Annotated in this window: 52 protein-coding genes and 3 pseudogenes (1 of these 55 running past the window's edge); 20 read left to right on the top strand and 35 right to left on the bottom strand. The window is 71.5% G+C overall.

Annotation, left to right across the window (positions count from 1 at the left end; translation table 11 throughout):
* The 18 genes from aroA to ACZ60J_RS33505 all read right to left on the bottom strand — a co-directional run.
* A protein-coding gene (aroA, locus tag ACZ60J_RS33590) for a 3-phosphoshikimate 1-carboxyvinyltransferase (RefSeq protein WP_469687763.1) crosses the window boundary here: on the bottom strand, positions 1–1067 show its 5' portion. Its footprint begins 250 nt before the window's first position; the window shows 1067 of its 1317 coding nt (coding positions 1–1067); its start codon is at positions 1065–1067; its stop codon lies off the left edge, out of view.
* Positions 1064–3196 (bottom strand): transketolase, encoded by a 2133-nt coding sequence (gene tkt / locus ACZ60J_RS33585; RefSeq protein WP_469687761.1) that lies wholly within the window; start codon positions 3194–3196, stop codon positions 1064–1066. Before tkt ends, aroA begins: the two co-directional genes overlap by 4 nt.
* 298 nt (positions 3197–3494) lie before the next feature.
* A complete protein-coding gene (aroB, locus tag ACZ60J_RS33580) occupies positions 3495–4616 on the bottom strand; it encodes a 3-dehydroquinate synthase (protein ID WP_469687760.1) in 1122 nt (373 codons plus the stop codon).
* Entirely contained in the window at positions 4613–5800 is a 1188-nt protein-coding gene (gene aroC, locus ACZ60J_RS33575; RefSeq protein ID WP_469687759.1) for a chorismate synthase, read from the bottom strand. Before aroC ends, aroB begins: the two co-directional genes overlap by 4 nt.
* Positions 5801–5924: 124 nt before the next feature.
* Positions 5925–7049, bottom strand: a complete 1125-nt coding sequence (locus tag ACZ60J_RS33570) for a prephenate dehydrogenase (RefSeq protein ID WP_469688072.1) — start codon at positions 7047–7049, stop codon at positions 5925–5927.
* Entirely contained in the window at positions 7049–7426 is a 378-nt protein-coding gene (aroH, locus tag ACZ60J_RS33565; RefSeq protein ID WP_422519766.1) for a chorismate mutase, read from the bottom strand. The genes ACZ60J_RS33570 and aroH overlap by 1 nt, the downstream gene beginning before the upstream one ends.
* A gap of 49 nt (positions 7427–7475) precedes the next feature.
* Positions 7476–8867 (bottom strand): class II 3-deoxy-7-phosphoheptulonate synthase, encoded by a 1392-nt coding sequence (locus tag ACZ60J_RS33560; protein ID WP_469687756.1) that lies wholly within the window; start codon positions 8865–8867, stop codon positions 7476–7478.
* Between the two features lie 158 nt (positions 8868–9025).
* On the bottom strand, positions 9026–10306 hold the full coding sequence (locus tag ACZ60J_RS33555) for a multidrug effflux MFS transporter (protein ID WP_469687754.1): 1281 nt from the start codon (positions 10304–10306) through the stop codon (positions 9026–9028).
* A gap of 41 nt (positions 10307–10347) precedes the next feature.
* Positions 10348–10995, bottom strand: coding sequence for an NAD(P)-dependent oxidoreductase (locus tag ACZ60J_RS33550; protein WP_469687752.1), 648 nt, complete (start codon positions 10993–10995; stop codon positions 10348–10350).
* 65 nt (positions 10996–11060) lie between these two features.
* On the bottom strand, positions 11061–11873 hold the full coding sequence (locus tag ACZ60J_RS33545) for a class II aldolase/adducin family protein (protein WP_214948962.1): 813 nt from the start codon (positions 11871–11873) through the stop codon (positions 11061–11063).
* A 110-nt stretch (positions 11874–11983) separates the two neighbouring features.
* Positions 11984–13528: an FAD/NAD(P)-binding protein gene (locus tag ACZ60J_RS33540; protein ID WP_469687750.1), complete on the bottom strand. Its 1545-nt coding sequence runs from the start codon at positions 13526–13528 to the stop codon at positions 11984–11986.
* Between the two features lie 188 nt (positions 13529–13716).
* On the bottom strand, positions 13717–14760 hold the full coding sequence (locus ACZ60J_RS33535) for a hypothetical protein (protein WP_469687748.1): 1044 nt from the start codon (positions 14758–14760) through the stop codon (positions 13717–13719).
* A 1-nt stretch (position 14761) separates the two neighbouring features.
* Positions 14762–15259 (bottom strand): flavin reductase family protein, encoded by a 498-nt coding sequence (locus tag ACZ60J_RS33530; protein WP_469687746.1) that lies wholly within the window; start codon positions 15257–15259, stop codon positions 14762–14764.
* Between the two features lie 79 nt (positions 15260–15338).
* On the bottom strand, positions 15339–16874 hold the full coding sequence (locus ACZ60J_RS33525; RefSeq protein ID WP_469687745.1) for a 4-hydroxyphenylacetate 3-hydroxylase family protein: 1536 nt from the start codon (positions 16872–16874) through the stop codon (positions 15339–15341).
* A gap of 342 nt (positions 16875–17216) precedes the next feature.
* A complete protein-coding gene (locus tag ACZ60J_RS33520) occupies positions 17217–17450 on the bottom strand; it encodes a LysR family transcriptional regulator (RefSeq protein ID WP_469687743.1) in 234 nt (77 codons plus the stop codon).
* Between the two features lie 241 nt (positions 17451–17691).
* Entirely contained in the window at positions 17692–18075 is a 384-nt protein-coding gene (locus ACZ60J_RS33515; protein WP_469687741.1) for a hypothetical protein, read from the bottom strand.
* Positions 18072–19685 carry a class I adenylate-forming enzyme family protein gene (locus ACZ60J_RS33510; protein ID WP_469687740.1) on the bottom strand — a complete coding sequence of 538 codons (1614 nt, stop codon included), beginning with the start codon at positions 19683–19685 and terminating at the stop codon, positions 18072–18074. Before ACZ60J_RS33510 ends, ACZ60J_RS33515 begins: the two co-directional genes overlap by 4 nt.
* Before the next feature lie 220 nt (positions 19686–19905).
* Positions 19906–20601, bottom strand: a complete 696-nt coding sequence (locus ACZ60J_RS33505) for a ScbR family autoregulator-binding transcription factor (RefSeq protein WP_469687738.1) — start codon at positions 20599–20601, stop codon at positions 19906–19908.
* Between the two features lie 13 nt (positions 20602–20614).
* Here ACZ60J_RS33505 and ACZ60J_RS33500 point away from each other — a divergent pair, with 13 nt between their 5' ends.
* The 4 genes from ACZ60J_RS33500 (at position 20615) to ACZ60J_RS33485 (ending at position 25056) form a co-directional block, all read left to right on the top strand.
* Positions 20615–21712, top strand: a complete 1098-nt coding sequence (locus tag ACZ60J_RS33500; RefSeq protein WP_469687736.1) for a ScbA/BarX family gamma-butyrolactone biosynthesis protein — start codon at positions 20615–20617, stop codon at positions 21710–21712.
* A 150-nt stretch (positions 21713–21862) separates the two neighbouring features.
* Positions 21863–23125 carry a cytochrome P450 family protein gene (locus tag ACZ60J_RS33495; RefSeq protein ID WP_469687734.1) on the top strand — a complete coding sequence of 421 codons (1263 nt, stop codon included), beginning with the start codon at positions 21863–21865 and terminating at the stop codon, positions 23123–23125.
* A gap of 67 nt (positions 23126–23192) precedes the next feature.
* A complete protein-coding gene (locus ACZ60J_RS33490; RefSeq protein WP_469687733.1) occupies positions 23193–23957 on the top strand; it encodes an SDR family NAD(P)-dependent oxidoreductase in 765 nt (254 codons plus the stop codon).
* 151 nt (positions 23958–24108) lie between these two features.
* Positions 24109–25056 (top strand): NAD-dependent epimerase/dehydratase family protein, encoded by a 948-nt coding sequence (locus ACZ60J_RS33485; protein WP_469687732.1) that lies wholly within the window; start codon positions 24109–24111, stop codon positions 25054–25056.
* A 23-nt stretch (positions 25057–25079) separates the two neighbouring features.
* Here ACZ60J_RS33485 and ACZ60J_RS33480 read toward each other — a convergent pair whose 3' ends face one another.
* Positions 25080–26186, bottom strand: a complete 1107-nt coding sequence (locus ACZ60J_RS33480) for an ABC transporter substrate-binding protein (RefSeq protein WP_469687731.1) — start codon at positions 26184–26186, stop codon at positions 25080–25082.
* Positions 26187–26810: 624 nt separating this feature from the next.
* Between ACZ60J_RS33480 and ACZ60J_RS33475 the strand changes: the two genes are divergently transcribed.
* The 3 genes and pseudogenes from ACZ60J_RS33475 (at position 26811) to ACZ60J_RS33465 (ending at position 28979) form a co-directional block, all read left to right on the top strand.
* Entirely contained in the window at positions 26811–27791 is a 981-nt protein-coding gene (locus ACZ60J_RS33475) for an endonuclease/exonuclease/phosphatase family protein (RefSeq protein WP_469687729.1), read from the top strand.
* 9 nt (positions 27792–27800) lie between these two features.
* Positions 27801–28517, top strand: a pseudogene (locus tag ACZ60J_RS33470) (alpha/beta fold hydrolase); the annotation flags it as partial.
* 30 nt (positions 28518–28547) lie between these two features.
* The gene (locus ACZ60J_RS33465) at positions 28548–28979 is read left to right on the top strand and encodes a GNAT family N-acetyltransferase (protein WP_469688070.1); all 432 of its coding nucleotides are present in this window, start codon (positions 28548–28550) and stop codon (positions 28977–28979) included.
* A gap of 19 nt (positions 28980–28998) precedes the next feature.
* Here ACZ60J_RS33465 and ACZ60J_RS33460 read toward each other — a convergent pair whose 3' ends face one another.
* A complete protein-coding gene (locus ACZ60J_RS33460) occupies positions 28999–29637 on the bottom strand; it encodes a TetR/AcrR family transcriptional regulator (RefSeq protein ID WP_469687727.1) in 639 nt (212 codons plus the stop codon).
* A gap of 88 nt (positions 29638–29725) precedes the next feature.
* Between ACZ60J_RS33460 and ACZ60J_RS33455 the strand changes: the two genes are divergently transcribed.
* On the top strand, positions 29726–30571 hold the full coding sequence (locus ACZ60J_RS33455; RefSeq protein ID WP_469687725.1) for an SDR family oxidoreductase: 846 nt from the start codon (positions 29726–29728) through the stop codon (positions 30569–30571).
* A gap of 16 nt (positions 30572–30587) precedes the next feature.
* On the opposite strand, the gene ACZ60J_RS33450 is transcribed toward ACZ60J_RS33455, so the two are convergent.
* Positions 30588–31394, bottom strand: coding sequence for an alpha/beta fold hydrolase (locus ACZ60J_RS33450; protein ID WP_469687723.1), 807 nt, complete (start codon positions 31392–31394; stop codon positions 30588–30590).
* A gap of 186 nt (positions 31395–31580) precedes the next feature.
* Here ACZ60J_RS33450 and ACZ60J_RS33445 point away from each other — a divergent pair, with 186 nt between their 5' ends.
* A complete protein-coding gene (locus ACZ60J_RS33445) occupies positions 31581–31997 on the top strand; it encodes a MarR family transcriptional regulator (RefSeq protein WP_351381995.1) in 417 nt (138 codons plus the stop codon).
* 10 nt (positions 31998–32007) lie between these two features.
* Here the strand turns inward: ACZ60J_RS33445 and ACZ60J_RS33440 are convergent, their stop codons facing one another.
* On the bottom strand, positions 32008–33372 hold the full coding sequence (locus tag ACZ60J_RS33440; protein WP_469687721.1) for an AMP-binding protein: 1365 nt from the start codon (positions 33370–33372) through the stop codon (positions 32008–32010).
* Between the two features lie 203 nt (positions 33373–33575).
* Entirely contained in the window at positions 33576–34940 is a 1365-nt protein-coding gene (gene gdhA / locus ACZ60J_RS33435; RefSeq protein WP_469687719.1) for an NADP-specific glutamate dehydrogenase, read from the bottom strand.
* Positions 34941–35185: 245 nt separating this feature from the next.
* Between gdhA and ACZ60J_RS33430 the strand changes: the two genes are divergently transcribed.
* Positions 35186–35677, top strand: a complete 492-nt coding sequence (locus ACZ60J_RS33430) for an anthrone oxygenase family protein (protein ID WP_469687717.1) — start codon at positions 35186–35188, stop codon at positions 35675–35677.
* Between the two features lie 4 nt (positions 35678–35681).
* Here ACZ60J_RS33430 and ACZ60J_RS33425 read toward each other — a convergent pair whose 3' ends face one another.
* Complete coding sequence (locus tag ACZ60J_RS33425; protein WP_469687715.1) at positions 35682–36257, bottom strand: anthrone oxygenase family protein; 576 nt, start codon at positions 36255–36257, stop codon at positions 35682–35684.
* Between the two features lie 208 nt (positions 36258–36465).
* Here ACZ60J_RS33425 and ACZ60J_RS33420 point away from each other — a divergent pair, with 208 nt between their 5' ends.
* Positions 36466–36951, top strand: coding sequence for a GNAT family N-acetyltransferase (locus ACZ60J_RS33420; RefSeq protein ID WP_469687713.1), 486 nt, complete (start codon positions 36466–36468; stop codon positions 36949–36951).
* Here ACZ60J_RS33420 and ACZ60J_RS33415 read toward each other — a convergent pair.
* From ACZ60J_RS33415 to ACZ60J_RS33405, 3 genes are all read right to left on the bottom strand, one after another.
* Entirely contained in the window at positions 36938–37873 is a 936-nt protein-coding gene (locus ACZ60J_RS33415) for an AraC family transcriptional regulator (RefSeq protein WP_469687711.1), read from the bottom strand. The two genes, ACZ60J_RS33420 and ACZ60J_RS33415, sit on opposite strands and share 14 nt — an antisense overlap.
* Positions 37874–37927: 54 nt before the next feature.
* A complete protein-coding gene (locus tag ACZ60J_RS33410; RefSeq protein ID WP_469687709.1) occupies positions 37928–38770 on the bottom strand; it encodes an NmrA family NAD(P)-binding protein in 843 nt (280 codons plus the stop codon).
* Between the two features lie 96 nt (positions 38771–38866).
* Positions 38867–39073, bottom strand: a complete 207-nt coding sequence (locus ACZ60J_RS33405; protein WP_469687707.1) for a DUF4287 domain-containing protein — start codon at positions 39071–39073, stop codon at positions 38867–38869.
* A gap of 116 nt (positions 39074–39189) precedes the next feature.
* On the opposite strand from ACZ60J_RS33405, the gene ACZ60J_RS33400 reads away from it, so the two are divergent.
* From ACZ60J_RS33400 to ACZ60J_RS33390, 3 genes are all read left to right on the top strand, one after another.
* Positions 39190–40017 (top strand): alpha/beta fold hydrolase, encoded by an 828-nt coding sequence (locus ACZ60J_RS33400; protein WP_469687705.1) that lies wholly within the window; start codon positions 39190–39192, stop codon positions 40015–40017.
* 79 nt (positions 40018–40096) lie between these two features.
* On the top strand, positions 40097–40336 hold the full coding sequence (locus ACZ60J_RS33395; protein ID WP_469687703.1) for a hypothetical protein: 240 nt from the start codon (positions 40097–40099) through the stop codon (positions 40334–40336).
* 104 nt (positions 40337–40440) lie between these two features.
* Complete coding sequence (locus ACZ60J_RS33390; RefSeq protein ID WP_469687701.1) at positions 40441–40992, top strand: flavoprotein; 552 nt, start codon at positions 40441–40443, stop codon at positions 40990–40992.
* A 20-nt stretch (positions 40993–41012) separates the two neighbouring features.
* On the opposite strand, the gene ACZ60J_RS33385 is transcribed toward ACZ60J_RS33390, so the two are convergent.
* The 6 genes and pseudogenes from ACZ60J_RS33385 to ACZ60J_RS33360 all read right to left on the bottom strand — a co-directional run.
* Positions 41013–41519: a DinB family protein gene (locus tag ACZ60J_RS33385; protein ID WP_469687700.1), complete on the bottom strand. Its 507-nt coding sequence runs from the start codon at positions 41517–41519 to the stop codon at positions 41013–41015.
* A gap of 43 nt (positions 41520–41562) precedes the next feature.
* Positions 41563–42504 carry an RNA polymerase sigma-70 factor gene (locus tag ACZ60J_RS33380; protein WP_469687698.1) on the bottom strand — a complete coding sequence of 314 codons (942 nt, stop codon included), beginning with the start codon at positions 42502–42504 and terminating at the stop codon, positions 41563–41565.
* 6 nt (positions 42505–42510) lie between these two features.
* On the bottom strand, positions 42511–43431 hold the full coding sequence (locus ACZ60J_RS33375) for an NAD-dependent epimerase/dehydratase family protein (protein ID WP_469687696.1): 921 nt from the start codon (positions 43429–43431) through the stop codon (positions 42511–42513).
* A gap of 90 nt (positions 43432–43521) precedes the next feature.
* Positions 43522–44682 (bottom strand): epoxide hydrolase family protein, encoded by a 1161-nt coding sequence (locus ACZ60J_RS33370; protein ID WP_469687694.1) that lies wholly within the window; start codon positions 44680–44682, stop codon positions 43522–43524.
* Positions 44683–45242: 560 nt separating this feature from the next.
* The gene (locus ACZ60J_RS33365; protein ID WP_469688086.1) at positions 45243–45413 is read right to left on the bottom strand and encodes a hypothetical protein; all 171 of its coding nucleotides are present in this window, start codon (positions 45411–45413) and stop codon (positions 45243–45245) included.
* 127 nt (positions 45414–45540) lie between these two features.
* Positions 45541–45756 (bottom strand): annotated as a pseudogene (locus ACZ60J_RS33360) (TetR/AcrR family transcriptional regulator C-terminal domain-containing protein); the annotation flags it as partial.
* Between the two features lie 725 nt (positions 45757–46481).
* On the opposite strand from ACZ60J_RS33360, the gene ACZ60J_RS33355 reads away from it, so the two are divergent.
* The 6 genes and pseudogenes from ACZ60J_RS33355 (at position 46482) to ACZ60J_RS33330 (ending at position 53075) form a co-directional block, all read left to right on the top strand.
* A complete protein-coding gene (locus ACZ60J_RS33355; RefSeq protein WP_469687692.1) occupies positions 46482–47753 on the top strand; it encodes a ParA family protein in 1272 nt (423 codons plus the stop codon).
* Positions 47750–48646, top strand: a complete 897-nt coding sequence (locus ACZ60J_RS33350) for a ParB/RepB/Spo0J family partition protein (RefSeq protein WP_469687690.1) — start codon at positions 47750–47752, stop codon at positions 48644–48646. The genes ACZ60J_RS33355 and ACZ60J_RS33350 overlap by 4 nt, the downstream gene beginning before the upstream one ends.
* Before the next feature lie 123 nt (positions 48647–48769).
* A pseudogene (locus tag ACZ60J_RS33345) lies at positions 48770–48958 on the top strand (hypothetical protein); the annotation flags it as partial.
* A 546-nt stretch (positions 48959–49504) separates the two neighbouring features.
* Complete coding sequence (tap, locus tag ACZ60J_RS33340; RefSeq protein WP_469688068.1) at positions 49505–51574, top strand: telomere-associated protein Tap; 2070 nt, start codon at positions 49505–49507, stop codon at positions 51572–51574.
* Between the two features lie 9 nt (positions 51575–51583).
* Positions 51584–52138: a telomere-protecting terminal protein Tpg gene (gene tpg / locus ACZ60J_RS33335; RefSeq protein WP_250744355.1), complete on the top strand. Its 555-nt coding sequence runs from the start codon at positions 51584–51586 to the stop codon at positions 52136–52138.
* 22 nt (positions 52139–52160) lie between these two features.
* On the top strand, positions 52161–53075 hold the full coding sequence (locus tag ACZ60J_RS33330) for a sigma-70 family RNA polymerase sigma factor (RefSeq protein WP_469687688.1): 915 nt from the start codon (positions 52161–52163) through the stop codon (positions 53073–53075).
* Between the two features lie 110 nt (positions 53076–53185).
* On the opposite strand, the gene ACZ60J_RS33325 is transcribed toward ACZ60J_RS33330, so the two are convergent.
* Both ACZ60J_RS33325 and ACZ60J_RS33320 read right to left on the bottom strand, forming a co-directional pair.
* Complete coding sequence (locus tag ACZ60J_RS33325; RefSeq protein WP_250744360.1) at positions 53186–53659, bottom strand: MarR family transcriptional regulator; 474 nt, start codon at positions 53657–53659, stop codon at positions 53186–53188.
* The gene (locus ACZ60J_RS33320) at positions 53656–54294 is read right to left on the bottom strand and encodes a helix-turn-helix domain-containing protein (RefSeq protein ID WP_239516702.1); all 639 of its coding nucleotides are present in this window, start codon (positions 54292–54294) and stop codon (positions 53656–53658) included. The genes ACZ60J_RS33325 and ACZ60J_RS33320 overlap by 4 nt, the downstream gene beginning before the upstream one ends.
* Between the last annotated feature and the right edge of the window lie 2276 nt (positions 54295–56570).

Below are 56570 nucleotides of genomic sequence, written 5' to 3'. Positions count from 1 at the left end.
GACTCCTTCAGCCGGGCGTGCGCGATGTCCGTGATGGTGATCGGGGCGTCCGCGAGCGGGGCGATCGCGGCCATGGTCATGAAGGTGTCCGAGATATCGCCCATGTCGACGCTGAATCCGCCGCGCAGCACTCCGGTACCCGCACCCGTGCCCGAACCCGCACCACCCGCACCCGTGACCTCGGTCCACTCCGCGGTCCTGGTGACCCGGGCCCCGGCGCGCCGCAGCACCTCCACGAACGCGGTGTCGCCCTGCAGGCTGCCGGAGCCCAGGGAACGGACCCGTACGGTACGCCCGGTGACGGCCGCCGCCGCGAAGAAGTACGAGGCGGTCGAGGCGTCCGGCTCGATGTCGAGGTCGGCGGGCCGGTAGCCGCCCGGGTGGACGGTGATCGTGCTGCCCTCCTCCTCGACCCGGGCGCCGAAGTGCCGCATCAGGGACAGGGTCATGTCCACGTACGGACGGCTGACCAGCCGCGGCACGTCCACCGTGAGCGGTCCGCCCATCAGCGGCGCGGCCATCAGCAGCCCGGAGAGGTACTGGCTGCTGAGCCCGGAATCCAGCTCGATGCGGCCGCCGGCCAGTCCCCGCGCGGTGAGGGTGAAGGGCAGGCCCGTGCCGCGCACCTTCGTCCCGAGCCGGGTGAGCGCATCCAGCAGCGGACGCAGCGGGCGCGCCCGCAACTGGTCGGAGCCGTCGAAGGCGATCTCCCCGAGCCCGGTCGCCGCGAACGGCGGCAGGAAGCGCGCCGCGGTGCCGGCGTCGGCGCACCAGACCCGGCCGGGGCCGACCGGTCCGGTGCCGCGGCCGCTGACCTCCCAGACCTCGCCGGCGCCGTCGCCGTAGCCCGAGCCGTCCCCGTAGCCGTAGCCGCTGTCACCGATGTCGCGCACCCCGGTGCCCAGGTCCGTCAGCGCGGCCCGGAAGGCGAGGGTGTCGTCGCTGACCAGGGGTGCGGCGAGGCGGCTGCGACCGGGGGCGGCGGCCGCGAGGAGCAGCGCCCGGTTGGTGATGCTCTTGGATCCGGGTATCCGCGCTTCCAGTACGGGAGCCGTCACGCCGCTCATCGTACGGAGCCTCTGCGCAGGGCCCGCTGGAAGCTCGCGCGGGCCGCCGCGGCGACCTTCGGCGCCGTCAGGCCGTGGAGTTCGTACAGGGACTGGTACGGGGCGGAGGCGCCGAAGGAGTCGATGCCCAGCGAGGTGCCGGCCGCGCCGACCAGGGCGTACCAGCCGAGGCTGGAGCCCGCCTCGACGGAGACCCGGGCGGCCACCTCGGCGGGGAGCACCTCCTCGCGGTAGGCCTCCTCCTGGGCTTGGAACCACTCCAGGCAGGGCATGGACACGACGCGGGTGGGGAGGCCCCCGTCCTGCAGGATGCGGCGGGCCTCGAGCGCGATGGGCACCTCGCTGCCGGTGGCGATGAGGATGACGTCGGGGCGGCCGCCGGCGGCTTCGGCCAGTACGTACCCGCCGCGCGCGGCGCCTTCGGCGGGGGACAGCCCGCTCTCCTCGGTGCGCTCCAGGACGGGGAGGTTCTGGCGGGACAGGCACAGGCCGGCCGGGCGGTCGTCGTTCTCCAGGATCGTGCGCCAGGCGACGGCGGTCTCGTTGGCATCGGCCGGCCGGACCACGTCCAGACCCGGGATGGCGCGCAGGGACCAGAGGTGCTCGATCGGCTGGTGGGTGGGTCCGTCCTCGCCGAGCCCGATGGAGTCGTGGGTCCAGACGTAGGTGACGGGCAGCTTCATCATGGCCGCGAGGCGGACCGCGGGGCGCATGTAGTCGGAGAAGACCAGGAACGTACCGCCGTAAGGGCGGGTCCCGCCGTGCAGCGCGATCCCGTTGAGGATCGCACCCATGGCATGCTCACGGATCCCGAAGTGCAGCGTCCGCCCGTACCGGTGACCGGAGTACGCCTCCGTCGCCAACTCCTCCGGAATGAAGGACGGTTCACCCTTCATGGTCGTGAGGTTCGACTCCGCGAGGTCGGCAGAACCGCCCCACAGCTCCGGCAGCACGGAAGCCAGCGCGTTCAGCACTTCGCCGGAGGCCTTCCGCGTGGCGACCTGGCCGCCCGCGGGGAAGACCGGCAGGTTCTCCTGCCAGCCCTCGGGCAGCCGGCGCTCGGAGAGGCGGTCGAAGAGCTCGGCGCGCTCGGGGTTGAGGGCGCGCCAGTCGGCGAGGGTCTTGTCCCACTGGCGGTGGGCTTCGGCGCCGCGGTCGGCGACCCGGCGGGCGTGGTCCAGCACCTCGGCGGGGACCTGGAAGGAGAGCGAGGGGTCGAGGCCCATCGCGGCCTTGGCGGCGGCGGCTTCCTCGGCTCCGAGGGCGGATCCGTGGATGCCGCCGGTGTTGCGCTTCTTCGGCGCGGGCCAGCCGATGATCGTGCGCAGCGATACGAGGGAGGGCCGGTCGGTGGTCTCCCGGGCGGTGGTGAGCGCCCGGTGCAGGGCCTCGACGTCCTCCCGGTACTCGCCGGTGGCCGTCCAGTCGACCTCCTGTACGTGCCAGCCGTACGCCCGGTAGCGGGCGAGGGTGTCCTCGGAGTGCGCGATCTGCCGGTCGTCCTCGATGGAGATCCGGTTCTCGTCGTAGAGGACCACCAGATTCCCGAGCTTCTGGTGCCCGGCCAGCGAGCTGGCCTCGTGCGCCACGCCCTCCTCCAGGTCGCCCTCGGAGGCGATCGCCCACACCGTGTGGTCGAAGGGGGACGTGCCGGGGGCGGCCTCCGGGTCGAACAGGCCGCGCTCACGACGCGCCGCCATCGCCATCCCCACCGCGTTCGCGAGGCCCTGGCCCAGCGGGCCCGTGGTGGTCTCGACACCCGGCGTGTGCCCGTACTCGGGATGCGCCGGCGTCAGACTGCCCTCGGTGCGCAGCCCCTTGAGGTCGTCGAGGGTGAGCCCGTAACCCGACAGGTACAGCTGCGTGTACAGCGTCAGGCTCGCATGACCGCAGGACAGCACGAACCGGTCGCGCCCCGCCCAGCCCGGATCCTGCGGATCGTGCCGCAACAACCGCTGGAACAGCAGGTACGCGGCCGGCGCCAGACTCATGGCCGTACCGGGGTGACCGTGCCCGGCCGCCTCGACGGCGTCCACGGCCAGGGCGCGGGCGACCTCGACGGCCCGGCGGTCGGCGTCCCCCCAGAGCAGGGCGGGCGCGGTGCCCTGCGGGGCGGTGGCGACGGTCATCTCGGGCCTTCCTGTTCGGGAGAGTGGGGAGAGTCGGGAGAGCTGGGGGGTGTGGCGAGTACGAGTGCCATGGCCGGTCCGGGCGCCCAGGCCCGCAAGGGTGCTCCGGCCCGGGCGGGGAGCGCTGCGCCCAGCAGGACCGGGACCGCGACGGCGTTCCCGTGACGGGCCGGGAACCCCGCCCGGGAACGGGCGGCGACAAGCGGCGGCTGCGGGGAGGGGAGCTGCAGCAGGGCGTCCGTTTCGGCGTGGGCGCGGCGGGTCGCGCGGGCGCGGGCGTAGCGGACTCCGGGCCGGTTCACCGGGCGAGCCGTTCGTAGGCGGCCCGGAGCAGGTCCTCGTCCGGGGCGCTGAACAGGGCGGGACGGCCGATGGCGTCGAGCACGACGAACCGCAGCCGGTTGCCCCGGGTCTTCTTGTCGATGCCCATCGCGTCGCGCAGCGGGGCCCAGGCTCCGCCGTGGGTGGTGGGCAGGCCGGCTGCGGCGAGCAGGGTCCGGTGGCGCTGGGTGTCGGCGGCGGACAGCCGGCCGTCGAGCCGGGCGAGTTCGGCGGCGAAGACCATGCCGGCGGCCACCGCCTCGCCGTGCCGGACGCGGTAGCCGGCGACCCGCTCGATGGCGTGGCCCAGGGTGTGGCCGTAGTTGAGGTGCTCGCGGCGGCCGTCCTCCCGGAAGTCCTCGGTGACCACCTCCGCCTTGACGCGGACGGCGCGCTCGACGAGCTCCCGGGTGTGGACGGTCCCGGCGGGGTCGTCCTCGACCAGGCGCAGGATCTCCGGGTCGGCGATGAACCCGGCTTTGATGACTTCGGCGAGGCCGCTGACGTAGTCGGCGCGCGGCAGGGTGTCGAGCAGGTCCAGGTCGCAGAGCACCCCGGCGGGCGGGTGGAAGGCGCCGACGAGGTTCTTGCCCTGGGGCAGGTTGACGGCGGTCTTCCCGCCGATGGCGGCGTCGACCATGCCGAGCAGGGTGGTCGGCACCAGGACCAGCCGTACGCCGCGCAGCCAGCCGGCGGCGGCGAACCCGGCGAGGTCGGTGGTGGCGCCGCCGCCGACGGCGACGACGGCGTCGGAGCGGGTGAAGCCGGCGTCGGCGAGGGCCCGCCACAGGCCCACCACCACGGTCATGTCCTTGGCGGCTTCGCCCTCGGGCACTTCGAGGGAGACCACGATGCGTCCCTCGTCGGTGAGCTCCCGGGCGATCCGCCGGGCGGTCGGCAGCAGTGTGCGGGAGTGCACGACGGCCACCCGCAGCGGTTCGGCGCCCAGTACGCGGCCGGTCTCGCCGGTCAGCCCGTGCCCCACGACGGCCTCGTAGGGCCGTTCACCGCCGATCCGGATCCGGGTGCTCCCCGTCAGGACCGACTCGTTCAGGACCGACTCGTTCAGCACCGGCGTGCTCAGCGTCGGGGCGCTCATCGGACGGCCAGGTGGTCGAGGTAGCCGCGGTGGTTGCGGGCGGTCTCGGCGAGGGAGTCCCCGCCGAACTTCTCCAGCGCGGCGTGCGCGAGGACCAGCGCCGTCATCGCCTCGGCCACGACGGCCGCGGCGGGCACCGCGCAGACGTCGGAGCGCTGGTGGTGGGCGACGGCCGGCTCTCCGGTGGCGACGTCCACGGTGGCCAGGGCGCGCGGCACGGTGGCGATGGGCTTCATGGCGGCCCGCACCCGCAGCGGTTCGCCGGTGGTCATCCCGCCTTCGACTCCGCCGGAGCGGGCGGTGCGGCGGCGGACGGCCCCCTCCTCGTCCCGCTCGATCTCGTCGTGGGCGAGGGAGCCGGGGACCGTGGCGAGGCCGAAGCCGTCGCCGAACTCGACGCCCTTGATGGCCTGGATGCCCATGAGGGCGGCCGCGAGCCGGGAGTCGATGCGCCGGTCGCCGTGGACGTAGCTGCCCAGGCCCGGCGGAAGTCCGTACGCGAGCACCTCGACGACTCCGCCGAGGGTGTCGCCGTTCTGGTGGGCCCGGTCGACCTCGGCGACCATCGCGGCGGAGGCCTCCGGGTCCAGGCAGCGCACCGGGTCGGCGTCGACGCGCTCGGTGTCGTCCGGCCCCGGCACCACGCCCCCGGGGGCGGTGGCCGCGCCGAGGGAGACGACGTGGCTGACGATGGTGATCCCGTACGCCTGCCGGAGGAAGGCCCGGGCGACCTCGCCGACGGCGACGCGGGCGGCGGTCTCGCGGGCGCTGGCCCGCTCCAGGACGGGGCGGGCGTCGTCGAACCCGTACTTCTGCATTCCGGCGAGGTCGGCGTGGCCGGGGCGGGGGCGCGAGAGCGGGGCGTTGCGCGCCCGGCCGGCCAGCACCTCCGGGTCCACGCCGTCGGCGGACATCACCGTCTCCCACTTGGGCCATTCGGTGTTGCCGACCTGGATCGACACCGGTCCGCCCTGGGTGAGGCCGTGGCGGACGCCGCCCAGGAAGGTCACCTCGTCCTGCTCGAAGGCCATCCGGGCGCCCCGGCCGTAACCGAGGCGGCGGCGGGCGAGGGAGTCGGCGACCTCCTTGGTGGAGATCTCCACCCCGGCGGGCAGGCCTTCGAGCACGGCGGTGAGGGCGGGGCCGTGCGATTCGCCCGCGGTGAGCCATCGCAAAGTACTCAAGGGTGATCCTCTGTCCTGCGGCGTGGTGGGCCGGCGTGGTGGGCGGTCGGATCCGGCCGGTGGGGCGGCCGGATCCCCCTGGGAAGGTGACGGAAGGGCCCTACGGGGATCCGCGGGCGCGGGGTCAGACGCCGACGGCCACCGGCGGAGCCTCGATCGGCCCCATCCGCTGGACCCGCCAGCCGGCGCTCATCAGGCCCTGGGCCATGGTGACGGCGGTCCCGCGGGCGACCATCAGCTCGACCAGGCCGCTCTCGTCGCCGGGCGAGTGGTCGATGGTCATGTCCTCGATGTTGACGCCGAGTTCGGCGGCGTTCGCCAGGAGCCGGGCCAGTTCGCCGGGCTGGTCCCCGATCAGGACGCGGACCGGCGCGCAGGCGGGCACCGGGTGCCCGTGCTTGCCGGGGATGCGGTCGCGGCCGCTGAGGCCGCGGCCGAGGAGGTCGGCCAGGAGCGTGGTGCCCTGGGCGCGTTCGTCGGCGTCGTCGGTGGCGAGGCCCCGCAGGGCGGCCACGGTGACCTGGAGGTCCTCGGCGAGTTCGGTCAGCACGTCGGCGACGGCGGTGGCGTTGGACTCCAGGATGTCGCTCCACAGCCGGGGGTCGCCCCCGGCGATCCGCGTCACGTCGCGCAGCCCCTGCCCGGCCAGCCGGCAGGCGTCCTCCGGGAGGTGCTGGAGGCGGGCGGCCATCAGCGAGGCCACGACGTGCGGGGTGTGGGAGACGCGGGCCACGGCCCGGTCGTGGACGTCGCTGTCCATCACCACGGGCACCGCCCCGCACAGGGAGACCATCATGAGCGCCATGTTGAGCGCGTCGCGGCTGGTGTGGGCCGTGGGTGTCAGTACCCAGGAGCGGCCTTCGAAGAGGGTGGCGCAGGCGGCGAGCGGGCCGGAGCGCTCCCGGCCGGCCATGGGGTGTCCGCCGATGAAGCTGACGGGGTCGGCGCCGGCGGCGAGGATCCCGATCTCCGGCTCGGTCTTGACGCTGGCGACGTCGGTGTACGAGCGGGCGAGGCCCAGCCTCTGCTGGGCGGCGAGCACATGGCCGACCTGGGCCGGCGGGACGGCCAGTACGGCCAGGTCCACGGTGGTGTTCGGGGCGCCGACGGTGCCGGCGCCGAGCGAGGCGGCGGTGCGGGCGGCCGACTCGTTCTCGTCCATGAGGTGGACGGCGACCCCGCGACGGGACAGGGCCAGTGCGAGGGAGGTTCCGATGAGGCCCGTGCCCACCACCGCGGCGGAGCGGATCATCTGGAATCCCCGGCGGTGACCAGGTCCCGGCGCAGGGCGGCGGCGCCGCCCAGGTAGACGTGCTTGATCTCGCGCTTGGACAGCTCCGTCTCGGCGTACGCGAGGATCCGCACGACCCGGGGAAGGGACCCGGCGATGTCCAGTTCCTGTGCGCACATCATCGGCACGTCGGTCACGCCCAGATCGCGGGCGGCGACCGCCGGGAATTCACTGACCAGGTCGGGGGTCGCCGTGAAGAACAGGCTGACCAGTTCCTCCTGGTCGAGCCCGTTGGCGGCGAGCATCTCCTGGAACAGCGTTCGGACCCCGTCCAGCAGGTGGCCCCGCTCGTCGACTTCCAGCTGGATGGCACCGCGCAGGGCACGCACGGACATGGGTTTCTCCCTTTTGCTTCAGGACGGGACGGCGGTCGGCCGCTCGGGATCAGGCGGCGGCCGGTACGTCTTCGCGGCGGGCCGGACCGGCCGCCTGGCGGTCGCGGTACAGCTCGGCGACCCGGAAGGCCAGGTCGAGCGACTGCTTGCGGTTCAGGCGCGGGTCGCACGCGGATTCGTAGCGCTGCCCGAGGTCGGTGAGCCGGACCTCGGCGCCGCCGCCGACGCATTCGGTGACGTCGTCGCCGGTCAGCTCGATGTGGATGCCGCCGGGGTGGGTGCCGAGCGCGCGGTGGACCTCGAAGAAGCCGGTGACCTCGTCGAGCACGTCGTCGAAGTGCCGGGTCTTGTGGCCGCTGGGCGCCTCGAAGGTGTTGCCGTGCATCGGGTCGCTGATCCACGCGGGGCGGGCGCCTTCGGCGGTGACCTTGCCGATGAGCTCGGGGAGGATCTCTCGGATGTTGCGGGCGCCCATCCGGGTGATGAAGGTGAGACGGCCGGGCTCGCGCTCCGGGTCCAGCTTGTCGATGAGGCGCAGCGCCTCGTCGGCGGAGGTCGTGGGGCCGAGCTTGACTCCGATGGGGTTGCGCACCGTGGAGGCGAACTCGACGTGGGCGCCGTCCAGTTGACGGGTCCGCTCGCCGATCCAGATCATGTGGCCGGAGACGTCGTACAGCCGGCCGGTACGGGCGTCGACGCGGGTCAGCGCGGCCTCGTAGTCCAGGAGCAGTGCCTCGTGGCTGGCGAAGATCTCGGAGGAGTGGACGGCGGCCGGGTCGGCGCCGCAGGCGGCGAGGAAGGTGAGCGCGTCGTCGATGTCCCCGGCGAGGCGCTCGTAGCGCTCGCCGACCGGGGAGGCGGCGACGAAGTCGCGGTTCCACTCGTGGACCTGGCGCAGGTCGGCGTAGCCGCCGGTGGTGAAGGCCCGTACGAGGTTCAGGGTGGCGGCGGAGGAGTGGTACATCCGCTTGAGGCGCTCGGGGTCCGGGGTGCGGGACTCCGGGGTGAAGGCGAGCCCGTTGACGGAGTCACCGCGGTAGACGGGCAGTTCGACGCCGTCGCGGATCTCGGTGTTGTTGGAGCGGGGCTTGGAGTACTGCCCGGCGATCCGGCCGATCTTCACCACGGGCACGGAGCTCGCGTAGGTGAGGACGGCGGCCATCTGGAGCAGGGTGCGCACCTTGTCGCGGACCTGGTCGGAGCTGACGGCGTCGAAGGTCTCGGCGCAGTCCCCGCCCTGGAGGACGAAGGCCTCGCCCCGGGCGACGGCGGCGAGCCGGTCGCGCAGCCGGTCGCACTCGCCGGCGAACACCAGGGGCGGGTAGGAGGAGAGGTCGTCGAGCGCGGAGCGCAGGGCGACGGGATCGGGGTAGGACGGCTGCTGGGCGGCGGGCAGCAGCCGCCAGGAGTCGACGGCCGTGGCGTGCGTGGCGAGGGTCATGGTGGCTGTGCCTCGATCGGTTTCGGTGGGAAAGGGAAGAGGTGTGGGCCTGTCGCCGCCCGGGATGGCGGCCCCGGGTACCGGGGGCCCGTACGGTGGTGCGGCCGTACGGGCCCCCGGGTGGTCAATCCGTTGCGGGAGCCTGTCTCGCCCGGGGCCTAGACCGGCTCGTGGACCTCGGAGGTCCGGGCCGGGGCGGGCTGGGCCTCGGGCTCCGGGGCTCCGGCTTCCTCGCCGGTGGCCGCGCGGTGGCCCTTGGTGAGGCTGTAGAAGAGCAGACCGCCGACGCCGAGGACGGCGATGACGATGCCCATCGGCACCGCGCTGTCCTCACCGGCGAGGCCGACGAGCGGGACCACGGCCGCGCCGATCAGGTGCTGGGACAGGCCCAGCAGCGCGGCGGCCGACCCGGCCACGTCGCCGTGGTCCTGGAGGGCCAGTGCGAAGGAGTTCGGCAGGACGAGGCCGACGCTGGAGACGACCAGGAAGAGCGCGACGAGCAGCGGGGCCAGACCGGCGTCGGTGAGGACGACGGCGAGCAGTCCGAGACCGCCGACCGCGGAGACGGTCAGACCGGTGGCGAGCAGGGCGCGCGGGCCGGTCTTGTGCACGATGCGGCCGCTGACCTGCGCGGCGATGACCAGGCCGAGGGCGTTGACGCCGAAGACGACGCTGTAGGCCTGCGGGGACATGCCGTGGATGGCCTGGAGCACGAAGGTCGAGCCGGAGATGTACGCGAACATCGCGGCGAAGGCGAAGCCGCAGGCCAGGTTGTAGCCGACGAACACCCGGTCGGAGAGCAGCCGGCGGAAGATCGGGCCGGTGGCCTTGAGGCCGCCGCTCACGCGCCGTTCGGCGGGGTGCGTCTCCGGAAGGGCTCCGGCGACGCCGAAGAGCATCAGGGCACCGATGATGGCGAGGGCGATGAAGATGCCCTTCCACGAGGTGACGAGCATCAGCTGGCCGCCGAGGACGGGGGCCAGGATCGGCGCGATGCCGGTGATGAGCATCAGCATCGCGAAGAACCGGGCCGCGGCGGGCCCGGTGTGCCGGTCGCGCACGACCGCGGAGGCGATGACGATGCCGGTGGCGCCGCCGAGGCCCTGGAGGGCGCGCAGTCCGACCAGCGTCCAGATGTTGGGGGCGAAGGCGCACAGCAGGGCGGTGACGGCGAACAGCGCCAGACCGGCGATGAGCGGACGGCGGCGGCCGAGCGCGTCACTGACGGGTCCGGCGATGAGCTGGCCGATGCCGAGGCCGAGCAGGCAGGCGGTGAGGCTGAGCTGAGCCGCCGAGGCGCTCGTGCTCAGGTCCTCGGCGATCTGCGGGAGGCCCGGCATGTAGGCGTCGTTGGCCAGCGGGCCGAGGGCGGTGAGTGCACCGAGGATGATGGCGAACCGGACGATGCCGGCGCTCTTCGGTGTGGCGGATGCAGTCATGTTTTCTGATCCCCTCCGGGGGACGCGGAATCAGTAGCGAATCAGTAGGCGACGGTGATGCGGGCCTGGATCGCGTCGCCGCGCTCCAGTTCGTCCGCGAAGGCGACCGCGTAGTCCGCGATGCTGATCTGGCTCTTGCCTTCGGCGTCCACCAGGAGCTGCTCACCTCCGACGCGATAGGTCCCGGTGCGCGGACCGGGCTCGATCTGGGCGGCCGGGGAGATGAACGTCCAGTCCAGGGAGGTGGACTGGCGGTAGAGGCCGAGCGCCTCGCTCTGGGCGAGTGCGTTCTGCTTCCACATGGCCGGGAAGTTCGGGTTGTCGATGACCTTGACGCCCGGGGAGACCTCCAGGCTGCCGGCGCCGCCGAGGACCACGACGCGGCGTACGCCGCTGCGGGTGAGGCCCTCGATGAGCGCGTTGGCGGCACCGACGATGATCTTGTGGTCGTCGTCGACGCCGAGCTTGGGGCCGACGGCCGAGGCGACGGCGTCGTAGCCCGCCGCGGACAGTTCGGCCACGGTGTCCGCGTTGGTGGCGTCACCCGCGATCACCTTCAGGCCTTCGTGGCCGGTGCCCGCGATCTCGCCGGTGCGGGTCACGCCGGTGACGGCGTGGCCGCGGGAGAGCAGTTCACCGGCGATGGCGCTGCCGATGTGTCCGCTGGCTCCGAAAAGCAGGATGTTCATGGTGGTGCCTCTTCTTCCTCGGTGAACCTTCGGGGGTGGTACCGGACGAGGAGACGTTCCGCGGGCTAGTCCTCTTCGAGGAAGTCGGGCTGCTCGCGGATGATCTCGTCCCAGAGCAGCTGGAAGCTGAACCAGCCCAGCTGCTCGTTGCCGAAGCCGTCCCCAGCGGCGACGGCCTGCTCATGGGTGAAGCTCTTGGGCGTGCCCGCCGCCCGGGCGAGCAGCTGCACCTGGGCGCAGCTGTCGTAGGTGAAGAACCAGTGCACGGCCTCGTCGAGCGATCCGCCGACGGTTATCAGGCCGTGGTGGCGCAGCAGGATCGCGCGGTTGTCGCCGAGCTTCTCCGCGATGTCGCGGCCGAGTTCGGCGGAGACCGAGGGGCCCTCGTACTCCTCGTAGAGGACCTGGCGGTTGTAGAACGCCGCCGATTCCTGGTCGATGGGGTCCAGCAGGCGGCCCAGGGCGCCCAGCGCGCGGGAGTGCGCGGTGTGGCCGTGGGCGGCCGCCGTGGCACCCGGCTGCATCTCGTGGATGGCCGAGTGGATGACGAAGGCACTGGGGTTGACCCGGTGCTTGCCCTCCACGACGTTGCCCGCCGAGTCCACGCAGATGAGGTCGGCGACGCGGACCAGGTTGAAGGAGACGCCGAAGGGGTTCACCCAGAACCGGTCCTCGTGTTCCGGGTCGCGGACCGAGATGTGGCCCGAGATGCCCTCACCGAAGCCGTACTTGCCGAACAGCCGCAGCGCGGCGGCGAGCCGCTGCTTGCGGTGGCGGCGCGTCTCCTCGTGGGTGGCGAAGACCGGCTCGCTGGGAATCGGCAGGCCGGTGTGCGTGTCCGCCAGGTAGGCGGGCCGGTCGGTCTCGGTGACGCTCATGCTCGGGGGTCCTCATCTCCGGAATCTCCGGGTCGTCTTCCGGTGTCGGTGCGGGGTACGGGGTGCGGGCGGCGGCCCGGCCGTGAGCGGGGGTGGGTCCCCGCTCACGGCTAGACCGTGAGCAGGACCTCCTCGTTCGCCTGGGTCGCGGCCGTGACGGTCTCGGCGTGCTGAAGGATCGCGCCGACGATGTCCTGGCTGCGGTCGACCAAGGAGGGGATGCCGAAGGTGAAGAAGAGCGAGCCGGCGGCGATGTTCCCGAGCCCGTACAGGCGCGGGTCGGGCCGGCCGTTGGTGGTCAGCTGGCTGGTCGGACGCGCTATGTGCAGGCCGCCGTGGGGGTGGCGGCTGGCGACGCGGCTGCGCATCAGCGAGGTGACCAGGGGCGCGGCGCTGGTGGGGATGCGCCCCTCGGAGGCGTTGACCGCGCTGATGACGCGGTCGGCCGTGAAGTTGTTGCCCTCGGCGGTGACGACGTCGAAGCCGGCCTCGGGGTTCGGGGTGATGTTCTGCAGGCCGGCGACGATCTCCAGCTTGTCCGCCTCGACGAGGTCGAGGAGGACTCCGGCGCTGCCGGGCGGCATGGGGCAGCACAGGCTCATGATCGTGCGGTAGTGGGCGCGCAGCAGCTGGACCTTGTCCTGTTCGCGCAGCATCGGCCAGACGTCGGGTCCGGTCTCCGGGACGGCGCGCTGGAGGATGCGCAGGCCCATGTGGGGGGAGTCGACCTCTTCGATCTGCCGGCGCAGCCGGTCGACCGGGTCCTCCAGGTCGACCCGGATGATCTCCGAGACCACCGCGTCGAGGTCGGCGCCCACATCGCGGAACTCGGCCCGCATGATGGTGGCGATGTCCTCGAGGGTGACCTCGGGGTGGATCGCGGCGAGCTCCTCCATCCGGTGCGAGGTGAAGTGCCGCAGCTCGAAGGGGACGGCCTTCTGCCGGACGCCGGGCAGGACCCCGCGCCGGGACAGCAGGCTGATCTTGCCCTGGTGGCCCTGCGCGGCCAGCGACAGGATGATGTCGATGGCGGTCAGGCCGCTGCCGATGATCGCGACGTGTTCCTTCTCGCCGACGTCCGCGAGCTTGTTGACGATCGGGTACGGGTCCCCGACGAAGCCGGGGGTGTCGCCCAGACCGTAGACGTCCTTGGGGCTGTCGCCGCCGACGCACAGGATGGCGTAGTCGAAGGCGCGGGCCCGGCCGTTGCCGGTGCGCAGCAGCACCCGGTTGGCGGCGCGGCTCGCGGCGGTGACCCCCTCGCCGACGAGGTCGACCCGCCAGCCCTGGCGGCGCAGTTCGCCGAGTGCGGCGTAGGCCGTCTGCTCCAGGTACTCGCCGTAGACGGTCCGGGGCGCGAAGCGGCTCCCGGACCAGCGGTCCACTCCGGTGCGGACCCCTATGACCTTGTCCCGCGTCTCCAGCCAGTGTTCGAAGTGCTGGAGGTCGCCGGCGCGCACGGACATGTCGTCGGGCGTCGCGTTGACCTTGAGGGTCTCGGTGTCGACCTGGTAGGCACGGCCGCGCCACAGGTGCGGTGACGGTTCGAAGACCGTGAGGCTGCCCGGTTCGCTTTGTGTCCGCGACAACGCGTCGATCAAGCAGACTGCAGCCGCGCCTCCTCCGACGATGCCGATCGAGAATCCACGGGACATGTGTCAGTCACCTATCAATTCGTGGAAGGCGCGGGGTCGTCGTGCGCCGGCCTTGCTGTCCGCGATCACGGTGGCCCTTTCCTCGCCTACTCCGGGGATTCGGTGGGAGCCGCCGGCCGCCCCCGGTGCGGCGGGGGCGGGCCGGTCGGCCGGTGGTTTCGGTTCTCTGCGACCCGGGTCTGTGCGACTCAGGCGGCGGAGTTCTTGAAGTTCTTCATCGAGACGGTGAAGTCACCGCGGTTGGCGCGGTAGTCGATGCAGTACTCCTGCGGGTACCAGCCGGCGATCTGCCACTGCTGCGGCTGCTTGATGGCCCAGCAGCGGCTCGGGTTGACCCCGTTGGCGATGCCTTCGAGCCAGGCCTTGGTGATCATCGGCTCGAGGAAGGTGATCTTGGAGTCGTAGGACCCGTAGATGAACGTCTGGGTGAAGGCGGTGGAGTGCCACTCGGGCGAGTTCATGTCGACCAGGTGGTTGCCCATGGCCGCCTCGGCCACGTTGTTGTTCACGTAGTCCTGCGGCAGGTACTGCGGGGGGACCGGCTTGACGGCCGTCGCGAAGTCGTCGCAGTTGATGGCCAGGCCGCAGGGGCCGCTGCGGATCGCGTCGCGCTCCGCCTTCGACTGGGTGTAGAAGTGGAAGTCGAAGTGCGGGGTGTCGTAGATGTGCTCCGGCCCGTGGCCCATCGGGTTGTAGTTGAGCAGGGCCCACTTGAGCGGCATCCCGGACAGCGCGGTCAGCTGCGAGGGCAGCTCCAGCGGGCGCTCGTGGCCGCCGACGCACTCGGTGTGCTCGTTGACCGCGCCGTTGCCGTCCATGTCGAAGCAGTGGTTGCCGTCGGTCATGGTGGTCGGCAGGCCGGTCAGCGCGTTCTTGGGGAAGACGAAGCCGACGGTCTGCGGGGTGCTGCCGTTGATCTGCGCGTACGTGCGCACGGTCGCGTTGCCGAGCGGGCCCGGGGCGCCGTACGAGGCGCAGGGCCCGGCGTAGGAGAGCGTCTCCCGGAGCAGGACCTGCGAGGCCCACTGCGCGACCTTGACGGTGCGCTCGCGGTTCGGGGCGTCCCGCGTCACCAGGCACACGGTGACCGGGCCCGACGCGCGCGCCGCGGCCTCCGCGGTGGAGTCCGTGGCCTGGGCCGGGTTGCCGGGCAGGAGCAGCAGGGTCAGGGCCGATATGGCCAGAGCCGCTCCGAGGAACACCCGCCAGCTCAACAGCTTCTTCGCGCGCACGTCACACCTGTTCCAGTTCGAATCTGTGGAATCCGCCCTGAAGGAAGATCAGGGGGGTCTGGGTCTCGCGGGCACCCATGGCGACGACTTCGCCGATGACCATGACGTGGTCACCCGCCACCACGTGGTCGCGCAGGCTGCACTCCATCCAGGCCGCCGCCTCGAACAGGAGCGTCCCGGTGGCCTCGCCCGGAGCTCCGGGCACCTCGGTCAGCGCCTGGTCGCGCTCGGGCCGCCGGCGCGCGAACGCGCGGGCGGTGGCCTCGCCCTCGGCGCCGAGGATCGAGATCCCGACGACGCCGGTCCGCAGCAGCTCGGCGAAGAACTCCGAGTCGTGACGGAAGCTCAGCGACACCAGCGGCGGTTCCAGGGAGACGGAGGTGAGCGAGTTGACGGTGATCGCGTTGTGGGTGCGGACGCCGTCCTGATCGGTGTAGGTGCTGACGACGCACACCCCGGTCGCGAAGGAACGCATCACATCGCGCAGGTCGTGGTTCATGCCGGGCCTCTCTGCTGGGCGCGGGCGGGTGCGCGCGGCTCGTCGGCCGTGGGCACCCGCCCGTACGCGGGCTTGACGGTCAGTTGTCCTGGGCCCAGCGGCCGCGGGTCCAGCCGTCGAGGTCGTAGTCGTCCAGGGCCCTCTGCACGAGGTCGCCGTAGCTGTCGAGCAGACCGGCGCCGCGCGACCAGTTCAGGGTGTCGAGGCGCACCTGGTCGGGTCCGCCGGCGTAGTTGAGCTCGTACAGCTCGTGGCGGGCGCCGAACTCGGTGCCGATCGCGTCCCAGGCCAGCTTGAAGAGCTTGGTGCGCTCCTCGGCCGTGGCGCCGGTGCCGCGGTAGTAGCGGTCGAGCAGCGGGCGCAGCTCGGGGTTCTGCAGGTCCTTGGCGCTGGACGGGGTCATCAGCAGCGCGCCCGCGAGGTGCTCCTCGAAGAAGCGGTGCGTGCGCTCCCAGCTGAGCGGGGCGAGCGCCCGGTAGCCGGCCGAGTAGTCCATGCGCGGCAGGACGGTGCCGGCCGGGCCGGCCTCCGGGTCCAGGGCCATGGCGGTGGTGACGGCCCAGGTCTGGTGGCGCCAGGCGAGCAGCTCGCCGAGGCCGGCCTGGACGCCGCGGAAGCCGTCCGTGCCGTTGATGCGGGTGCCCTTGTCGAGGATGCCCGCCATGAACTCCAGCTTGACCGCCATGCGGATCGCGCCCTGGAAGAAGCCGCGGGAGAGCAGGCCGGAGCGCGGGAAGTACTGGTGGATCTTCTCGGTGTCGCGGTAGATCAGGACGTTCTCCCACGGGATGAACGCCTTGTCGAAGACCAGCACCGCGTCGTTCTCGTCGAACCGGCTGGAGAGCGGGTTGTCGAACGGGCTGGAGGCCTTCGCCTCGTAGGGGGTGCGGCAGACGACCTTCATGCCCGGGGTGTTCAGCGGGGCCAGGAAGGCCAGCGCCATGTCCTCGGCCTTGCCCTTTTCGAGGTTGGCCAGGTGGATCTGGCCGACGAAGGCGACGTTGCTCAGTGCCGAGGCGGTGGCCATGAGCTTGGCGCCCTCGACGACGATGCCGTCCTCGCGCTCCTCGACGACCTTGAGGTAGACGTCGCGGATCTCGTGCGCCGACTTGTTGCGGTCGACCGGCGGGTTGACGATCGCGTGGCTGATCGAGAGGCCCTGGCGGGCGTACTTCTCGTACCAGGCGCGGGCGTTGTCGCCGAACGGCTCGTAGAAGTCGTGGGTGACGGCCAGGCCGGCCATGAACGACGCCTTGTAGTCGGGCGTGCGGTTCATGAAGCCGTAGCTCAGGCGGGCCCAGTGCTCGATGGCGTCGCGGGCCTTGATCAGGTCCTCGCCCGAGTGCGCCGGGGTGAAGAAGCGGTGGACGCGGTACCCCGTGTACCGGTCGACCGTCGTCATCAGGTCCTTGGTGTCCGGGTGGTGGAGCGCGTCGTAGAGGTGCGCGGTCGACCGGGCGGCCATGGCGAAGGCCGGGTGCGTCGTCACGTCCTTGACGAGCTCGCCGTTCACGAAGACCTGGCGGCCGTCGCGCAGGCTCTCCAGGTAGGAGTCGCCCGTCATGAGGTCGCACGGAGCGTCCGCCGACTGATCCACTATCGGGACCTGGCCCATTTTGGTGTCCTCTCCAGGGGTAATACACGCGACCGCTGCGGGGCGCACAGTTCGATTGATACGAGCCTAGGCTCGGCCGCCGATCTGCTCTTGCGGGGCTGCGCACGGACAATTGCCCATCTACGCCAACCCTGGCGCCAACACGTTCGAGGCGGTACGTCAACGACCAGGCAGAGAAACCTTGTTGACTTCGCAGAGGAGGATTGATCAACGCTTCTCAATATTGCGGAACCATGAATTCCGAATGCCCGGAAATAACTTCGGCCCGGCGTCGATCCAAGTAATTCGGATACGACCGCCAGGCCGAATGAAAAGAATTGCGAAAAGGTGTCCGCCGGCTGGTCAGGCCGCGGGACGGGTCTGGCCGGCGGCTGCCGCGTCTATGCAGGCGGCCTCGGCTATCAGAATGATCTTCTCTACGTGCGGCAGCAGCCGCATGCCCGCCTCGGTGAGCTGGACCCGGCCGCCGGCGCGATGGAACAGCTCGGCCCCGATGTAGTCCTCGAGGTTCTTGATGTGGGCGGTGACGCTGGGCTGTGAGTAGTGGAGGTTGCGGGCGGCACGAGTGAAGCTCATCTCGGCGGCCACTTCACGGAACGAGCGTAACTGCTGGAACTGCACGGCAGGGGCTCCCTTCTTCGAGGCTCAGAGCCTCGGAGACTAGGAACATACCACGGTGCAGGTATAACTGCAGTACTGGGCTCTCGCACTCCGGCTCCCGCACGACTGCGGACATACCTGTGGCCATGCCCGCAGGGAGGGCATGGCCACAGGTCAGCCGCTGCTTCGTGGTTGACAGCGGGTTGGGCGGAGTGGACTAGTCGGACATCTCCATCGGCGAGAGGAGGTCCCGGGCGATCTGCGGGAGCAGACGGTCGATCAGTACCCCGGTGCGCGCGGATCCGTCGGCGGCGCGGGGGATCGCGTCCACGGCCACCGCGTGCGAGAGCACCCACGGCATGCGCCGCTCACAGGCGGCCAGCGCGGCCTGGCGCCCGCCGGCCTCCTGGTCCTCCTCCAGGAGCGGTACGAAGGCCACCACCAGCGTCTCTCCCACCTCGGGGAGCCGGGTGCGCATCACCGCGACGTCCTGGACGCAGGGCAGGTCCAGGAGCTCTAGCTCGAGCGCGAAGAAGGCCGTCTCGAAGTCCTCCACCAGCACTTCGTCGTAGGACGGGTCGTCGAAGGAGGGCAGGTTCACGCGGACATCTCCTGTTGCATCGACTGCTCAAGCTGCAGGTTCAAAGTGATGATGGGCAGGACCGCGTCGAGGAGGTCCCCGGTGCGGATGCGGCCCGTCGGGCTGTACGGGATGGTGTCGACGGCGATGACGTGCGCGGGCAGCGAGGGCACCCGGCGGGCGCAGGCCGCGCTGAGCGCCTGGTAGCCGGTGGCCTCCCGGCCGACCGCCACGGCGATGAAGGGCACCACGATCGCGTCGCCCAGCACCGGGCTGCTGACCCGCATGACGGCGGTGTCGCGCAGGCAGGGCAGGTTGAGCAGGTCCGACTCCAGCCGGAACAGCTCGGTGTCGACCGCGGAATCGCGGACCACCACGGGCACCTCGGTGACCCGCCCGGTGACCAGCAGCCGGCCGGTCTCGTCCACGTACCCGGAATCGTCGGTGACCAGGAAGCGCTCCGCGCCCCAGCCGAGGTCCAGCTCGACGGTCTGTGTCTCCCCGTCCAGGTAGCCGTCCATGACCTGGTGTCCGGCAAAGGCGAGGCGGCCGCTCTCACCCTGCCCCACCGGCTGCCCGTCCTCGCCGAGGACGGCGACGGTGGTGCCGAGCGTGGTGTGGCCCGAGCGCGGCGGGGAGACCAGCAGCTCCTCGGGGCCCATGACGGCGGTCAGCCCGGTCTCCGCGCTGCCGAGCGCGGTGTGCAGCACCGGGCCGAGCCGCTCCCAGGCCGTGTTGACGGTCCATCGGCCCAGGTGGGCGCCGGGGGTGAGGAGGAACCGCAGGTGGCGGGTGCGCGGCGAGGGCTCGGAGTCCTCCGGCAGTCCGAGCACCCGGTGCAGGGTGGAGGGGGTGATCACTCCGGTGCTGACGCGCTCGGCGACGAGCAGGGAGGCCAGGGTCTCGGGGCCGGCTCCGTCCGCGAGGACGACGGTGGCACCGACTCCGAGCATCGTGCGGGCCAGCGCGAGGGCCGTGGGATCGGTCGGCGGGGCGGAGGCCAGGTGGACGTCGTCCCGGTTGAGCCCGAACTCGTCGACGAGGTCCACCAGGTGGCGGCCCTCCGAGGGGGTGCGGCGCACCGCGATCCGGGAGGGCTCCTCGCCGCGCGCACTGACCGTGAACGACTCGTACGGCCGGGGCGCCGGCAGGGTGCGCAGGGGTTCGGCCGAGGTCAGCAGGTCGAAGTTGAGCGCCTGGTGCTTGCCGGGGGCGGCCGGGGCTCCGGGGGCCGTGATCCCGTCCAGGAGGACGTGCACGGCCTGCGGTCCGCTGGGCCAGACGAGCTGGTCGAGGGTGGCGCGGTGCTCCGAGGTCACGAAGACCACGGACGGCTCCAGCCAGGAGAGCACCTGACCGAGATCGTCCGTACCGCTCTGCGGGTCGAGACCGGTGCAGGAGACCCCGAGGGTGGCGCAGGCGCTCATCGCGACGGTGAGCTGCCAGCTGTTCCCTGCGAGGAAGACCGCCCGGACCGGGCCCTCTTGGGGCAGGTGCTCGGTGAGTCCGGCCGCCGTCCGCTCCACGGTCTCGGCGTACTGGCCCCAGGTCAGCCGCACCTGGCCGTCGACCAAGGCATCCCGCGTCACGCCGCCCGCCGCGTGCCGGCGGATGTCATCGAGCTTGATCATGTGGGTTCTCCGTGGTCGGTCAAGAGCCTCGTCTATGTGGCTCGGGGCCGCGACCATGGAAACAAACCTGCATGAAGGTAGGCAACCATCCATCGGAAGATCTGATGTCGTCGCCCGAAGCACCGGATCCGGCTACGGAAAACCCTCCGCCGGGCGTCGAGGACGCCCGGCGGAGGGAACGGTGAAAACAGGCGGTCCGCGGACGTACCGGCCGAAGGTGTCAGGCCTGGAGCTCGGCCGACGCGACGAGTTCGGCCTCGGCCTGCGCCCGCAGGTGCTTCTCCAGATCGGCGGCGACCCGCTCGGCGCGGCCGGGAGCCATGTCGAGTTCGGCCAGCACCGTCGGCAGGGCGATGATCGGCATGATGTGCCTGAGCAGCACGGACACCCGTACTTCCAGGTCCTCCCAGTCGGCCATCACTTCCGAGAGCACCTGCACACCGGTGAAGGCGCCGACGAAGAGGTTGGCGACCGCGTCCAGGTCCACGTGCGCGTGGAGCTCGCCGCACTCCCGGGCCTGCCCCAGGGCGAACCGGTTGTGGTCGATCCAGTCCTGGTACGGCCTCAGGCGGTGCTCGTGGTGACTGCCCCGCTCCAGGGAAAGCCGCAGACTGCCCTGCACGATCGGGTCACTGCGGATCTGAACGGCGAAGAGCATGCCCTTGTCGATCAGCTCCTGGAGGCGGGTGCTCCGCGGCACGAGCGGGAAGCCGACCGTGTCGATCTGGCTGGCCAGAACGGCCTGGGCCAGCTCTTCCTTGTTCTTGAAGTAGTAGTAGAAGGCGCCCTTGGTGAGTCCGAGCCGCTGGTACACGTCCGCGATCGTGGCTCCGTTGAAGCCCTTCTCCGCGAACACGGCGCCGGCTGCCTCGACGATGAGTTGCCGGGTGCGCCGAGAAGTCTCCCTCTGAGACACCCTCGCTCCTTCCATGCTGCTGGCGGCCAATGATGCACCTCCTCGGAGGTATGAGCATGTCACCGAAAACAGCCGTTGCAAATTATACCAGGCAGCACGTATCTTGCGGCGAACCGGGACCTACCACGAGTGGCTCGAATGTGTCTCGAAGTGCGGAGGGGAATTCATGTTAATCACCTCGTATGTGAGCGAAAACGCCCAAAGACCGTCGGTCGGGGTCTCAGATGCAAGGCTTCCGGCCGTACCCAACTGGCTTGTGCACCGTCCGGACCCTTCCGAGGTCTTCTTGTCGACCTGGGAGAGAACCGCTCCCGACCGCTTCAACGTGACCGTCCGTTGGCCTGAAAACCACCCGTTCCATACCGCCCTCCACGGTTTCCGCTCCCCCGCCGTCATCGCGGAGGCCATCCGGCAGACGGGCATCCTGCTCTCGCACGCCGAGTACGGAGTCCCCCTCGGTCACCAGTTCCTGATGTCCGACATCCGCTACCGCATAGATCCCGAACTCCTGGCGGTGGACAGCGGCGCCCCGGTCCACATCGACGTGACCTGCACGAACATCAACCGCCGAGGCGCCCGCTTCTCCGGCATGGTGTGCCACATGGACGTGGTGCAGGGCGGCCGGGTCATCGCGACCGGCGGCGGCAGCCTGACGTGCACCTCGCTCGGCGCCTACCGCCGGATGCGCGGTGAGCACGCGGACGCCCGGCCGGTCCTGCCCGTGCCGGAGCCGGTTCAGCCCTCCCTCGTTCTGCGCACCGATCCGAGCCACGTCCTGCTGGCCCCCACCATGGATCCCCGGTGCTGGACGCTGCGCTCGCACACCACGAACACGACGCTGTTCGCGCACAAGAACGACCACGTACCCGGCATGGCCCTCCTGGAGGCCGCCCATCAGGCCGCCTACGCCGTCGCGGGCACCACCCGGCTGTACCCCACCTCGCTGCGCCTGACCTTCGACCGGTACGTGGAGTTCCACTCCCCCTGCCTGGTCCAGGCGCAGCCGGTGACGCGGAGCCGGGACAACATCCTCTCCCTGGACGTGACCGGCCATCAGAGCGGCCAGCGGGTCTTCCACGCCCACTTGGAAGCAATTCCCGTTTCCGCCTGATCGCCTCCCTTTCCAACGGAATGGGCATCGGTCTCCTGTGATCCGCTGGCCGAGACAGCTCTGTGAAAAGTGGCGGGAAGGCCTTCGGCGTGCCAGCCTGTGACGTCATCCGACTCACCGTCACCAAGCAGTTGTAGGAGGGATACTCCTGTGAGCAGGCAGTGCCCGTTCGTGATCGATCCGCTCGGCCAGGACATTCACGGAGAGATCAAGGAAATACGCTCCCGTGGACGCGCCGTCAGAATCGTGCTCCCCGGTGGCGTGGAGGCGTGGTCCGTCACTGACTACGCGCTCGTGAAACGCCTGCTCACCGATCCCCGGGTGTCGAAGGACGCCTACCGGCACTGGCCGGCGTGGATCAACGGAGAAGTCGACCAGGAGTGGCCGCTGGCCATTTGGGTCTCGGTGCAGAACATGGTCACCGCCTACGGAGACGAGCACACGCGCCTGCGAAAGCCCGTGGCGGGGGAGTTCACCATGCGCCGGGTGGCCGCCCTGCGGCCCCGGGTCGAGGAGATAGCCGCCGGCTTGCTGGACCGCCTGGAGGAGGTCCCCGCGGGAGAGTCCGTGGACCTCCGCAAGGAATTCGCCCACGTACTGCCCCACGCAGTCGTCTGCGAGCTCTTCGGAATTCCGCATTCCGCACGTGATCCGCTCCAGAAGATCATCGACAGTTTCTTCGCCACCTCGATCACCCCCGAGGACGCCATGGCGAATGGCATCGCCATGTACGAGATCCTGAACGAAGTCGTGGCGCACAAAAGGGAAAATCCCGCCGACGACCTGACCACGGGACTCGTCACCGCACGCGACTCGGGCGCGGCGGACATGAGCGAGAAGGAACTGCTCGACAATCTCATCCTGCTCTTCACCGCCGGGTACGAGACGACGGTGAACCTGATCGACAACGCGGTCGTCTCCCTGCTCACGCACCCCGAGCAGCTCGAACTCGTCCGTGCCGGCAAGGCCTCGTGGGACGACGTGATCGACGAGTCCCTGCGCGTGGACCCGCCCGGCGCGCACAGCATCCTGCGCTACGCCGTCGAGGCGATCGAGATCGACGACGACGTGCGGATCCCGCAGGGCGACCCGATCGTCATCTGCTTCGCCGGGGCGGGCCGCGACCCCCTCCAGCACGGAGCCGGGGCGGACCTCTTCGACATCACCCGCGACACCCGCGCCGATCACGTCTCGTTCGGGTACGGAGCCCACCACTGCCTCGGCGTGAACCTGGCCCGGATGGAGGTGGCCATCGCACTGTCGGCGCTCTTCGAGCGGTTCCCCGAGGTGTCCCTGGCCGTACCCTCCACGGAGCTCCGGCCGAAGTTCTCGTTCGTTTCGAACGGCCACCGGACGGTTCCCGTGATGCTGGGCCCCTCCAACCCTCGCAGCACATCGATTTCCAGCCAATAGTGCCGGGGGCGGCTCCCTCACCGAAGACTCCACCGGACCACGGCAGATCGAAGACGAAAGACTCACCATGACCGAAAAGACCAGCCTCCTCACGGGCAGGCGCGCGCTGATCACCGGCGCCAGCAGCGGCATCGGGGCGGCCGCCGCCCGGGTGTTCTGCGAGAACGGGGCCTCGGTCCTGCTCACCGCCCGGCGCGAGGAGGAACTGGCCAAGCTCACCGGCGAACTGACGGACCAGGGTTTCACCGCCGCCTACGCCGTCGTCGACGTGGCCCGCGCCGAAGAGGTCGAGGCGGCGGTGGCCAGGGCGGTGGAGCTCTTCGGGGGCCTGGACGCCGCCTTCAACAACGCGGGGCTGGGCACCGTGCCCGCGCCGCTGCACCTCACCGAGGACGCGGACTTCGAGGCCGTCATGGCCACCAACGTCCGCGGCACGTGGAACTGCATGAAGTACGAGATCGCCGCGATGCTCCCGAACGGCGGGGCGATCGTGAACAACAGCAGCGTCGCCGGCCTGGTCAGCACACCGGCTGCGGCCGCCTACATCGCCTCGAAGCACGCGATCATCGGGCTGACGAAGGCCGCCGCCGAGTACTCCGCCCAGGGCGTCCGGGTCAACGCCATCGCTCCCGGCACCACGCGCAGCGAGATGATGGCCCAGTGGTTCGACCTGAACCCCGGCATCGAGGAGCAGCTGCACGCCATGGCACCGCTGCCGCGTACGGCGGATCCGCGCGAGATCGCGCGCGCGGCCGCATGGCTGCTGAGCGACCAGGCGTCCTTCGTGGTCGGCGCCACCGTCCCGGTGGACGGCGGGTGGACCGCCCGCTGACGGCTCGGCACGACGGCGCCCGCCCGCGCAACGGGGACGCGGCGGAACGCCGAGGAACATGACGGAACTCCGGGGCTAAGAAGAGAAGAAGAGCGGTACCGGCCCATCGGAGCCCCCGTCGGGGCCGGGTCCGCGCGGATAAGGTCACCCCATGCAGATAACCGAACGACGCAGAGTGATCGTTCTGGCAGGAGCAACCGGCTTCATCGGCTCGGCCGCACTGGACACCCTGGCCCGCCGTCCCGGTGTTCTGGTGCGGGCACTCGCCCGCACCCCCGGTGCGGAGCGCGAGGGCGTCGAGTGGGTCCGTGCGGACCTGGGCGATCCCGGCTCGCTCCAAGGGGTCTGCGAGGGCGCGGCCGCGCTGGTGAACCTGGCCTCCTACATCGGGCGGGACGAGGAGCGCTGCCACACGGTCAACGTCCTGGGCGGCGCGGCCCTCGTAGCGGAGGCCGCGCGGGCGGGGGTGCCCCGGATCGTCCACCTGTCCACGGCCGCGGTCTACGGGAACCTCCCGCACCGCGGGATCGACGTCGACGAGGTGGCCCCGGATCCGGTGTCCGCCGCGAGCCGCACCCGCCTGGCGGCGGAGGCCCCGGTGCTGGCCGCCGGCGGCACCGTCCTGCGGCCGGGTCTGGTGCTGGGAGCGGGCGACCGCTGGGTGGTCCCGGCCCTGGCCGAGCTGATCGACCGGGTCCCGGCCAGCTGGGACGGCGGCCGCGCACAGCTGTCCGTGGTCGACGTCGGCGAACTGGCCCGCCTGATCGACGCCCTGGCCACCGACCCGGGCCCCGCTGTGGGCGGGATCCACCACGCGAGCCACCCCGCCGCGGTGACCAGCGCCGACCTCGTATCGGCCCTGGCCGCCGAAGGGATCCTGCCGGCGGTACGGGAGGAGTGGTCGTGGGCCCGCTGCCTGGAACAACTCCGGCGGCGCCCCGGCCGGGTGACGGAGCGGCAGTTCTCCCTGCTGGCCCGCGACTACCACCAGCGCGCCGACCTCATCTGGCGCCTGACCCGCCTGCGCCCCACCCCCACCCCCCTCACCCTGCTCCCCTCCGCCACCCCCTGGTACCGCGCCCACCTCGCCGGCGCCTGAGGCCCGCGGCCGACAGCCCCGCATCAGCGACCGCCCTCGTCCTCCTGCCCGTGGACGATCCGAAAGCGACGACCGGTGAGGTCCGCCGGATCCCGGTCGACCACCCGCACCGGCGCCCAGACCCACTGCCAGACACCGATCCCGGGTGTCCGGGAGAACCGGATCGTCCCCCGGGTGCCCTCGACCTCCACCCGCGACCACGCCCCGGCGACGGCCGCCCGGTCCGTGCCGTACGAACGCAGCACCTCGGCGAGGACGGTGACGCTGTCCCAGCCCTCGAAGGCCACGAACGAGGGCTCCTCGCCGAGCTGCTCGCGGAGCTCCTTGCCCACCCGCTCGGCGAGCGGCCCGAGCCGCTCGGGCAGGTAGCGCAGGAACGGGATCCCGGCGCCGTCCTCTCCCAGCGCCCCGGCCCATCCGGCGAACTCCGGTTGTCCGGCCGGAGCCCCGATCAGGACCTCCCCCAGCCGCCGGTCGCCCCGTACGGCCCTGACGATCTCCGCCGCCGGCTCCGGATACCCGACCAGCAGGAGGAGCGCGGTGCTCCCCGCCTCGACAAGCGCGTCGCACAGCTCCTCGCCACCGACCCCCTGGACGTCGATCTCGATGACGTCGCCACCGCGGGCGGCGAAGCACTCCCGCAGGACGGCAGTCCCGGAAGCCCAGTACACGCTCGGCTGGGTCACCACGGCGATCCGGCTGTGCCCCGCCCCCAGCAGGAACTCCGCGTACGTCCGCCACCCGTGCGACTGGGCCGGGGCCAGCCGCGCGACCCACTCGGTCGGCTCCTCGACGAGCGCGTCGAGCACCGCGGAGGAACAGAGGAACGGCACACCCAGTGCATCGGCCCGCGCGGCCGCCGCCCGGGCGACGACACTGTGGTACTCCCCCACCACGGCGGCCACACCCAGCCCGGCGAGCTCCTCCACGGCCGCCGCGGCCCGCTCCGGATCGGCGGCAGTGTCCCGGACCAGCAGCTCCAGCGCCCGCCCACCGATCCCTCCCCCACCATTGACCTCGCGAACGGCCAGCTCGATCCCCGCGAGCAACTGCCGCCCCGCATCGACCCACCCGGGCCGCGTCAACGGCACAAGCACCCCCAGCCGCACCACCGAGACACCCACAGCCACCACTCCTCTCCCCAACCCAAACGATCATCCCCCACCACCCCAACCCACCCACCCAAAGCCCCCCGGAACACACCCCCCAACCAGCCCCCGAGGCACAGCCCCTCACAACCCCGAATCCGCACCCCCAACGGGGCCCGGGGCAGAGCCCGGAACACCTCCGGCGCAGCCCCACCGGCCCCGTCCCCAGCCCCTCAGGACCCCGAATCCGCGCCCCCCAACGGGCCCGGGGCAGAGCCCTGAACGCCCCCCGGCACAGCCCCCCACCGCCCCCCATCCCCAACCCCTCAGGACCCCGAATCCGCACCCCCCAACGGGGCCCGGGGCAGAGCCCCGGTTTCGGGAAGGGGCGGGGTGGGGGAACGGCCCCGCAGGGCCCCCACACCCAGACGCACACCCGCACGGGAACCGAGCCCCCACCCCCGACGTCGTCGTACCAGCCACACCACCCGCAAGCAGCCCCACGGAACAGTCAGGAACGGCCCCATGACCCAGCCAAACCCGGGCCCGCCCCTCACCCCACCCCCCGGCCCCGCCGCCCGACCCCGCCCCCTCCTCGCTCGCCATTGCCATGGCCACGGCCCCCGAGCCCTCCCCTGGCCCGCGGCCGGCACCGCAACCCTCCCCGTGCTCCTCTCCGTCCTGCTCGCCGCACTCCTCACCCGCCCCTCCCTCGTCCCCAACACCCCCGGCAACCCCGGCAGCCTGCTGGAAACGTTCCTCCCCTGGCTCGGCCTGGCCGTCCCCCTCCTCCTCGCCCTGGCCCTCCGACGCCGCTCCGCGGCCACCGCCCTGGCCCTCCTGCTCCCCACCGCCGCCTGGCTGTGCCAGTTCGACACCTCGCTCCCCCACACCGCACCCCCCACCCCCACCACGCACCCCACCCAAGCCCGTCACCCCACCCTCACCGCCGTCCAGCACAACATCAGCGACGAGAACCAGAACCCCTCCCGCACCGCCAAGGCCCTCGCCGCCCCGCACCCCACCCTGATCGCCGTCGAGGAACTCACCCCCTCCTCCACCGCGGCCTTCACCGCCACCCTCGGCGCCGACTACCCCCACCACGCCACCCACGGCACGGTCGGCCTCTGGTCGGCGTACCCGCTCACTGACGTGCGCCCCGTCGACATCAAGCCGTCATCCCTCGCCGGCGACCCCCACTGGAACCGCGCCCTGCGCGCCACCGCCGCCACCCCCGGCGGGCCCGTCGCCGTCTACGTCGTCCACCTGCCCTCCCTCCGTCTCGGCGCCTCCGGCTTCGGATCCGCCCGCCGCGACGAAAGCGCCGCCCTGCTCGGCGCCGCCCTCGCCGCGGAACCCGCCGACCGAGTCGTCCTGCTCGGGGACCTCAACGGCACCGCCGACGACCGCGGCCTGGCCCCCATCCGCACCGCCCTGGCGGCGAAGCCGACACCCACCCCGGCCGCCGCCAAAGCCCCCGCTCCCTCCGCCTCCTCCGCCGGCTTCGCCTTCACCTGGCCCGCTGCCTTCCCCCTGGCCCGGATCGACCAGATCCTGGCCCGCTCAGGAGCCGTCACCCACGTCCGTACGCTCCCCGCCACCTCCAGCGATCACCTGCCCCTCACCGCCGACATCCAGTTCGATTAACGTACGGTCATGACTGAATTCGTGCTGGTGGCAGGCGCTTGGCTGGGAGCAGCGGCATGGGACGAGGTGGCCGCCGAACTCCGCACCGCACTGCGCAGCACGGACGGCGACCACGAGGTCCACGCCCTGACCCTGTCCGGCCTCGCGGACAAGCAGGGCATCCCGGCCGGCCAGCAGACGCACGTCACGGACATAGTCGACGCCATCGACGAGCTCGGCCTGCGCGATGTGGTCCTGGTGGGCCACAGCTACTCCGGCATCCCCGTCGGCCAAGCCGCGGAACGGATCGGCGCCCGCCTGAACCGGGTGGTCTTCGTCGACGCCAACGTCCCCACCCCCGACGGATCCTTCCTCTCCGGCTGGCCGGACGGCCGCTCCGCCGTAGAGGCCTCGATCGCCGCGAACGACGGTTTCTGGCCTCCCCTGCAGGCCGCCGACTGCGAGGGCCAGGGCCTCACGGACGAGCAGACCGCCCGGCTCCTCGCCGGGGCGACCCCGCACCCGGGCGCCACGCTGACCGAACCGGCCGTACTGACCCACCCGCTCGCCGAGCTCCCCGCGACCTACGTCAAATGCCTGCTGGACGGCGCCGAACCGCACCCCGACGTGGCGAAGCTCCTGGCCACCGGCCCGGACTGGCAGTGGGTCACCCTGGACACGGGCCACTGGCCGATGTTCTCCGCCCCGTCCGCCCTGGCCCGCGTCCTCCTCGACGCCGCCGCGCAGGACAGCCCGCCGCCGCCTTCCGGTCTTCGTATCCACTCGGTGGACGCCGCCTCCGAAGCCGCCCTGCGCGACTGGCAGCACGTCCACAACACGGTCATCCCGACAGCCCTCCTCTCCCTGGAAGACGTACGGGAGCGCTCCGCACGCCACGTCCTGCACATCGCCCACTTCGGCGATGCCCTCGTCGGATGCACGACGCTGCGGGTCCCCGCGGCCGGCTCCACGACCGCCACCGTGATCGCGCGCGTCCTGCCCGCCTACCGGGGACGGGGCTTCGGCCGCGAGCTGTACTCCCACGCTCTCGTCCAGGCACGGTCCCTAGGCGCCGAGGTGATCGAGACCGTGGTCCTCGCGTCCAACCCGGAGGGCCTGAGCTTCGCGCACCGAGCGGGCTTCATCGAGTTCGACCGCTACGTCCTCCCCGGCGACACCGTGCCCTTCGTGGACCTGCGCCTCGCCTGAACATCCACCGCCCTCCAGGTCAGGCGGTCTGGTCGGAGGAGTCGGAGGCGTCGGAGGCGTCGGGGGAGCCGAGGGAATCCAGGGAGTCGAGCCACTGGAGGAGGCGAGCCCCCTGGCGGGCCATGACGTCCGGGTCACGAAGGGCGTTGGCCAGGAGCGACATGCCTTGGTAGGCGGAGATGAGGGTGACGGCGAGGTCGTCCGGGTCGGGCAGGCCCAAGGCGCGGAACTGGTGCCCGGTCCACTCCAGCAGGCGCCGGATCACTGTTCCGGCCTCCGTGTCGAGGACGCCGTCGGCGCGTTTGTCGAGTTCGACGGCGAGGGTGCCCGTGGGGCAGCCGTAGCGGGCTGCGACGTCGCGCTGGTCGATCCATCCCTCGATCAGGGCCTTGAGGCGGTCGCGCGGGTCGGGCAGCTGCTCCAGACGGCCGGTGAGCTCGTCCAGGTGCGCACGGTGCTCGGAGAGCGCGGCCAGGACCAACTCGTCCTTGGTCTTGAAGTAGTAGTAGACGTTGCCGACGGGAACGTCGGCCGCACGCGCGATGTCGGCGAGGGTGGTCCGCTCCACGCCCTGCTCGTGCAGGACCCGGGCCGTTTCGGTGGTGAGCCGTCGGCGCTTGTCGGCCGAGCGCGCCCGGGACTTCGTTGAGTCAGTCACCCGACTAACTATAGACAGCGACCCACACCCCCGTGCTACGGTCCTCGAACTAAGTCAGTCAACTAACTAACCAACTCGGGAGATCGTCATGATCGTGGTGACAGGCGCAACCGGCAACATCGGACGGACCCTGGTGCCCCTGCTGGCCGAGAAGGGCGAGGACGTCGTAGCCGTCTCGCGACGCCCGCAGTCCGAAGGGCTCCCGGCCACCGTCCGGCACGCCCGCGCCGACGTCGGGGACAGCACGAGCATGCGCCCCGTCCTCGACGGCGCCGACACCTTCTTCCTCCTCCTGGGCGGCGAGCTCAACGGCCACGGCGAAAGCCCGAACGCCCTGATCGACGCGGCAACGGACGCCGGGGTCAAACGAATCGTCCTGCTCTCCTCTCAGATCAACTCCACCCGCCCCGAGGCCCTTTCACACACCCGCCTGCGCGCCTTCGAGGCCGCGGTGCGCGCTTCCGGCGCCGACTTCACGATCCTGCGTCCGGGCGGATTCGCCTCCAACGCCCTCTCCTGGGCCGAGCCCGTCCGCACCCAGCGCACCGTCTTCGCCCCGTTCGGCGACGTGGCCCTACCCGTCATCGACCCGGCCGACATCGCCGCGGTCGCGGCAGCCGCACTGCACGGAGAAGGACACACGGGCCGTACGTACGAACTGACCGGACCCGAGGCCATCAGTCCGCGCCGGCAGACCGCAGTGATCTCCCAGGCCCTGGGCGAGGACGTCGCCTTCGTGGAACTGTCCCGAGACCAGGCCCACGCCCACATGGCGCAGTTCATGCCCGAAGAGGTCATCGGCGGCACCCTGGACATCCTCGGTGCCCCGCTGCCGTCCGAGCAGGCGATCAGCCTCGATGTGGAAAGCGCCCTCGGCCGTCCGGCCAGGCCCTTCGGTGAATGGGTGGCCCGCAACCTGCCGGCCTTCCGGTAGGACCCGCCCCGAGCGCCTACGCCCCTGCCGGAGCCAGCAGGCTGCGCAGCCGCTCCGCATATCCCCGGGGGTGCGTGGTGTTGCCGTTGTGGCCGCCCGGGAAGACCTGTATCTCCGTGTCCAGGAGGGCCGCCAGTTCCACCGCGCACCGGTGGTCGAAGACGGTGGACGGGGTGGCGGCACCCAGCGCCGGGACGATGCGCGTCCGGGTCCGGGTCAGGGCGTCCACATTGAGGGTGTCCTCGACGATCGCCGTGAAGTCGTGCTCGATGAAGTAGCCGAAGTTGGCACGCCGTCGCCCGTCCAGGGGTTGCGGGGTCAGTCCCGGCTCCGCGTCGCGCCGTGCAAGGTCGATCCCGAGGACCCGCGCCATCTCCGGGAAGACGGCTTCGAGCCCGCCCGCGCGGTAGACCTCCTGCAGTTCCCGGAGCTCCGCTTCGTGCCGCGCCCGCTCCCCCGCGGGCAGCAGCCTCGGGGCCACCGGCTCGTGCGCGATGAGGGTGCTCACCTGTTCCGGGTGCCGAGCGGCCACGTGCATGCCGATGACGGCTCCCAGACTGCAGCCGAGCATCAGCACCGGCTCGTCGGTGACGGACGCCAGCAGCCGGTGCACGTCTTCGGCGTGCTCGGCGAGCGACGCGGTCCGGCCGGGCTCCTCCGGCCGGCTGCGCGAGAGTCCACGGCGGTCGTAGGTCAGTACGGTGAAGGCATCGGTGAGATGCGGGACCAGATCCACGGTGCGGTCGGCGTCACCCTCCCCGCTCTGCGCGATGAGCAACATCGGGCCGGAGCCCTGCAGTTGGTAGTGGAGCACAGCACTCATGACAACTCCTCACTCACGGCTCCGGACCCCCAGTCCGTCACTCTCTGCAACGACAGTAACCCATCGAATCAGATACATCAATACCGATGGATCGAAAAAGATGCATCTCCTCCGATGGTTCGCCGATTCCGCTGTACCGTGGCTCCCGTGGACGGAATCGAACTCTTCCTGCTGGGCCGCGCCTTGATGAAGCTCGGCGAGGAGGCCCTGCCCGAGCCCCCCGGCGGCCCGGGTCAGTACGCCGGCGGCACGCGCTCCGTCGTGATCGTGGCCGGCGACATCGCCGCACACCCCGACACCACGGTCGGCGAGACGGCCCAGCGCACGGGCCTCCCGCAGAGCCAGGTCTCCGGCGCCGTCGCCCGCCTGCGCGAGGCCGGCTCCGTGCAGACCTCGCCCGACCCGGCCGACCGCCGCCGCACCCTGGTCCGCCAGGCCCCCGGCACCTCCGCGCGCGTGGCCGCCGTACGCGCCGCCGGGGAGTCGAAGGTCGAGGACGCCCTCGCCCGCGCCCTCGGCGAGACCGAAGCGGAACGGCTGCCGGAGCTGACCCGGGCCCTGGAGGTCCTGGCCCGCCACCTGGTGCCCCGCGACACCCCCTGACCACGCGCCGTCAGGCGTCGCCCAGCAGCAGCTTCTTCTGCGGCTTGCCCATCGCGTTGCGCGGGATCTCCGCCACGAACCGCACCTCGCGCGGCCTCTTGTGCACCGACAGGTGCGCGGCGACGAAGTCCGTCAGCTCCGGCCCGGTGACGCCCTCGGCCACCACGAAGGCCACGATCCGCTGACCCAGATCCGCGTCCGGGAGCCCCACCACCGCCGCCTCGCTCACCTTGGGGTGGTCCAGCAGCGCGTTCTCGATCTCACCGGCGCCGATCCGGTAGCCGCCCGACTTGATCATGTCGATGGAGGCCCGGCCGACGATCCGATGGACGCCGTCGGCCTCGTCGACGGCCGCGATGTCGCCCGTACGGAACCACCCGTCCTCGGTGTACGCGGCGGCCGTGGCCTCGGGCCGGCCCAGGTACCCGGAGAACAGCGTCGGCCCGGTCACCTGCAGCTCGCCGATCTCCGCGCCCGCCTCGGCCACGATCCGTGTACGGACACCCCTGACCGGGGTGCCGACCGTACCGGGCCGCACCTCCCCGCCCGCGCGCCCGCTCACGGTGATCAGCGTCTCGGTCATCCCGTACCGCTCCACGGGCCGCAGCCCGGTCAGCCGCTCCAGGTCCCGGAAGACCGGCGCGGGCAGCGCGGCACTCCCGGAGACGAGCAGCCGGGCCCCGCCCAGCGCGGCGGCCGCCGCCGGCGCCCCCGCGATACGGGACCACACGGTCGGCACCCCGAAGTACAGGCTGCCCCCGGCCTCCGCGTACGCCTCGGGTGTGGGCCGCCCGGTGTGCACGAGGCGGCTGCCGGTACGCAGCGCTCCGAGCACTCCGAGGACCAGACCGTGCACGTGGAACAGCGGCAGTCCGTGCACGAGGGTGTCCTCGGCGCTCCACTGCCAGGCCTCGGCGAGGGCGTCGAGATCGGCGGCCAGGGCCTCGGCGGTGAGCACGACCCCCTTGGGCGGGCCGGTGGTCCCGGAGGTGTAGAGGACCAGCGCCGGCCGCCCGGGCCCGGCCTCCGCCCCGCCCCCACCCCCGCCACGCCGTGCGAAGTCCACGTCGACGAGCACCGCGCCGGAGTCCCGCAGGATGTGCTCCCGCTCGGCGGGCCCCGCATCGGGCGGCAGCGGTACGAAGGGCACCCCGGCCAGCAGCCCGCCGACGACGGCGGCGACGGTCTCCAGCGAGGCCGTCGCGGTCACCGCGAAGGCGGGCGCCCCCGCCACATCGGCAGCCACGGCACGGGCCGCGCCGAGCAGCTCCTCGTAGGAAGCATCCCGCCCGGCCACCCGCAGGGCATCGGCCCGGTCTCCGTACACCCCGGTGAGCGCGGTCAGCACTGATCCCCCTACGGAGTCGATCGCCATCAACCGCCCCACCCTACGACCGACCCGCCCCGCCGGCGTTCGAGGCTCGGGGCGGAGCCCCGGTAACCCGGGCACGGCCCGGACTCCCGGCGGTCCGGGCGCAGCCCGGGGAACGGAGGAAGGGCGGGTAGAGGGCACCCAGCACAGCGGCGCCCCCTACCCGCACCCCAGCCCCCGCGTCAGCGCCTCAGCGCCTCAGCGCCTCAGATCAACCCCTGCGCCAGCATCGCGTCCGCCACCCGCTCGAACCCGGCGATGTTCGCCCCGGTCACGTAGTCCCCGGCGGAGCCGTACCGCTCGGCGGTCGCGTACGACACCGCGTGGATGTCCCGCATGATCCCCGCCAGCTCCGCCTCGACCCGCTCCGCGCTCCACGCCACGCGCCCCGCGTTCTGCGCCATCTCCAGCGCACTGACCGCGACCCCGCCCGCGTTCGCCGCCTTGCCCGGCCCGAAGGACACTCCGGCCGCCTGCAGCAGGTGCACCGCCTCCGGCGTGGTCGGCATGTTCGCGCCCTCCGACACCGCCTTGACCCCGTTCGCGATCAGCGTCCGCGCGTCATCGGCGGTCAGCTCGTTCTGCGTGGCGGACGGGAAGGCCACCTCCGCCGCCACGTCCCAGACGCGCCCGCCCGGCACGAACCGCGCCGACGGCCCGCGACGCTGCGCGTACTCGCTCACGCGCCCGCGCTCGACCTCCTTGATCTGCTTCAGCAGTGCGAGGTCGATGCCCTTCTCGTCGACCACGTACCCCTGGGAGTCGGATGCCGTCAGCGGGTTCGCCCCCAGCTGCTGCAGCTTCTCGATCGTGTACAGCGCGACGTTGCCCGAGCCGGAGACGACCGCCGTCTGCCCGTCCAGCGACAGCCCCCTGACGGCCAGCATCTCGGCGGCGAACAGCACGCTGCCGTAGCCCGTGGCCTCCGGACGGATCAGCGAGCCGCCCCAGCCCTGGCCCTTGCCGGTCAGGACGCCGGCCTCCCAGCGGTTGGTGATGCGCCGGTACTGCCCGAACAGGTAGCCGATCTCGCGCCCGCCCACACCGATGTCGCCCGCCGGCACGTCGGTGTGCTCACCGATGTGCCGGTAGAGCTCGGTCATGAAGGACTGGCAGAAGCGCATGACCTCGGCGTCCGACCGCCCGTGCGGGTCGAAGTCGCTGCCGCCCTTGCCGCCGCCGATGCCGAGCCCGGTCAGCGCGTTCTTGAAGATCTGCTCGAAGCCGAGGAACTTCACGACGCCGATGTCCACCGACGGGTGAAAGCGCAGGCCGCCCTTGTACGGGCCGAGCGCGCTGTTGAACTCGACGCGGTAGCCACGGTTGACGTGGACGCGACCACGGTCATCGGTCCACGGCACCCGGAAGATGATCTGCCGCTCCGGCTCGACGAGCCGCTCCAGCAGGGCCACACCCGGTTCCGCGTACTCGGGACGCGCCGCGAACACGGGGGCCAGGGTGTCCAGGACCTCCCGTACGGCCTGGTGGAACTCGGGCTGTGCGGGGTTCCGGCGCTCGATGTCGGCGCGCAGCGCGTCCAGCCGGCCCTGCGGGTCCTTGGGGTCCGTCACGGTCTTGTTCCTCCAGGTCTCGATGTGGGGACCGGCCCCGAGATGCGGCTCGAAGCTCGCCGGACCGGAATTCCGTATGACGGAAAACAGTATCCGAAAACAGTCCCCAGCCGGAGGGTACTCCTCCAGCCGACCACGGCCACGAGCCTTTCCGGCCTGCTCTCGTCGACGCCCACTCCACCATGGATCACTCGACGCCCGCTCCACCATGGACAGAACCACGGGGCAGGACATAGACAGGCCATATGGACATCGCACGAGTCGCCGCCCTCGTCGCCGCGACGCTCACCACAGGTCTCATGGCGGGCCTCTTCTTCGCTTTCGACGTCTCGGTGATGCCGGCGCTGAAGCGCTCCGACGACCGGACCCTCATCTCCGTGATGCAGCGTGTGAACACGTCCATCATCAACGGCTGGTTCATGCTGGCGTTCCTGGGCGCGCTCCTGTTCACCGGCCTCGCCCTGGCCCTGCACCTGCCCGCCGGAGCGCGCGCACCGCTGCCCGCGCTGGTGGGCGCCCTCGTCCTCTACGTGCTCGCCGTAGCGGTCACCGGCCGGGTGAACATCCCCCTCAACAACGCGCTGGAGGCGGCCGGCCCCGCCGAGCGGATCGCGGATCCGGCCGCCGTGCGCGCGGCGTTCGAGAAGAAGTGGGTACCCGCCAACCGCTGGCGCACCGCCCTGTGCACGGCCGCGCTGGCCTGCCAGTCCTGGGCCCTCCTGGCGTCCGCCGCCTGAGCCGTCAGAGGCCGGTCCCGTACGTCGCCGACCCGCGCCTCATCCCCGTCGCCCGCCCGTACAGTACGAGCGCCCGCGCCAGGGCGGTCAGCGCCGCCGTGCAGAGCAGGGTGCGGACGATGTTCGCCGTCTCCCAGGTGCCCTTGAACTTCTCGACGACCGAGAAGTCGGTCAGCTTCGCGGCGTCACCCAGGTCGGCGAGTTCATTGTTGAGCGGAATGTTGACCGCGAAGGTGACGACGAGCACGACGAGGTACGCCGCCGCGGCCACCGCGGCCCACAGTGCGACCGTACGGCGTCCGGCGCGCGCCTCGACGAACGCCGCGGCGAAGGCGGCGAGCAGCGCGACGACGAAGACCGTCCCGAAGAGCGGATTGCCGTCGATGACGGCGTTGAAGCTCTGCATCGCCGTGACGTACGTACGGTCGTCGGTCTTCGCCAGTCCCGGCATCACCGAGACGTCGAAGGCGAAGAACAGCCCCGCCATGAGGCCGACCAGGACGGTCGACAGGCCGAGCAGTGCGGTGGAGAGTCTCGTACCGGTGGTTCCCATCAGCTGTGCCCCCGTAGATCCATCCATGCGTCGAAATCCGAATCCGGGAGACTCCCACCGCCCCCCGACGGCTGTTGATCGTGCCATCACCGCCGACATCCGGCCAGCGAATCTTCCGTACCGCAAGGCCCACCAAGGACCCTCGAGGCCCTGCCCTTCCAGGCCCTGCCCCCTCCAATCCCCGGCCCGTCCACCCCCTCTCCACTCCCATGTACCGCACACGTAGGCTGCGCGGATGAGCACAACCACCACCTCCCTCCGCCTCGCACCGGTCACCCCCGAGAACTTCGACGCCGTCTGCGCGCTGTCGGTCCGCCCCGACCAGGCGCACCTCGTCGCCCCGGTGGTGAAGTCGCTGGCCGAGGCCTACGTCCACGGTGAGACGGCCTGGCCCCGGGCGATCGTGGACGGCGACGAGGTGGTCGGCTTCGTGATGGCCTTCCTCGACATCGCCTGGAACCCGGCCGAGGACCCCCGGGACGTCCGCTCCGGCCTCTGGCGCCTGAACGTCTCGGCCGCCCACCAGTCCAAGGGCTACGGCCGCTTCGCGGTCACCGCGGTCGCCGCCGAACTCCGCCGCCGGGGCGCCTCCCACGCCTACGTCACCTGGCACCCGGGCCCCGGCACCCCCGAACCCTTCTACCTCTCCCTCGGCTTCCGCCCGACGGGTGAGCAGAGCGACGGCCAAACCGTGGCCGTTCTGGACCTCACGCTCCCGTAAGGGGCCCGGGTACCGCGGCCACCCCCGCCCGGTACTCCCGCGGGCTGACCCCCCGTACCCGCTTGAAGGCCGTGGAGAGGGCGAACGCCGAGCCGTAGCCGACCCGGTGGGCCGCCGAGGCCAGCGTCATGGACGGGTCGCGCAGCAGGTCCGCCGCCAGCGCCAGCCGCCACCCCGTCAGGTAGGACATCGGGGGTTCGCCGACCAGTTCGGTGAAGCGGCGGGCCAACGCGGCCCGCGAGACGCCGACTTTGCGGGCCAGCGACTCCACGGTCCAGCCGTGGGCCGGGTTCTCGTGCAGGAGCCGCAGTGCCGGGCCGGTGACCGGGTCGTTCTCGGCGCCGCCGCGCTCCGCGAGCCAGCCGCGTACGACGCCGATCAGCAGCAGGTCCAGGATCCGGTTCAGGACGAGCTCCTGGGCCGGCTCCGTACGGGACATCTCCATGCCCAGCAGCCCGACCAGCGTGGGGTCCACCGGGCCGACCAGCACCCGCGGCAGCGCGGTGAGCAGGCGGCTGCCGATCTCGCCCGGGTCCTGGTAGGTGCCGCTCAGCAGCACCGCCGAGCCCTCCGCCGCACCCCAGGTCCGTACCCCGAGGGCCATGGAGTCAGACACGTCCTCCCCGCCGTCGACCCTGCTGCACCGCTGGTCGGGACCCACCCTGATCTGCGGGGGCGTGTCCTTGGCGTCGGCGAGGGTGTACGGCATGGGTCCCCGTACCAGAGCCGCCTCACCCGGCGCGATGAGCACCGGATCATCGCCCCCGTCGGGCAGCAGCCAGGCCGATCCGTGCACCATCGTCATCACCGACAGCGGGGCACGGTCCTCGATCAGGACCGACCAGGGCGGATTGAACACGCACTTGATGAGGAAGGCCGATGTGGCCTTGGGGCCTTCGAGCAGAGCCGTCAGCGTATCCATCGGCCCATTCTCCCCACCCGCTCCCCGACCACCCGCTCCCCGACCGCCCATTCCCTACACGTCCCAGACACCGCGGGCCGCCGCCTCGCGCGCGAAGTCCGAGAAGTCCCGCGGCTTGCGGCCCAGCACTTCCTCGACCCCGTCCACCAGGTGCGCGTTGCGCCCGTCCGTGATCAGCGTGAACAGGTCACCGAACTCCTCCGGCAGCCCGTTCTCCCGCAGCACCGCCCGGTAGTCCTCGTCCGAGACCGGGACGTACGCGATCTCGCGCCCGGTCGCCTTCGACAGCTCGGCCGCGACATCGGCGAAGCTGAGCAGCCGCGGGCCGGAGAGCTCGTACGTACGGCCGATGTGCCGGTCCTCCGTCAGCGCGGCCACCACCACGTCGGCGATGTCCTCGGTGTCGACGAACGGCTCGACGGCGTCGGCCGTCGGCAGGGCGATCTCGCCGGCGAGCACCGGCTCCAGGAAGAAGCTCTCGTCGAAGTTCTGGTTGAACCAGGCGGCGCGCACCACCGTCCAGTCGGCCCCGGACTCCTTCAGCGCCTCCTCGCTCCGCTGCGCCGCCTCCTCGCCGCGGCCCGAGAGCAGCACGAGCCGGCGGACCCCGGCGGCGACCGCCGCCCGGGCGAAGGCTCCGATGTGCTCGTCGGCGCCGGGGAAGCCGAGGTCGGGGTAGTACGTGACGTACGCCCGGTCCACGCCCTCCAGGGCCGGTCCCCAGCTCGCGGGCTCGTTCCAGTCGAAGGCCGGGTCACCGGAGCGCGATCCGATGCGGACGGGACGGCCGAGGGCGGTGAGCTTCTGCGCCACGCGCCGGCCCGTCTTGCCGGTGCCGCCGATGACCAGCGTGCGGAGGGTGGTGCCGGTCTGCGTGTGCTGCGTCGTCTTCGTCATGGGTACCAGTCAACGCCCCACGCCTGAGACGGAACATCGCCGAGAAGCTCAACCACATACGCCTGCGTCCACGGCACGCAAGCCGGCCTCCGCCTGCTACTCCTGCTCGGTGAGCGTGTGCTTCACGAGCGCGTTGGCGTGCCCGTGCCCGATCCCGTGCTCGCTCTTGAGCCAGCCGACGAGCTCCATGTGCTTGGTCAGCGGCGAGGCGCGGATGAGTTCCTGCCACTCGGCGATCGGACGGCCGTACTTCTTCTCGATGGAAGGGAAGTAGCTGGCGGGGCCCTTCACCGGCTCGGTCATGACGGTCCTCTTTCCTTCTGCTGCACACGATGCGACGGATGCGACGTACGAGAGGTAGACCGAGGCCCCCGCGAAAACTCATCGGCCCCACCGAGAAAATATCGGATGATCTCCGCATGATGTGGACCGAACGCACCGTCACCCGATCCGGCACCCGTCTGACCTGCCGTGATTGGGACTCCCACCACCCCGGCTCCACCATCCCCGTCGTCCTCCTCCATGGCCTCGCCGGCCACGCGGGCGAATGGGACGCGGTCGCAGCGCACCTGGCCCCGCACCACCGCGTGGTGGCGGTGGACCAGCGCGGCCACGGAGCCGCCGAGCGCCGCCCGGTGGACGTCTCCCGCGCCGCGTACGTCGCGGACGTGCGGGCCGTCTGCGAGCAGCTCGGCCTGCACCGCCCGGTCCTGGTGGGCCAGTCGCTCGGCGGCCACACCGCGATGCTCACCGCCGCCGCCCATCCGGACCTCGTACGGGGCCTCGTGCTGGTCGACGCCGGCGCCGCCCAGGCGGACCCGGGCACCCCGGAGCAGATCGGCGGCTGGCTGGACTCCTGGCCGCTCCCGTTCCCCACCCTCGCCGAGGCCCGTACCTTCCTCACCGGTCAGGGGCTGAACGGCGAGGCCTGGGCAGCCGGCCTGGAGGAGCGCGCAGACGGCTGGTACCCGCGCTTCGAGCGCTCGGTGATGGTCGCGGCCATCACCGAGAACACCACCCGCGCGTGGTGGCCGGAGTGGCAGGCGGTCCGATGTCCCACGCTGCTGGTCATCGGCGAGAAGGGCATCATGCCGCCCGAGGAGTCCGTCCGGATGCTCGACTCGGCCGACCCGTCCACCGTGACGACGGCGGTCTCCGTCCCCGGCGCCGGCCACGACGTCCACCTGGACCGGCCCGCCGTCGTGCACTCCCTCCTGTCCGCCTTCCTGACGGAACTGCGGCCCTAGGCCTACGGGGCTCCGGCAACCGGGTGGCCGTGGTGACCCGCGGTGGTGACCCCCGTACGACCACGTCGTTCACCAGATCATGATCAAGCGCATCGTCACCACGGCTCTCATCGCCGGTACCGCGGCCCTCGCCGTCGCCGCCCCCGCCCTGGCCGTCGAGCCGCCGCTCGCCGACTCCGTCGCCGGCACCGTCGCGGACGTCCCCCAGGACTTCGCGGGCCTGGGCCCCGGCCAGGCCGGCAAGGACCTGACCGACTTCTCGGGCGCCTTCGAAGCGTTCACCGCGGGCAGCGCCCGGCAGACCGTCTCCAACGGCTGACCCGCACGCTCCCCCCGAACCCCCGGCCCTCGGACCGACCCCGGCCCGGGGGTTCGTCACGACCTGGTTCACCCACAGGTCGATCAATATGATCACATTGCGGTATGACCACGACGAAGACCCTCTACCTGCTGTGTTCCGCCGCCCCGCCCGTCTTCGACGTGGCCCATGTCATCGAGGACGCCCAGTCCCGGGGCTGGGACGTCTGCCTCGGCCTCACCCCCACCGCCGCCCACTGGCTGTCCGGCAGCCTCGACGGTCTCGCCGCGCTCACCGGCCACCCCGTCCGCTGGCAGTACAAGCTGCCCGGCGAACCCGACGTGTGGCCGACGGCCGACGCCCTGCTCTTCGCCCCGGCCACGTTCAACTCGGTCAACGCCTGGGCCCTCGGCCTGACCGACCGCTTCGTCGTCGGGGTCGCCGCCGAGGCCGTCGGCAAGGGCACCCCGGTCGTCACCATGCCCTGCACGAACGCCGCCCTCGCCGCCCACCCCCAGTTCGACCAGTCCCTGGCCGTCCTGCGGGGCGCCGGTGCCAAGGTCCTGTTCGGCGAAGGCGGATTCGTCCCCGGCCCGGCCGGCCCGGACGCCCCGGCGCACTTCCCCTGGGCGGCAGCCCTGGACGAGGTGGACCGCACGACGCCGTCCGCCGCCTAGCCCGCCCGGGCACCGGCCCCCTACTCCCCCGTGGTCCCGTCGATCGCCTCGCGCAGCAGGTCGGCGTGCCCGTTGTGCCGGGCGTACTCCTCGATCATGTGGGCCAGCACGTAGTGCAGGGAGTAGGACTCCTCCCCGTAAGAACCGGTCACGTCCAGGGACTCGGCCGCGTCCACGATCGCCCGCGAGCGCGCGCAGGTGTCCTCCCAGACCTTGAACGACCCGGCGACATCGGCGTCGTCCACGTGGAACTCCCTCCACTCCCCGGCCTCGTTCTTCCCGAAGTACCCGCGCACGTCCTCGCCGCCCACGACGTTGCGGAACCAGCCGCGCTCGACCTCCGCGAGATGCCGTACCAGCCCGAGCAGGCTCAGCCCCGACGGAGCCACCGCCCTGCGCCGCAGCTGCTCGTCCGACAGCCCGGCGCACTTCATCATCAGGGTGTCCCGCTGCCACTGGAGCATGCTGGTGAGGGTGGCACGCTCGTCGCCCACCAGGACGGGCCGGGTCCGCTGTTCGTCGATCATCGGACGATGATCACAGCCCTGCGGCGGGCCGCGCGCGGCCATTTCACATCCCGGACGCCCTGTCCACGGGCCAGGCCGCCAGCCCCGCCACCTTCTCCGGATTCACCTGCAACCGCAGGTTCACGACCCGCCCGTCCCCCGCGTCCAGGTCGTAGGTCAACGCCGCACAGGCGACTCCCCCGTACACGAACACCACCGACTCCTCCCCGTTGACCGGCGCGGACTCCAGGGTCACCGCCTGCAGCGAGGGCTTGGCCAGCATCCCCAGCAGCCAGCGCGCCACGTGGTCGGCACCGTAGAGCGGCCGCCGGGCCGCCGTCACCTTGCCGCCGCCGTCCGACCAGGCCGTCACCTCGGGGGCGAGCAGCTCCATCACCGCGTTCAGGTCCCCGCCCGCGCACGCGGCCAGGAACCGCCGGGTCACCTCACCGCGCTGCCCCGGCTCGGTGGCGAACCGCGGCCGCCGGGCCTGTACGTGGGCACGAGCCCGATGCCCGGTCTGCCGTACGGTCGCCTCCGCGCGGCCCAGCACCTCGGCGATCTCCGCGTACGTGTACCCGAACACCTCCCGCAGCACGAACACGGCGCGCTCCAGCGGGCTCAGGCTCTCCAGCACCACCAGCATCGCGGTCGATACCGTCTCGGCCATCTCCATCTCCTCCGCACCATCGGGCACGGTCGGCGCATTCTCCGTCAGGAGCGGCTCCGGCAGCCACGGCCCGATGTAGGTCTCCCGGGTGGCACGGGCCGAGGTCAGCCGGTTCAACGCCATGTTGGTGACCGTGCGCACCAGGTAGGCCCGCGGGTTGAGGACCGCGGACCGGTCCGCGCGGTCCCAGCTCAGCCACGCGTCCTGGAGGACGTCCTCGGCGTCGACGACGCTGCCGAGCATTCGGTAGGCGACGTCGAACATCAGCCGGCGGTGGGCGGTGAAGGGACCGAGGGCGTCCACAGCAGCTCCCGGGAGGGTCTCAGCAGGGGTCACGAACGATCATGCTGCCGCCGCCCGCGCGGTCTCCGCAAGCGATCCCACCCCTGCCGCGCTGCTCGCGCAGGTCGGAGCCCAGCCCAGCTCACGCCCCGCCTTCGCGTTGGACAGGCGCAGATCCGTGCTCATGATGGTGTGCGCGAGCGGGGCCGGCTTCAGTACCCACAGCGGTACGGTGATCGGCGCGGGCGCCCCGAACGCCGCGGCCACCGCCCGCATGTGCGCGTCCCAGCCCAGCGGCACGTCGTCGGCGATGTTGTACGCCTGCCCGGGCCGCCCCGACTCCACGCCGGCGACCACGGCGTTCGCCGCGTCGGCCACGTCGACCCAGCTCAGCGCCCGCCCCTTGGACGCCACCACGGGCAGCGCCCGCTTGCGCAGCATCGGCACCACGTGGACATCGGTGACACCGGCCCCGTAGAACAGCCCGAAGCGCAGGCTCACCCCCTCGATCCCGTCGGCGGTGAAGGCCAGCTCCTCCTTGGTCCGCATGGCGCCCACGTGCCGCTCCAGCCAGACGTTCGCACCCTGCGGCCCGAAGCCGTCGTCCTCGCCGAGCACGGCCCCGCCGTGGTCCCCGTACCCGTAGCCGAACATCATCGACTCCACGACGAACCGCCGCGCCCCGGTCTCCCGCGCGGCGGCCAGCAGGTTGACGGTGCCCTCGGTGCGCAGCGCGTTCGTCCCCGCCATGTCCTGGTGCCGGGCCATGGTCTTCCCCGACAGGGCCGTGGCCGCGTGCACCACCACGTCGAAGCCGAGCCCGTCCACCGCGCGCAGCAGGCCCTCACGGTCGAGCAGGTCGGCCCGGACCTCCATCCCGGCGCCCCGGCCGAGTCCGGCGACCTCGTGCCCGGCCGCGCGCAGGGCCCGTACCGCCCGCTGTCCCAGAACCCCGCTCGCACCCGCCAGCAGAACCTTCATGGCCGTCTCCTTCTCCGCTCGCCCTTCGCGCTGTCATCCATGGGACCGACGAGCGGCCCGGAACGTGACACGACCCGAAAGAGACCTGGGTCACAAGGACCGGAAGAAGGCCCGGACATCACCCACCAGCAGCTCCGGAACCTCCATCGCGGGAAAGTGCCCGCCCTTCTCGTACGAGGTCCAGCGCACGATGCGGTCGGTCCGCGCGGCGACGTGCCGCAGCGGCACGAAGTTGTCCCGGGGGAAGTCGGCGAGCGCGGTCGGAGTGCTCGACACCTCGGGCGGCGCCCCCTGGTAGTCGGCGTGGGCCCGCTCGTAGTAGATGCGGGCCGCAGAGCCCACGGTCCCCGTCAGCCAGTACAACGTCACGTTGGTCAGCATCTGATTGCGATCCACGGGGCACCGCGGGTCCGCCCACTCCGCGAACTTCTCGCCGATCCAGGCGAGCAGCCCGACCGGCGAGTCGTTCAGCCCGTACGCGAGCGTCTGCGGCCGGGTCGCCTGGATGTCGGCGTAGCCCTGCCGCTCGCGCGCCCAGACCCGGTACCGCTCCCAGGAAGCGAGCGTGCGCTCCCGCTCGGCCGGGCTCAGCGCGGCCAGTTCCTCCGGCCGGGGCTCGGCGGTGGCACCGCCGCCCGGGAGCAGGTTCAGGTGCACCCCGCGCACGTTCCCGGGCCGGATCCGCCCCAGCTCCCGCGAGACGGCCGCGCCCCAGTCGCCGCCCTGGACCCCGTACTCCTCGTACCCGAGCCTCTCCATCAGCACGCCGAAGGCCCGCGCGACCCGCTTGAACTCCCATCCCCGCTCGGTGGTCGGCCCGGACAGGGCGAAGCCGGGGATGTGCGGCAGCACCAGATGGAAGGCATCCCCCGGATCCCCACCGTGCGCCCGAGGATCCGTCAACGGCCCGGCGACCTTCTGGAACTCCACGAACGACCCCGGCCAGCCGTGGGTCATGAGCAGCGGCGTCGCGTCCGGCTCGGGCGACCGCACGTGCGCGAAGTGCACCCGGGCCCCGTCGATCACGGTGGTGTACTGCGGCCATTCGCTCAACCGCGCCTCGGCGGCCCGCCAGTCGTAGCCGGTACGCCAGTACTCCGCGAGCTCCCGCAGCTCCCCGAGCGGCAGCCCGTACGCCCGCCCCGCCCCCGGCACCTCATCGGGCCACCGCGCCAGCTCCAACCGCCGCCCCAGATCGTCCAACTCCGACTGCGCCACCTCCAGCCGAAACGGCACCGCCCACTGCCCCACGCCCCCACCCCTTCCACCCCGACCGACCACACCCACGCCCCCGGACCCCTGACCGTTAACGCCGTTAACCCCCACCCGCGACAAGCCCCCTCACCATTAACGCCGTTAACGCGCCCCCACACCCAAGCCCCACCCCCGCAGAGCATTAACGCCGTTAACACCCCGCCGCACCCCCAGCCCCCACACCCCATAGGCGTTAACGCCGTTAATGCCCGCCCCAGCCCCAGCCGCCCTCAGCGTTAACGCCGTTAATGCCCCCGGCCCGCCCACACTCCCGCTCACACCCACGCCCACGCCCACGCCCACCCTCAGCGTTAACGCCGTTAACGCCTCCGGCCCGCCCACGCTCCCGCCCGCGTCCACCCCTGGCGTTAACGCCGTTAATGCCCGCCCCAGGCCTAGGCCCAGCCGCCCTCAGCATTAGCGCCGTTAATGCCTTCGGCCCGCCCGCGCTCCCGCGCACCACGACCACCCACGCGTTAACGCCGTTAATGTCCCCACCACCCGCCCACGCTCCCGCCCGTGTCCACGACCACCCCCGGCGTTAACGCCGTTAATGCCTACCCCCGCCCACCCGCCCGCTCCGCCACCAGCAGCCCGAGCCCGTCGAGGATCCGATCCAACCCGAAGTCCAACGCCTGGCCCTGCCCCCCGGCCGCCGCCCCGGCGGCCAGCGCCGCCCCGAGCGCCGGGTACTTCTCCCCGTGCACCCGCATCACTTCCCCGAGCACCGATGCCGGCTGCGCGTCCGTCCCCTCCCCGCGGCCCCGCACGCCATCGCCCGCCATCACCCGCCATCGCCCGGTCCTGCTCCGCGATCCCGCGTACGTGCCCCGACACCAGCACCACCGCGTCGATCGACTCGGCCCCCGTCAGTCCGCACCCGTCGAGCGCGGCGAGTGCCCGCTCCATCCACCCGACCTCGACCGGTCCCATCACCCGCGCCCCGACCGTCGCCTCCAACAGCCACGGATGCGCCCGGAATCCGGCGAGCAGCTCCCGCGGCCACGCCGCCAGCCGCTCGCGCCAGCCGTCCCCCACCGGACGGCCGTCGAGGACCGAGGGGTCCGGCATGGCGGCTTCCACATCAGCGAGACGAGCTCCGCCCTGCCCGGCACGTACCGGTACAACGCCATCTTCGAGACGGCCAGCTGCCCGGCCACTCCCTGCATCGATACGCCGGCCAGCCCCTCGGCGTCCGCAAGGACGACCCCCGCACCGGCGATCCCTCCACCGTGAGCCCCCTCTTGGGCCCGCGCGCAGGCTTCGCCGGCGGCCCCCAGAGCAGCCGAACGGCCGCGCCCCACTGCTGGTCCGCGTCCGTCATCGGACCCCCTCGCACTCCACCCGCCACCAAACCGCGTCCAACGGACGCATTAACGGCGTTAACGCCCGTCCCGGCGCTGACACTCGCGGCGACGCCCCGCCCTCGGTCCACACCCACAACGCCGAGACCCTGCCCATCAACCCCGCTCATCAGCGCGTCCTCCGACATCCAGGCAACCTCCCACGCGCGCACCCACCGCGAGGACCTACACCCCGCGACCGTCGACCCGCGGAACTCCCCCCTCGGAACTCCCTGCTCCCGCGGAGCGAAGCGCACCCGCCTCGCCCGAGCGCCGGCCCGAACCAGAACCGTCGCCCTCCGACTCCGCACCTCACCCAACCGACTGACGACACATCGCCCCGTCCACCCCAGCCCCCAGGGAGGGCGATTCCCGGCCGATCCTCACCACTTCGTTAGCAAAACTCAAGCGTGGCGCCCACGAACACCTCCGAACGTTAGTAAAGTCCCTCGCATGACTTCGCCTTCGTCTCCGAGCGACCGTGAGAAGGTCGTCTCCAAACTCCCCCCGTGGCTGCGCCAGGAGCTCAAGATCCGCACCGCCCAGCTGCGGGTGGACATCCAGGACGCCGTCCACCAGGGCATCGCGCAATGGAGCGCGCTCGCCTCCTCCCCCTCCCCCGTCGACACCTCCGGCGCCGAGTCCTTCTCCACCTGGCTGCCCGCCGGCCAGTGGGAGTCCTTCCGTACCGGCTCCAAGGACCGCGGCGTCTCCCTCATCCAGGGACTCGCCCAAGCCGTCTCCCTCTGGCTGGAGATGAACCCGGCCCCCACCGTGAAGCGGCCCTCGGTCGTACGCCGCATCGTGGTGTGCAACCAGAAGGGCGGTGTCGGCAAGACCGCCATCACCGCCGGCACCGCCGAGGCCCTCGCGGAGGACCCCGACACCCTCCACCCGGTCCGCGTGGCCCGCCAACTGGCCCGTCTCTCGGCCGCCGAGGACGGAGACCAGACGGCCCCGGAGACCATCGTCTCCGCCCCGCCGGTCGACCTCGAAGACCTGCCCGGCCTCGGCATGCGCGTCCTGCTCGTCGACTTCGACCCGCAGGGCCACCTCACGAAGCAGCTCGGCCGGCAACCCCTTCCCATCGGCGGCGACAGCCTCACCTGCCACATGGCGGGCGAGGCCAAGGGCCCGCTCTCCGACCTGATCGTCCCCATCCCGGACGAGCACTTCGGCGACCGCCTGCACATCCTCCCGGCCTGTACGGACGCCTTCCTCCTCGACGTCCGCCTCTCCACGGTCCGCGCCCGCGAGGCCGCGCTCGAACGGGCCCTCGCCCCCGTCGAAGCCGACTACGACGTCATCCTCATCGACTGCCCGCCGAGCCTCGGCCTCAGCATGGACGCCGCGATCTACTACGGCCGCCGCCGCGACGCCGAACAGCCCGGAGCCTCCGGCGCGCTGATCGTGGTCCAGGCGGAGGACTCCTCGGCGGACGCCTACGACCTCCTGACCTCCCAGATCAACGATCTCCGCGACGACCTCAGCCTCGACATCGACTACCTCGGCCTCGTCGTCAACCTCTACGACGGCCGCCGCGGCTACATCGCCACCAGCTCCCTCCAGGCCTGGATGGACATAAAGGATCCGCGGGTCGTGGCGATCGTCCCCGACCTCAAGGAACAGCGCGAAGCGGTCCGCGTGAAGCAGCCGCTGTTCGTCTACGCACCCAAGGGCGAGCAGGCAGTCGCCCTGCGCGCCCTCGCAAGGGAGATCTCATGAGCAAGGCCGACAAACTCGGAGTCTCGAGCTCCTTCGCCCGCGCCCAGCCCGTCGGCGTGAGTTCCCGCCGCGCGGCCATCGCCGAGGCCACGGGCGCCCCCACCTCCGGAGTGGTCCCGCCCTCGGAGGTGCCGATCGAGGCCCTCGCCCACAACCCCTTCAACCTCCGCGAGGACCTCACGGAGCTCGAGGAGCTGGCGGCGTCCCTCACGGTCCGGGGCCAGCTGCAGCCCCTGGCCGTCGCCACCCGCATGGCCTTCATGGAGGCCCACCCCGGCAACGCCGACGGCCTGGGCCGCGCCCCGTACGTGGTCATCGATGGCAACCGGCGCCTGGCGGCGGCCCAGCGCGCCGGCCTTCGCACCATGCAGATCCACGTCAACGACACGCTCGCCTCCTCGGCGGCGGACATCCTGGAGTCGGCGCTCATCGCCAACGTCCACCGCGTCGACGTGGCCCCCATGGACCAGGCCCGAGCCCTCCAGGAACTGGTCGAGGTCCACGGCTCCCAGGCCCAGGTCGCCAAGCGCCTCGGCAAGACGCCGGCCTGGGTCTCCCAGCGCCTGACCCTCCTCAACCTCACCCCGGAACTCCAGGACAAGGTCGAGACCGGCGAACTCAAGGTGGAACCGGCCCGCCGCATCGGCCGCCTCCCCCAGGAGGACCAGGCGTCCGCGGCAGAGGAAGCCGTTAACGCCGTTAATCCCCCACGCCAACGCACCCGCCCGACCCCCACCCCGGAATCCCACCCCTCCCCGTCCCCGTCGTCCCCCTCCCCTCGCCGCATCACGATCGCGGCGGACTCCCCGGACACGATCGCGGACGCCCTCACCGCCCACCTCACCCCGGACGACCTGAAGGCGGTAACGGAACTCCTCCTGACCCGCATCTAGCCCACCCACCCACTAACCCACCCACGAAGGGGGCGTTGGCCCGGAAGGACCACCACCGCCCCCACGTGTGTTTCACGTGCGTTCCATGGTGCGGTTCGCATAAGCTGCGCCTGGAGGTGCCCCATGCCCAACGCGCACGAAAACGAACAGACCACGCTCTTCGCCGCGGTCGATGCCCTACTCGAAGAGGCCGCGGCACAGGACGCCCTCCCGCACCCGGACGAGCGCAAGCGCCTCCGCGAGGCCGCGGGCCTGAGCCAGGACCAGATCGCCCAGGCCCTGTCCGTCCGCCGCGAAACGGTCACCTCCTGGGAGACGGGCCGCACGGCCCCCCGCCCCCCGAAGCGCGCCGCCTACGCCCGCCTCCTCAACGGCCTGGCAGACCTCCACGGCATTAACGCCGTTAACGCCACCCCCATTAACGCCGTTAACACCCAGCCCCCCACCCCTCACCCCACCACAGAACAACTCCCCGCCCCCCAGACCCCCGCCCCCCAGACCCCCGCAGCGCAGGTCGCAGCGCCCCAGACCACCGCAGCGCAGGTCGCAGCGCCCCAGCCCCCCGCAGCGCAGGCACCCGCACCCCAGGTCGCAGCAGCGCAGGTCGCCGCACCCCAGGCCACCGCACCCCAGGCCACCGCAGGCCAGGCCACCGCAGAGCAGGTTGCCGCAGGCCAGGCCACCGCAGAGCAGGTTGCCGCAGAGCAGGTTGCCGCAGAGCAACTGCCCGCCCCACAGACCACCGCATCACAAGTCGCAGCAGAGCCGTCCGCAGCTGCCACACCTCAAGCCGCCTCCCCGCAGACTGCCGCACCGACGACGGCAACCCCGCAGGCCGCCACATCAGAGCCCGCCGCGGTGGAGCCCGCCTCGGCCCAAGCCACCGCCCTGCAGCCCACGCCCGCGCCCCCGCACCCCGCCGCCCCCCAGGCCCGCGCCGAAGGCGCCGGGCCCACCCCCAGCGCCGCCGCACCCATTAACGCCGTTAACACCACCCCCCACACCGAGCACGCCGGCCCCGAAGCCACACCCCCGCAACCGGGGCCTGGGGCGGAGCCCCAGTTTCGGGAAGGGGCGGGTAGGGGAACAGCCCCGCAGGGCCCGCCCCACACCCCACACCCCACACCCACCACCCCCCACCCCCACACGACAACACCCCTCCGCCCCAGGACCACCAAGGCCACCAAGGCCACCAGGGCCACGAGGGCGACCAAGCCCACCCCCTCCCCCCTCCCGGAGGGCAACGGCCCCCTAGCCGTACTGGACGGCACAGGAAAGGCCCACGCCGCCCACGGCGCAGTCCTCACACCCCCCACCACCCTCACCCTCCCCGCCCTCGTCGAGTGGGCCCTCACCCCCGCCGCCGACCTCCGCTCCCCCCGCCTCCACCGCAACGGCAAGGACGGCGACCCCCTCCTCGTCCTCACCCCCGCCGCCACCGAGGCACTCGGACTCCCCCTCGTCCTCGAAGACCGCCGCGGCCTGCGCCTCCCCGACGACCACCCGGTCATCAAGCAGCTCACCAAAGCGAAATGGCAGCTGACCCGCCGCGGCTTCGGCCCGTGGCCCCGCATCTACCGCCCCGCCACCCCCACCACCGGCCGCCAGTGCGTCCAGCTCGCGATCCTCCCCTGGGGCGCCCTGGACCCCCGCGCCTGGGGCGAGGCAACCTCCCACCTCCCCGCACCGGAACTCGCCGAGCTCCTCACCGCGTACGCAACCCGCGTGCTCACCCCCCGCGGCTCGACGGCCGTCACCGGCCTGGAGCTGATGACGGCACTGCGCCCGCCCACCCGCGCCGCCCGCGACGAGTCCACGAACGCCTGGGTCTCCGCCCCGGTACCCGGCTCGCTCACGCGCCCCGTCGACCCCGCTCCCCCGGAGGCCCCCGACGAGCACCCGGTCGTCGCCGCCCTCTACCCCCGCTCCCACCAGCGCACCCCGGACCAGGTCCTCGACGAAGAGGCGTACGACTGGATCCGCGATCCCCAGCTCCTCACCGACGCCGAGTGCGCCCGCACCCACGCCGTGGGCATCGACGTGAACATGGCCTTCGCCGCGGCGGCCAACCGCCTCCTCGTCGGCACCGGCCCCGCGGTCCACACCGACGGCCCCCGCTTCGACCCGAAGCTCCCCGGCTGCTGGCTCGCCGACCTCTCCGCCGAAGCCGCCGCCCTGGACCCCCGCCTCCCCAGTCCCTTCACCCCGAACGGCCTCCCGCCCACCGGCCCCGCCTGGTACGCCACTCCGACCCTCGCCTACGCCCAGGAGCTCGGCCTCACCGTCCGGCCCACCGAGGCCTGGCTCCGCCCGGAGCACGGCCCGTACCTGGACGCCTGGTACACCCGCCTGCGCGACGCCTACATGGCGACGATGGCGGACCTCGGCGTCCCCTCGTCCCTCACGGACTCGGCCTTCCTCCAGGCGATGGCGGAGCACAAGAAGGAAAAGGAAGACGGCCACCCCTCCCCCCACACCGCGGTCCTCTCCGCGATCAAGTCCACCGTCAAGGGCGGCATCGGCAAGCTCCGCGAACGCCCGCAGGGCGCCGGCTACCGCCCCGGCGAGAGCTGGCCCGCCCTCGAACGCCCCACCTGGCGCCCCGACATCCGCGCCGCCGTCATCTCGACGGCCCGCGTCAACATGCACCGCAAGATGCAGAAGCTCGCAACAGCGGCAGACCTCCACCCCATCGCCGTCCTCTCGGACTGCGCGGTCTACCTCTCCGACGGCCCCAGCCCCCTCGACTTCCTCCCCCGGACCCCCGAGGGCAAGCCGCTGCCCGGTGGCTTCCGCCTCGGCGTCAGCCCCGGCATGGTCAAGCACGAGGGCACCCAACCCCTGCTCTGGGCCGTTCAGCTACTCGACGAACGCCACAACCCCGCCCGCCACATCAAGGGCCACGACGCCGCGGCCGACGGAGAGTAAGAGCCACCCATGTCCGAGATCAGCGACAGCCTCGACCGCGCCGACGAGCAGAACTTCACCCGCCCCATCCCCAAGTCGGCGGGCGCCCAAATCCGGTACCTCGTCAAGCAGCTCAAATCGACCAAGGCGGTGGCCGACCTCCTCGCCATCTCCCGCCGCACCGTCGAGCGGTACGTGAAGGACCAGATCAAGCAGCCCAAGCCGGCCCTCTCCGCCCGCCTGGAGCGCGAGGTCCGCCGCCGTTGGCAGCCCCTCGTCCGCAAGCGCGCCCGCGACAAGGCCGCGAAGCAGACCGGCCTCGTCATCGAGACCCGCGCCCGCTTCGGCTTCAGCGCCGCCCCCGGCACCACCGACGACGGCAGGATGCGCCGCATCACCCAGCACCTCCCCCCGGAGTACGCCTCCCGCCTCTTCAGCGCCCACGAGGCCGGAGCCACCGAAGCCCAGCTCCGCGGCATCACGGCCGAAGGCCTCCAGGAGATCTACTTCAAGGACAACGGCGCCCGCGCCCAGGGCCTCCTCGTCGAGTTCACCGACATCGACTATGTAGAACTCAACTTCTGAGACCACACCAAGGACCACAACAGTGACCAGCACCCCCGACCACCACGACGTATTGGCGAAACGTTTCGAAGAGTTACGCCCACACCTCCGGGCCGTGTCCTACCGCATGCTCGGCTCACTCGCCGAGGCCGAGGACGCCGTCCAGGAAACCTGGCTGCGCCTGAGCCGCTCCGACCCCGCCGAAATCGACAACCTGCCCGGCTGGCTGACGACCGTGGCCGGCCGGATCTGCCTGGACCAGCTCCGCTCCCGCGCCTCCCGCCATGAAGAGCCCCTGGAGGCCCGCCCGGCGGAGCCCCTCCCCGGCGGCCCCTCCGACGACGCCGCCCGGACCCCTGCCCCCGAGCAGGAAGCCCTGCTGGCCGACTCGGTGGGCGCCGCCATGCTGGTCGTCCTGGACCGGCTGACCCCCGCCGAGCGCCTCGCGTTCGTCCTGCACGACCTGTTCGCCGTCCCCTTCGAGGACATCGCGCTGATCACCGAGCGCACGCCCGCCTCCGCCCGCCAGCTCGCCAGCCGCGCCCGCCGCCGGGTCCGCGGCGCCGAGACGGGGCCCCAACCCGACCTCGTCCGCCGGCACCACATCGTCAGCGCCTTCCTGAAGGCGGCACGCGGCGGCGACTTCGAGGCCCTGCTCGAAGTCCTCGACCCCGATGTCGTGGCGCGCGCCGACAACGGCATGGCCGGCGCCCTCTCCGCCATCCACGGGGCCGCTCTGGTGGCCCGTCAGGCAGCCACGTTCGCCCAGTTCGCCCAGAGCGCGCAGCTCGCCCTCGTCAACGACGGCGTGGGCGTCGTGGCCCGCTTCGACGGCGGCTTCCGCGTCATGCTCTTCACCATCCCGGACACCCGCATCACCCAGGTATCGGTGATCACCACCCCACCAGCCGTGGCAACCCTGAACATCCACGTCCCAACCCAGGACAACACCCGCTAAGCCCCTCACCGCCCCCCTAAGCCCCTCGGACACCACAAAGGGCCCCGGAGTACTCCGGGGCCCCTAAAAGCCCCTGAGCACCCCTCAGAAGCCCTGCAAACACCACTCACTCAGCCAACCGCGTGCAGCGCCCTACGCCGCTTCGACTCAGCCGCCTTCTTCGCGACGGCCTGAGCCGCCCGCTTCTTGCGCTGCTCGGCGAGCTGATCCTGATACGCCGCCACGGCCCGGTGGTAGCTGGCCACATAGCCCCGCGCGTCCAGCCGCTCCTCGGCGTCCATCTCGTTCACGGCGGCGACCGCGTCCTCGAACGACGTGTACCCGGCAAGCATCGGGTTGATCTGGTAGACCCCGTTGCGGATCTTCCTGACCAACTTCGCCAGCTCCAGGCTCCTCAAGGCGGCGTTCACGCTCGGCCGGCTCAGGTCCAGCATCCCGCCGACCGTCGCCTGGTCGATCAGAATCCGCCCGCCCGGCTCACTGAGCGAACGCAGCTTCAGCAACACCCGGTACGCCGCCGGCGGCAGGTCGAGGTCGGAGAGCAGCCCATCGGCGTTGACCGCAGCGAATCGCAAGGTGCTCACTGAGCCGTCCCTTCTCCCGTGCGCTTCGTCCGGCTCACCCGACGCGCAGCGCGCTCTCTTGCCCGTTCGGCCCGCAGTTCCGCGATGGCCTGCCTCATGTGGTCCAGCGAGGGGAAGCGCACCAAGTCCGGCAGGCTCGTATCGCTACGAATCTGCGAGATGGTCCCGTGCTGCTCCACCTTCACGAACTCACCCGTCATCTCAGTACCCGGGATGAACTCCGCCACCCGGTAACTGTAGGGCGGGTTGAACTGATACACACCCCGCCGCACCTTGAAGACGATCCCATGAGACATCACCGTGTGCAGCGCTTCCGAGGTCTTCGTCCGGCTGACATCCAGGATGGTAGCCATCTCCTCCTGGGTAAGTGGAATCCGCCCCCCCGCCCGCTGGCAGGCGATGAGCAGCAGGATCAGCCGCAGGGGCAGCGCTTCCCGGAAGTACTGGGCGATGACGAGGAAGAACTCGAGGCTGTCCATCGAGAACGCATTCGGCTGGTTCTCGGTCCCGTAGAACTCCAGCGGCTTGCGCTCGCCGTCCAAGGTCAGCTTCCGCGTCGGGTACCGCTTCGCGAGGCTGTCCAGGTCCTTGACCGGAGCCAGGGGCTGACTCCACGCGGAGATCGCATCGTCCACCGGCAGATCGGGACGCGGGGTCCCTACCGGATTGCCCCGGCGGCGCTGTGGCTCTGATGACACGAGGCTGCTCTCCACTCCGTTGATCTGCGGAGATCAGTATGTCAACAAGGGTGACACAAGTGTCACGCTCGTTGACGTTCGGCGTGTCTTGTGTCCCCTCACAGGTGACATATCTCAGCCACACCCTCCCCGAACCCCCCTCCCAACCCACCCCGGCCAACCCCACCCGCCCGACCACCAGTTAGCAGACAGATCTCCCCCCATACGTCAGCCCCCCCGACGTTTTACCGCATTTTACGTCAACCTCACTGACGTTTCGCAGTCGTTGTGTCCCCCTAGCAGCGACACAACCACCGAGATATGTCCCTCCTGAGGGGACATATCTTTCTGCCCGCACCCCCTCTGACCTGCGACAACGCATCTCCGTACCTTCTATAGGCCGGTGGTCGCTCCCGCCCAAGCCCCAAACGCCGTCCCAACCGACCCGGACGACCCACTTCCGCCCAACAAACAGCACCCCTCCCACAACCCGAACCCCCCACCGGAACCCCTCACTCCCCAGCCACAACCCCGCAGAATCTGACTGATTCCCGTCTCTATCCACCCCACATTTTGAATCAACTCACGAACCAAACCCTTAACCCCGTAAACACCCCCACCTCACACCCCCGTTAACGCCGTTAACACTCACCCGGAAACCCCAGGTCACCACCGCAAACCCCCACTCCCCTCCCAAAACTGCCCAACCACTACCATTCGCTACCGCGAAGACCGCAACCGACCCCCCTCAACGCCTCTAAACCCCCACGGAACAGCAATGGCCTATTTGGAACCCAGAGCACAGCAGCCGGCCTTGCACACCGAAGACCACCTCAGCCCAAGGACCCGACCCTGGCTGAAGCACCGAGCCTTCACCCCCAACACAATGTGCTGGGCTACCTGAAGCCAAGCAAAAGTCCAGCGGTCCCCAAGACCCAGCTCACTCGAAGCCCCAAGCCCCTTCTCCACCCGCGTAGTACTTGGGTCGTCTGAGGTAGGACCCGGTCCCAGTGCTTGGTTCCGGGAGGCCACGGAACTTGGCGGTCTCCTACAGCTATGAGACCCCTGTCAGGCTCCTCGACCAGGAGGTGACGGTCTGAAGGAAGCTGACACCCAATGCCAGGACTCCAGCCCGAAGGGCCGGCCATAGCTCGGAGCGAAGCGGAGAGCCTTGCCCAAGGGGTCCCGACGAGCACAGCGGAAGGGTCCTTGTCCTGGGCATGCAGCGCTGGCGAAACGGGCCCTTGTCCTGGAAGAGAGACTGGAAGGACAAGGGGTGGGAGCGGAGCGGACACTCCACCAGGCCGAAGGCCTGCACCCCATGGAATGGGGTCAGCTCCGGGAGAGCGCAGCAGACCCGGAGCAGTCTGAAGCGAAGCTCAGGAGTCCCGGCCTGAAGGGCCAGCCATGGTCCGGCGAAGCCGGACCACCTGGACTAAGGCCGCGCTCCCGAAGCGAAGCACAGGGCAGGCCCAAAGGGCCCCAGCTCCGCGAAGCGGAGCCGTTCTCTCCTGAGCGCGCAGCGCTCAGGTACCTGCTCCGAAGGAGCAGGCTCTAGCTCCGCGAAGCGGAGCTGCGCCGAGCGAAGCGAGGGGGTACTCCAGCACGCCGAGCGAAGCTCGGCGGTTCTTTTCCCAGACGCGCAGCCCCTGGGAACCCGGCTCCGAAGGAGCCGGCCCTAGCTCCGCGAAGCGGAGCTCCCCCAAGCGCAGCGAGGGGGTTCCTCTCCTAAGCTCGCAGCGCTTAGGAACCCTCTCCAAGAAGAGGGCTCTAGCTCCTCGAGGCCGAGCTCCCCGAGCGCAGCAAGGGGATTTCCCTCCTAAGCGCGCAGCGCCTAGGCCCCCTCCCGAAGGAGGGGGTCTTAGCTCCACAAAGCGGAGCACCCCCCAGCGCAGCGGGGGAGTACCTCAGGCGCGCAGCGCCTGGGTACCCGCTCCCGAAGGGAGCGGGCCTAGCTCGGCGAAGCCGAGCACCCCCGAGCGCAGCGAAGGGGGCCCTCTCCTAAGCGCGCAGCGCTTAGGCACCCCCTCCAAAGGAGGGGACCCTAGCTCCGCGAAGCGGAGCTCCCCCAGCGCAGCGGGGGGGGGAGCGGTCATGGTCCGGCGAAGCCGGACCGCCGGGGCGAAGCCCCGGCTCCCAAAGCGAAGCGCAGGGCAGGGCCCAAAGGGCCCCGCACCCGCGAAGCGGGTGCGTTCTCTCCTGAGCGCGCAGCGCTCAGGTACCCGCTCCGCGGG

This window comes from Streptomyces sp. NPDC104226, from assembly GCF_055584085.1.
This window is presented reverse-complemented; position numbering and strand designations above follow the sequence as displayed.

Bases quoted from the DNA above. Each gene is read 5' to 3' on its own strand.
- tkt (WP_469687761.1), bottom strand. From the start codon at position 3,196: ATGACCGTCGCCACCGCCCCGCAGGGCACCGCGCCCGCCCTGCTCTGG.
- aroB (WP_469687760.1), bottom strand. From the start codon at position 4,616: ATGAGCGCCCCGACGCTGAGCACGCCGGTGCTGAACGAGTCGGTCCTG.
- aroH (WP_422519766.1), bottom strand. From the start codon at position 7,426: ATGTCCGTGCGTGCCCTGCGCGGTGCCATCCAGCTGGAAGTCGACGAG.
- ACZ60J_RS33560 (WP_469687756.1), bottom strand. From the start codon at position 8,867: ATGACCCTCGCCACGCACGCCACGGCCGTCGACTCCTGGCGGCTGCTG.
- ACZ60J_RS33555 (WP_469687754.1), bottom strand. From the start codon at position 10,306: ATGACTGCATCCGCCACACCGAAGAGCGCCGGCATCGTCCGGTTCGCC.
- ACZ60J_RS33550 (WP_469687752.1), bottom strand. From the start codon at position 10,995: ATGAACATCCTGCTTTTCGGAGCCAGCGGACACATCGGCAGCGCCATC.
- ACZ60J_RS33545 (WP_214948962.1), bottom strand. From the start codon at position 11,873: ATGAGCGTCACCGAGACCGACCGGCCCGCCTACCTGGCGGACACGCAC.
- ACZ60J_RS33540 (WP_469687750.1), bottom strand. From the start codon at position 13,528: ATGTCCCGTGGATTCTCGATCGGCATCGTCGGAGGAGGCGCGGCTGCA.
- ACZ60J_RS33530 (WP_469687746.1), bottom strand. From the start codon at position 15,259: ATGAACCACGACCTGCGCGATGTGATGCGTTCCTTCGCGACCGGGGTG.
- ACZ60J_RS33525 (WP_469687745.1), bottom strand. From the start codon at position 16,874: ATGGGCCAGGTCCCGATAGTGGATCAGTCGGCGGACGCTCCGTGCGAC.
- ACZ60J_RS33520 (WP_469687743.1), bottom strand. From the start codon at position 17,450: ATGAGCTTCACTCGTGCCGCCCGCAACCTCCACTACTCACAGCCCAGC.
- ACZ60J_RS33510 (WP_469687740.1), bottom strand. From the start codon at position 19,685: ATGATCAAGCTCGATGACATCCGCCGGCACGCGGCGGGCGGCGTGACG.
- ACZ60J_RS33500 (WP_469687736.1), top strand. From the start codon at position 20,615: ATGCTGCTGGCGGCCAATGATGCACCTCCTCGGAGGTATGAGCATGTC.
- ACZ60J_RS33490 (WP_469687733.1), top strand. From the start codon at position 23,193: ATGACCGAAAAGACCAGCCTCCTCACGGGCAGGCGCGCGCTGATCACC.
- ACZ60J_RS33485 (WP_469687732.1), top strand. From the start codon at position 24,109: ATGCAGATAACCGAACGACGCAGAGTGATCGTTCTGGCAGGAGCAACC.
- ACZ60J_RS33455 (WP_469687725.1), top strand. From the start codon at position 29,726: ATGATCGTGGTGACAGGCGCAACCGGCAACATCGGACGGACCCTGGTG.
- ACZ60J_RS33450 (WP_469687723.1), bottom strand. From the start codon at position 31,394: ATGAGTGCTGTGCTCCACTACCAACTGCAGGGCTCCGGCCCGATGTTG.
- ACZ60J_RS33445 (WP_351381995.1), top strand. From the start codon at position 31,581: ATGAAGCTCGGCGAGGAGGCCCTGCCCGAGCCCCCCGGCGGCCCGGGT.
- ACZ60J_RS33440 (WP_469687721.1), bottom strand. From the start codon at position 33,372: ATGGCGATCGACTCCGTAGGGGGATCAGTGCTGACCGCGCTCACCGGG.
- ACZ60J_RS33430 (WP_469687717.1), top strand. From the start codon at position 35,186: ATGGACATCGCACGAGTCGCCGCCCTCGTCGCCGCGACGCTCACCACA.
- ACZ60J_RS33425 (WP_469687715.1), bottom strand. From the start codon at position 36,257: ATGGATGGATCTACGGGGGCACAGCTGATGGGAACCACCGGTACGAGA.
- ACZ60J_RS33420 (WP_469687713.1), top strand. From the start codon at position 36,466: ATGAGCACAACCACCACCTCCCTCCGCCTCGCACCGGTCACCCCCGAG.
- ACZ60J_RS33415 (WP_469687711.1), bottom strand. From the start codon at position 37,873: ATGGATACGCTGACGGCTCTGCTCGAAGGCCCCAAGGCCACATCGGCC.
- ACZ60J_RS33410 (WP_469687709.1), bottom strand. From the start codon at position 38,770: ATGACGAAGACGACGCAGCACACGCAGACCGGCACCACCCTCCGCACG.
- ACZ60J_RS33405 (WP_469687707.1), bottom strand. From the start codon at position 39,073: ATGACCGAGCCGGTGAAGGGCCCCGCCAGCTACTTCCCTTCCATCGAG.
- ACZ60J_RS33400 (WP_469687705.1), top strand. From the start codon at position 39,190: ATGATGTGGACCGAACGCACCGTCACCCGATCCGGCACCCGTCTGACC.
- ACZ60J_RS33395 (WP_469687703.1), top strand. From the start codon at position 40,097: ATGATCAAGCGCATCGTCACCACGGCTCTCATCGCCGGTACCGCGGCC.
- ACZ60J_RS33390 (WP_469687701.1), top strand. From the start codon at position 40,441: ATGACCACGACGAAGACCCTCTACCTGCTGTGTTCCGCCGCCCCGCCC.
- ACZ60J_RS33385 (WP_469687700.1), bottom strand. From the start codon at position 41,519: ATGATCGACGAACAGCGGACCCGGCCCGTCCTGGTGGGCGACGAGCGT.
- ACZ60J_RS33375 (WP_469687696.1), bottom strand. From the start codon at position 43,431: ATGAAGGTTCTGCTGGCGGGTGCGAGCGGGGTTCTGGGACAGCGGGCG.
- ACZ60J_RS33355 (WP_469687692.1), top strand. From the start codon at position 46,482: ATGACTTCGCCTTCGTCTCCGAGCGACCGTGAGAAGGTCGTCTCCAAA.
- ACZ60J_RS33350 (WP_469687690.1), top strand. From the start codon at position 47,750: ATGAGCAAGGCCGACAAACTCGGAGTCTCGAGCTCCTTCGCCCGCGCC.
- tpg (WP_250744355.1), top strand. From the start codon at position 51,584: ATGTCCGAGATCAGCGACAGCCTCGACCGCGCCGACGAGCAGAACTTC.